The organism is Streptomyces sp. GbtcB7 (assembly GCF_019091445.1).
Taxonomy (GTDB): domain Bacteria; phylum Actinomycetota; class Actinomycetes; order Streptomycetales; family Streptomycetaceae; genus Streptomyces; species Streptomyces mirabilis.
This window is the reverse complement of sequence record NZ_JAGXJM010000020.1, coordinates 112663-170032: the sequence shown is the minus strand read 5'-3', so window position 1 is coordinate 170032 and position 57370 is coordinate 112663. Positions and strand designations below refer to the sequence as shown.

The 57370-nt window shown below is 71.3% G+C and carries 49 protein-coding genes and 4 pseudogenes (1 of these 53 cut by a window edge); 22 read left to right on the top strand and 31 right to left on the bottom strand.

Translation table 11 applies throughout. From position 1 onward, the window contains the following. Positions 1-183: the 5' portion of a PP2C family protein-serine/threonine phosphatase gene (locus tag KVT44_RS30310; protein ID WP_217570067.1), read on the bottom strand. The gene continues 1059 nt to the left of window position 1, outside the view; 183 of the gene's 1242 nt are visible here — the first part of the coding sequence; its start codon is at positions 181-183; its stop codon lies off the left edge, out of view. Positions 184-545: 362 nt separating this feature from the next. Next, a complete protein-coding gene (locus KVT44_RS30305; RefSeq protein WP_217570065.1) occupies positions 546-1283 on the bottom strand; it encodes an SDR family oxidoreductase in 738 nt (245 codons plus the stop codon). Positions 1284-1376: 93 nt separating this feature from the next. Between KVT44_RS30305 and KVT44_RS30300 the strand changes: the two genes are divergently transcribed. Beyond that, positions 1377-2276 carry a LysR family transcriptional regulator gene (locus KVT44_RS30300; RefSeq protein WP_217570063.1) on the top strand — a complete coding sequence of 300 codons (900 nt, stop codon included), beginning with the start codon at positions 1377-1379 and terminating at the stop codon, positions 2274-2276. Between the two features lie 70 nt (positions 2277-2346). Here the strand turns inward: KVT44_RS30300 and KVT44_RS58455 are convergent. After that, a pseudogene (locus KVT44_RS58455) lies at positions 2347-2457 on the bottom strand (excisionase family DNA-binding protein); the annotation flags it as partial. Positions 2458-2780: 323 nt separating this feature from the next. Here KVT44_RS58455 and KVT44_RS30295 point away from each other — a divergent pair. Then, complete coding sequence (locus KVT44_RS30295) at positions 2781-3839, top strand: zinc-dependent alcohol dehydrogenase family protein (RefSeq protein ID WP_217570061.1); 1059 nt, start codon at positions 2781-2783, stop codon at positions 3837-3839. Positions 3840-4524: 685 nt separating this feature from the next. Here KVT44_RS30295 and KVT44_RS30290 read toward each other — a convergent pair. Further along, positions 4525-5178 (bottom strand): TetR/AcrR family transcriptional regulator, encoded by a 654-nt coding sequence (locus tag KVT44_RS30290; RefSeq protein WP_217570059.1) that lies wholly within the window; start codon positions 5176-5178, stop codon positions 4525-4527. Positions 5179-5243: 65 nt separating this feature from the next. On the opposite strand from KVT44_RS30290, the gene KVT44_RS30285 reads away from it, so the two are divergent. After that, complete coding sequence (locus tag KVT44_RS30285) at positions 5244-6011, top strand: MBL fold metallo-hydrolase (protein ID WP_217570057.1); 768 nt, start codon at positions 5244-5246, stop codon at positions 6009-6011. A gap of 59 nt (positions 6012-6070) precedes the next feature. Then, on the top strand, positions 6071-6625 hold the full coding sequence (locus tag KVT44_RS30280) for a cupin domain-containing protein (protein WP_190172588.1): 555 nt from the start codon (positions 6071-6073) through the stop codon (positions 6623-6625). A 149-nt stretch (positions 6626-6774) separates the two neighbouring features. On the opposite strand, the gene KVT44_RS30275 is transcribed toward KVT44_RS30280, so the two are convergent. The 5 genes and pseudogenes from KVT44_RS30275 to KVT44_RS58450 all read right to left on the bottom strand — a co-directional run. After that, positions 6775-9786 carry a hypothetical protein gene (locus KVT44_RS30275; protein WP_217570055.1) on the bottom strand — a complete coding sequence of 1004 codons (3012 nt, stop codon included), beginning with the start codon at positions 9784-9786 and terminating at the stop codon, positions 6775-6777. A 207-nt stretch (positions 9787-9993) separates the two neighbouring features. Further along, positions 9994-13080 carry an FG-GAP-like repeat-containing protein gene (locus tag KVT44_RS30270; RefSeq protein WP_217570053.1) on the bottom strand — a complete coding sequence of 1029 codons (3087 nt, stop codon included), beginning with the start codon at positions 13078-13080 and terminating at the stop codon, positions 9994-9996. Between the two features lie 343 nt (positions 13081-13423). After that, entirely contained in the window at positions 13424-15733 is a 2310-nt protein-coding gene (locus tag KVT44_RS30265) for a hypothetical protein (RefSeq protein WP_217570051.1), read from the bottom strand. A 149-nt stretch (positions 15734-15882) separates the two neighbouring features. After that, positions 15883-16185 carry a hypothetical protein gene (locus tag KVT44_RS30260; RefSeq protein WP_217570161.1) on the bottom strand — a complete coding sequence of 101 codons (303 nt, stop codon included), beginning with the start codon at positions 16183-16185 and terminating at the stop codon, positions 15883-15885. Continuing rightward, positions 16173-16906 (bottom strand): annotated as a pseudogene (locus tag KVT44_RS58450) (glycoside hydrolase family 15 protein); the annotation flags it as partial. The pseudogene KVT44_RS58450 and the gene KVT44_RS30260, both read right to left, overlap by 13 nt. Before the next feature lie 298 nt (positions 16907-17204). On the opposite strand from KVT44_RS58450, the gene KVT44_RS30245 reads away from it, so the two are divergent. The 3 genes from KVT44_RS30245 to KVT44_RS30235 all read left to right on the top strand — a co-directional run bounded on the left by KVT44_RS30245 (position 17205) and on the right by KVT44_RS30235 (position 21494). Then, positions 17205-18218 (top strand): polyphosphate kinase 2 family protein, encoded by a 1014-nt coding sequence (locus KVT44_RS30245; protein ID WP_217570047.1) that lies wholly within the window; start codon positions 17205-17207, stop codon positions 18216-18218. Positions 18219-18284: 66 nt separating this feature from the next. Continuing rightward, positions 18285-21005 (top strand): HAD-IC family P-type ATPase, encoded by a 2721-nt coding sequence (locus KVT44_RS30240; protein ID WP_217570045.1) that lies wholly within the window; start codon positions 18285-18287, stop codon positions 21003-21005. 219 nt (positions 21006-21224) lie between these two features. After that, on the top strand, positions 21225-21494 hold the full coding sequence (locus tag KVT44_RS30235; protein WP_217570043.1) for a hypothetical protein: 270 nt from the start codon (positions 21225-21227) through the stop codon (positions 21492-21494). Here KVT44_RS30235 and KVT44_RS30230 read toward each other — a convergent pair. The 8 genes and pseudogenes from KVT44_RS30230 to KVT44_RS30195 form a co-directional block, all read right to left on the bottom strand. Next, positions 21485-22489, bottom strand: coding sequence for an MASE1 domain-containing protein (locus KVT44_RS30230; protein ID WP_190172596.1), 1005 nt, complete (start codon positions 22487-22489; stop codon positions 21485-21487). The genes KVT44_RS30235 and KVT44_RS30230 overlap by 10 nt on opposite strands. 70 nt (positions 22490-22559) lie before the next feature. Continuing rightward, positions 22560-23429, bottom strand: coding sequence for a PP2C family protein-serine/threonine phosphatase (locus tag KVT44_RS30225; RefSeq protein WP_217570041.1), 870 nt, complete (start codon positions 23427-23429; stop codon positions 22560-22562). Between the two features lie 133 nt (positions 23430-23562). Continuing rightward, on the bottom strand, positions 23563-24819 hold the full coding sequence (locus KVT44_RS30220; protein WP_308314151.1) for a serine hydrolase domain-containing protein: 1257 nt from the start codon (positions 24817-24819) through the stop codon (positions 23563-23565). Positions 24820-24957: 138 nt separating this feature from the next. Beyond that, positions 24958-25185: pseudogene (locus KVT44_RS30215) on the bottom strand (KR domain-containing protein); the annotation flags it as partial. 120 nt (positions 25186-25305) lie between these two features. Further along, positions 25306-26067: an SDR family oxidoreductase gene (locus KVT44_RS30210; RefSeq protein ID WP_217570036.1), complete on the bottom strand. Its 762-nt coding sequence runs from the start codon at positions 26065-26067 to the stop codon at positions 25306-25308. Between the two features lie 109 nt (positions 26068-26176). Beyond that, positions 26177-26650, bottom strand: coding sequence for a VOC family protein (locus KVT44_RS30205; RefSeq protein WP_217570034.1), 474 nt, complete (start codon positions 26648-26650; stop codon positions 26177-26179). A gap of 25 nt (positions 26651-26675) precedes the next feature. Then, complete coding sequence (locus KVT44_RS30200) at positions 26676-27185, bottom strand: dirigent protein (protein WP_217570032.1); 510 nt, start codon at positions 27183-27185, stop codon at positions 26676-26678. A 123-nt stretch (positions 27186-27308) separates the two neighbouring features. Beyond that, positions 27309-27905, bottom strand: a complete 597-nt coding sequence (locus KVT44_RS30195) for a TetR/AcrR family transcriptional regulator (protein ID WP_217570030.1) — start codon at positions 27903-27905, stop codon at positions 27309-27311. A gap of 203 nt (positions 27906-28108) precedes the next feature. On the opposite strand from KVT44_RS30195, the gene KVT44_RS30190 reads away from it, so the two are divergent. After that, positions 28109-28702, top strand: a complete 594-nt coding sequence (locus KVT44_RS30190; protein WP_254650057.1) for an ATP-binding protein — start codon at positions 28109-28111, stop codon at positions 28700-28702. 25 nt (positions 28703-28727) lie between these two features. On the opposite strand, the gene KVT44_RS30185 is transcribed toward KVT44_RS30190, so the two are convergent. After that, complete coding sequence (locus KVT44_RS30185) at positions 28728-29291, bottom strand: ABATE domain-containing protein (protein WP_217570028.1); 564 nt, start codon at positions 29289-29291, stop codon at positions 28728-28730. A 117-nt stretch (positions 29292-29408) separates the two neighbouring features. On the opposite strand from KVT44_RS30185, the gene KVT44_RS30180 reads away from it, so the two are divergent. From KVT44_RS30180 to KVT44_RS30170, 3 genes are all read left to right on the top strand, one after another. Further along, positions 29409-29594, top strand: coding sequence for a hypothetical protein (locus tag KVT44_RS30180; RefSeq protein WP_075031728.1), 186 nt, complete (start codon positions 29409-29411; stop codon positions 29592-29594). Between the two features lie 193 nt (positions 29595-29787). Further along, complete coding sequence (locus KVT44_RS30175; RefSeq protein WP_217570026.1) at positions 29788-30339, top strand: hypothetical protein; 552 nt, start codon at positions 29788-29790, stop codon at positions 30337-30339. A gap of 235 nt (positions 30340-30574) precedes the next feature. Beyond that, on the top strand, positions 30575-31663 hold the full coding sequence (locus KVT44_RS30170; protein WP_217570024.1) for a chitinase: 1089 nt from the start codon (positions 30575-30577) through the stop codon (positions 31661-31663). Positions 31664-31787: 124 nt separating this feature from the next. Here the strand turns inward: KVT44_RS30170 and KVT44_RS30165 are convergent, their stop codons facing one another. Next, a complete protein-coding gene (locus tag KVT44_RS30165; protein WP_217570022.1) occupies positions 31788-32123 on the bottom strand; it encodes a hypothetical protein in 336 nt (111 codons plus the stop codon). A gap of 269 nt (positions 32124-32392) precedes the next feature. Between KVT44_RS30165 and KVT44_RS30160 the strand changes: the two genes are divergently transcribed. After that, positions 32393-32860, top strand: a complete 468-nt coding sequence (locus KVT44_RS30160) for a DUF5990 family protein (RefSeq protein ID WP_254650056.1) — start codon at positions 32393-32395, stop codon at positions 32858-32860. Between the two features lie 57 nt (positions 32861-32917). On the opposite strand, the gene tatA is transcribed toward KVT44_RS30160, so the two are convergent. Continuing rightward, positions 32918-33172, bottom strand: a complete 255-nt coding sequence (tatA, locus tag KVT44_RS30155) for a Sec-independent protein translocase subunit TatA (protein WP_217570020.1) — start codon at positions 33170-33172, stop codon at positions 32918-32920. Between the two features lie 78 nt (positions 33173-33250). On the opposite strand from tatA, the gene KVT44_RS30150 reads away from it, so the two are divergent. Next, positions 33251-34774 (top strand): LCP family protein, encoded by a 1524-nt coding sequence (locus KVT44_RS30150; RefSeq protein WP_217570018.1) that lies wholly within the window; start codon positions 33251-33253, stop codon positions 34772-34774. Positions 34775-35057: 283 nt separating this feature from the next. Here the strand turns inward: KVT44_RS30150 and mgtA are convergent, their stop codons facing one another. From mgtA to KVT44_RS30135, 3 genes are all read right to left on the bottom strand, one after another. Continuing rightward, positions 35058-37775 carry a magnesium-translocating P-type ATPase gene (gene mgtA, locus KVT44_RS30145; RefSeq protein ID WP_217570016.1) on the bottom strand — a complete coding sequence of 906 codons (2718 nt, stop codon included), beginning with the start codon at positions 37773-37775 and terminating at the stop codon, positions 35058-35060. Further along, positions 37768-38130, bottom strand: a complete 363-nt coding sequence (locus KVT44_RS30140) for a metalloregulator ArsR/SmtB family transcription factor (protein WP_099921578.1) — start codon at positions 38128-38130, stop codon at positions 37768-37770. The genes mgtA and KVT44_RS30140 overlap by 8 nt, the downstream gene beginning before the upstream one ends. A gap of 103 nt (positions 38131-38233) precedes the next feature. Continuing rightward, on the bottom strand, positions 38234-39994 hold the full coding sequence (locus KVT44_RS30135; protein ID WP_217570014.1) for an LCP family protein: 1761 nt from the start codon (positions 39992-39994) through the stop codon (positions 38234-38236). A gap of 282 nt (positions 39995-40276) precedes the next feature. Between KVT44_RS30135 and KVT44_RS30130 the strand changes: the two genes are divergently transcribed. Together KVT44_RS30130 and KVT44_RS30125 are read left to right on the top strand one after the other, a co-directional pair. Beyond that, a complete protein-coding gene (locus tag KVT44_RS30130) occupies positions 40277-41344 on the top strand; it encodes a permease (RefSeq protein ID WP_190172611.1) in 1068 nt (355 codons plus the stop codon). Next, the gene (locus tag KVT44_RS30125) at positions 41341-42090 is read left to right on the top strand and encodes a TIGR03943 family protein (RefSeq protein ID WP_217570012.1); all 750 of its coding nucleotides are present in this window, start codon (positions 41341-41343) and stop codon (positions 42088-42090) included. Before KVT44_RS30130 ends, KVT44_RS30125 begins: the two co-directional genes overlap by 4 nt. A 13-nt stretch (positions 42091-42103) precedes the next feature. Here the strand turns inward: KVT44_RS30125 and KVT44_RS30120 are convergent, their stop codons facing one another. From KVT44_RS30120 to KVT44_RS30110, 3 genes are all read right to left on the bottom strand, one after another. After that, a complete protein-coding gene (locus tag KVT44_RS30120; RefSeq protein ID WP_099921582.1) occupies positions 42104-42760 on the bottom strand; it encodes a response regulator transcription factor in 657 nt (218 codons plus the stop codon). Then, positions 42757-44082, bottom strand: a complete 1326-nt coding sequence (locus tag KVT44_RS30115; RefSeq protein WP_217570010.1) for a histidine kinase — start codon at positions 44080-44082, stop codon at positions 42757-42759. The genes KVT44_RS30120 and KVT44_RS30115 overlap by 4 nt, the downstream gene beginning before the upstream one ends. A gap of 123 nt (positions 44083-44205) precedes the next feature. Continuing rightward, positions 44206-46431, bottom strand: a complete 2226-nt coding sequence (locus KVT44_RS30110) for an MMPL family transporter (protein WP_217570008.1) — start codon at positions 46429-46431, stop codon at positions 44206-44208. Positions 46432-46695: 264 nt separating this feature from the next. Here KVT44_RS30110 and KVT44_RS30105 point away from each other — a divergent pair, with 264 nt between their 5' ends. Further along, entirely contained in the window at positions 46696-47691 is a 996-nt protein-coding gene (locus KVT44_RS30105) for an NAD(P)-dependent oxidoreductase (protein WP_217570006.1), read from the top strand. Between the two features lie 85 nt (positions 47692-47776). Here the strand turns inward: KVT44_RS30105 and KVT44_RS30100 are convergent, their stop codons facing one another. Both KVT44_RS30100 and KVT44_RS30095 read right to left on the bottom strand, forming a co-directional pair. Next, entirely contained in the window at positions 47777-48907 is a 1131-nt protein-coding gene (locus KVT44_RS30100) for a sensor histidine kinase KdpD (RefSeq protein WP_217570141.1), read from the bottom strand. A gap of 56 nt (positions 48908-48963) precedes the next feature. Continuing rightward, positions 48964-49734 carry a response regulator transcription factor gene (locus tag KVT44_RS30095; RefSeq protein ID WP_099921585.1) on the bottom strand — a complete coding sequence of 257 codons (771 nt, stop codon included), beginning with the start codon at positions 49732-49734 and terminating at the stop codon, positions 48964-48966. A gap of 199 nt (positions 49735-49933) precedes the next feature. Here KVT44_RS30095 and KVT44_RS30090 point away from each other — a divergent pair, with 199 nt between their 5' ends. From KVT44_RS30090 to KVT44_RS30080, 3 genes are read left to right on the top strand one after another with little or no spacing between them, the layout of a single operon-like run. Continuing rightward, the gene (locus KVT44_RS30090) at positions 49934-50659 is read left to right on the top strand and encodes a glycosyltransferase family 2 protein (protein WP_308314156.1); all 726 of its coding nucleotides are present in this window, start codon (positions 49934-49936) and stop codon (positions 50657-50659) included. Next, positions 50656-51276 (top strand): DUF2064 domain-containing protein, encoded by a 621-nt coding sequence (locus tag KVT44_RS30085; RefSeq protein ID WP_217570004.1) that lies wholly within the window; start codon positions 50656-50658, stop codon positions 51274-51276. Before KVT44_RS30090 ends, KVT44_RS30085 begins: the two co-directional genes overlap by 4 nt. Beyond that, positions 51273-52115 (top strand): bifunctional 2-polyprenyl-6-hydroxyphenol methylase/3-demethylubiquinol 3-O-methyltransferase UbiG, encoded by an 843-nt coding sequence (locus KVT44_RS30080; RefSeq protein WP_190172617.1) that lies wholly within the window; start codon positions 51273-51275, stop codon positions 52113-52115. Before KVT44_RS30085 ends, KVT44_RS30080 begins: the two co-directional genes overlap by 4 nt. Here the strand turns inward: KVT44_RS30080 and KVT44_RS58445 are convergent. After that, positions 52004-52438, bottom strand: a pseudogene (locus KVT44_RS58445) (hypothetical protein); the annotation flags it as partial. The gene KVT44_RS30080 and the pseudogene KVT44_RS58445 overlap by 112 nt on opposite strands. Before the next feature lie 44 nt (positions 52439-52482). Next, the gene (locus tag KVT44_RS30075) at positions 52483-53727 is read right to left on the bottom strand and encodes a molybdopterin-dependent oxidoreductase (protein WP_217570002.1); all 1245 of its coding nucleotides are present in this window, start codon (positions 53725-53727) and stop codon (positions 52483-52485) included. A gap of 191 nt (positions 53728-53918) precedes the next feature. Here KVT44_RS30075 and KVT44_RS30070 point away from each other — a divergent pair, with 191 nt between their 5' ends. The 3 genes from KVT44_RS30070 to KVT44_RS30060 all read left to right on the top strand — a co-directional run bounded on the left by KVT44_RS30070 (position 53919) and on the right by KVT44_RS30060 (position 56445). Beyond that, positions 53919-55238 (top strand): hypothetical protein, encoded by a 1320-nt coding sequence (locus KVT44_RS30070; RefSeq protein ID WP_217570140.1) that lies wholly within the window; start codon positions 53919-53921, stop codon positions 55236-55238. A gap of 77 nt (positions 55239-55315) precedes the next feature. Next, entirely contained in the window at positions 55316-55789 is a 474-nt protein-coding gene (locus KVT44_RS30065) for a GNAT family N-acetyltransferase (protein WP_217570000.1), read from the top strand. Positions 55790-55962: 173 nt separating this feature from the next. Next, a complete protein-coding gene (locus KVT44_RS30060) occupies positions 55963-56445 on the top strand; it encodes a hypothetical protein (protein WP_217569998.1) in 483 nt (160 codons plus the stop codon). Positions 56446-56470: 25 nt separating this feature from the next. Here the strand turns inward: KVT44_RS30060 and KVT44_RS30055 are convergent, their stop codons facing one another. Further along, a complete protein-coding gene (locus KVT44_RS30055; protein WP_217569996.1) occupies positions 56471-57283 on the bottom strand; it encodes a L,D-transpeptidase family protein in 813 nt (270 codons plus the stop codon). Between the last annotated feature and the right edge of the window lie 87 nt (positions 57284-57370).

Sequence of the window (57370 nt, the reverse complement as noted above, 5' to 3'; positions counted from 1 at the left end):
GTCCTGCAGCAGGATCGAGATGTCTCGGCCACCGACCCTGGCCACCTCTTCCGCGATCAGCGGGGCGATCAGCTGCGGCGGCATCTCGTGTGCCCGGTCCAGCAGCACTCCCAGCAGCCGTTCACCGAACCCTTCCGACCGGTCCACCGTGCCCTTGTCGGGCGGCCGCTCACCTTCCGCCACAGCCGAACCCCCGCACCGGCGTCTTCAAAGCCTCGGCCACCGTCTCCCTGCTCATCTCGTGCCGCGGATCCAGCGACCACCCCGACGTCCTCGGGTCCATCCGGCGGCCACGGCGGATGCGCTCGACCCGCTCACGTGATCTGTACACACGAGCTCCTGACACGGCCGTGATCAACCCGCACAGAGTGACGCGGCCGACCAACCCACAGAGCCCATTACGCCACACGCGGCATGTCACACACGGTCAGGACAGATGGCTCTCCATGTCGTTGGGACGCCCACAGGGTGTGCGTTGTGGCGGATGCTCCACGAAACGGTCGGGCGGTCGGAGGAGGTCCTCGGCGTCACCATCGAGGACGGGGTCACCAGGGGATGACGCCGTCGTCCTCGAAGAACGAACCGGTCGGGCCGCCGTCGGGCAGTGTGGCGAGCCGGATCGCCGTGGCCGCGCCCTGCTCGGGAGTGCGGGGTCCGTGGAAGCCGGTGAAGTCGGTCGCGACCAGGCCCGGGCAGGCGGCGTTGATCAGTATGTTCGTATCGGCGAACTGCCGGGCGTACTGCACGGTGACGGCGTTGAGGAACGACTTCGACGGCGAGTAGGCCGCCATGACGGGGCCGATCTCGATGTCCGGGTCCGCCTGCCGGGTCAGGGAGGCGACGGCACTGGAGACGTTGACGATGCGTGGCGACGTCGAGCGCCGCAGCAGCGGCAGCATCGCGTTGGTCACCCGGATGACACCGATGACGTTCGTCTCCACGACCGTGCGGACCACGTCGAGGTCGAGCGTGGTCGGGTCCTGCACCCACCCCGGCCCCGTCTCTCCCGAGATGCCGGCGTTGTTGACCAGGACGTCCAGGCGCCCGGCCTGCCGTTCGACCAGTTCCGCGGCATCGGTGACGCTCTGGTCGCCGGTCACGTCCAGCGGCACCGCGAACGCGTCCACCCCGGCGGCGCGCAGCTTCTCGACGGCACGCTCGCGCCGGGCCTCGTCGCGGGCTCCCACGCCCACGCGGTGCCCGAGGGCGCCCAGCCCGGTCGCGATCTCGTACCCGATTCCCTTGTTCGCGCCGGTCACCAGCGCGATCTTCGTTTCGCTCATGCCGTTGATGTTCGCTCGCGGACGAGCGGTGCATCCAACACCGATACGGTGTCCTGTCATACCTGGTAGGTATCACCGAGGTATCGTGCGGCCATGGACACCTTGGAGACCCGCGAGTTGAGGTACTTCGTGGCCGTCGCCGAGGAACTGCACTTCGGCCGCGCCGCCGAGCGCCTCGGCATGGCCCAGCCACCGCTGTCCCGGGCGATCCAGCAGCTCGAGCGGCGCATCGGCGTCTGTCTGCTGGAACGTAACCGCCGCGGCGTCCGTCTGACCGGCGCCGGAGAGGTGCTGCTGCACGAGGGCCGCGCAGCCCTCGACGCGACCACCGCCGCCGCTCGCCGCACCCGTCGCGCCGGTGGCGCCGACAGTCCGGGTGGCCCCCGCAATCGCCTGGTGCTGGCGGTGAAGGCCGCCGGGTCTCACGAGCTGCTGCAGAAGCTTCTCGACGCCTACGCGGCCGAGCCCGACGCCGCCGAGATCGAGGTGCTGCCGTGCGGCATGTGCGAGCAGGAAGGGATACTGCGCGACGGCCGCGCCGATGTGGCGCTCATGCACGCGCCGTTCAACTCCCTCGCCGGGTTCGACAGCGAGGAACTGATGACCGAGGGGCAGATCGCCATCCTGCCCGCCGGGCACCCCCTCGCCGCGCGCAAGACTCTGTCCCTGGCCGACGTCAGCGACGTCCCCGATCTTCCGCTCGCCCGCTGGGCCCGCCACGGCACGCACCCACCCGGCCCGGGCCCCGAGATCCACGACCAGACGCAGCTGGCCCAGCTGATCGCCCTCGGACGCACCGTGGCCGTCTTCCCCGACTCCGCCCGCGCCTGGCTATGGACCGAGCACACCGCCGTCCCCCTGACCGACGCACCCCCCGTCGTCACCCACATCGCCTGGCCCGCGCACAGCCGCTCCCTCGCCCTCGCCGGGCTGATCCGCACGGCCACACAGCTGTGCCGAGCTCGTGGGTGGAGTACTCGCCGAAGCTCATGATGTGCTCGGTCAAGTACAGAGGCCCGACCGGGCGCGCCGTCGCTTCCCGAGCTGAGAGTGCGAGTTCGATTCTCGTCACCCGCTCGTACCGGATGCGCCGCTCCTCGATCAGCCGCCGAGGGAAGCGAGCTGTTGTGCCGAGCAGCGCGGCGACCTGGTCCACGGACAGGCTGGATTGCAGAGCCTGTCAGTGGCGCTTAGCGTGATGTCGGGGACTCCAGGGGCTCGCGGGTGCGGTGCGTGCGGTGGACTTGGCAGGGCGCCCGGGGTCCAGTCCATCGAGGTGAACCCATCTGGCTCACATGATCATGCCGGGCGAGTCGGTAAAGGCCCCGGAGGGGACCTGACGCCGATGACGCTCTGCGCACGGGCCTGCTCCGTCGAGAAATAGAAGTCCGGAGCCTGGTCGCCGACGAGGACGCCACCACCGGCATTGTTCCTGTCCAGAACGCCCGCCGAGTTCGTCGGGCGCTGAGAGACGAAAGGTCACTCATGCCACGAACCATGCGCGCGCTCGTAGCCGGAAAGGTAGGCGAGCCGGCCGATGTCCTGCGGCTGGAATCCCGTCCTGTTCCCACGCCAGAAGCCGGTCAGGCATTGATCCGCGTGAAGGCGACTCCGATTCACGCCAGTGATCTGCACGTGCTGCGTGGCCGCTACGGTTTCTCCCCCGAGTTTCCCACTGTCGGGGGTCACATGGAATGCGTGGGCCGTATTGAGGCCCTGGGATCGGATACCGAGGGACTGAAGATCGGCGAGCGCGTGGTGGCCGTTGCTGTCCCGGCGGTACCCGGGCCGCATGTGGCCGGCACTTGGCAGGAATACCTTGTTGCCGATACACGAAGGCTCCTGCCGGTCCCCGATCATCTGAGCGACTCCAGCGCCTGTCAGCTCGCCGTCAACCCGTTGACCGCGCTGCTCCTGGTGACTCGCGAACTCGACGTACGGCCGGGTGAATGGTTGTTGCAGACGGCCGCGGGCTCCACCGTCGGCCGGCTCGTCATTCAGCTGGCCAGGCATCTGGGTATCCGCACGATCAATGTCGTGCGGCGGCGCGATGCCGTCGAGGAGATCAAGGCGCTTGGTGGTGACGAGGTCATTTGCACTGAGGACGAGGACCTGTTGCAGCGTGTGGCCGAGATTGCGGGATCGGCCGACGTGCGCAAGGCCATCGACTGTGTCGCGGGCCATGTGGGTGCCCAGGTGTCCCAGGCATTGGCTCCGGGAGGAGAGGTCGTGGTCTACGGCGCGCTCTCCACCCATCGGCAGACCGACCCGGCAGCGCTGACGATCCCGCTGTCGGCACGCTCGCTCATCTACGAGACCAAAGCAGTCCGCGGCTTCTGGCTGAACCGCTGGTTCGGCACTGCCTCACCTGCGGATGCGCTGCGCGCGCTGTCCGAGGTTCGCAGTCTCGTCGCTGATGAAGTGCTGAGCATCCCCCAAGGCGAGCCGTTCCCGCTCGAACGCTTCACTGAAGCCATCGCGTTCGCCGAAGCACCCGCACATGGCGCCAAACCGCTCTTCGTCTTCGAGGACGGCCGGGCCGAAGACGACAGGTAGGACGCGGCCCGGCCGGTGCCGGTGCCAGCGGCGGCGGCGGTGCGGCTGCGGCGGGGCTAGGGCCTGTCCGGCGGATCAGGTCGGAGGAAAGTAACGGCGCCTCATCAGCGCAGGTGAGCGGGGTCTGGTGCGTCCACCTGCAAGGCGGAGGAGGGCGTCGACGCGGTGGGGGTCCCCCCTGCTCGAGCGAAGCCGAGAGCTCGGGGGAGTCGGCAACCGACGACAACGCCGCTGGGGGCACCCCCTGCTCGAAGAGCTTGGGGGAGGGCGTGCCAGACCCCGCGTCTCCGGCATGATCCGCCGGACAGGCCCTAGGCCGCCGACGCCCGCGGTGCCGCCCAGCTCGGGCAAAGCTCACCGCTCGGCCAACCGGACCAGGGGCATCAGGCCGGCGTCCGCGATCGGGTTCGGCTCGTCGAACGCGGCCGAGACCACGGCAGAGCAGTGCGCCCTTCCGGTCGCGGAGTCCACTTGAGCGACCGTGCGACGGCCGGGAGGCGGTCCCGGGTGCCGTCGGCGGATCGACGCCGGAAGCGCTAGTAGACCGCCTGCCACCGCGGGTACGCGCCGGGCAGTGGCCCGCCGGGCATCGCCGTTACGCCTGGACGGTTTGCGGATGCCTTCACCTCTCCTCGCCAAGTGAACGGCCCCGCCCCCACCCCTTCGCAGCGGATGTGGTGGGCGCTCACCGCTCCGGGGGCGGAGGGGGCACGAGCGTGGCAGTGAGCGTGTCGGCCAGCCATTTCTCGTACGTGTCGGCAGACCAGCCCCGTCCTGCTGTGAGCTGGGTGTACAACTGGGGGCCTGCCAGGGCCCAGAAGACGTCCGCCAGGTGGGCCGGATCCTCCTCCGGCCCCAGCGCGCCGGTCTCGTCGAGGTGTGCGACGAAGGCGGTGACGCCGGTCAGCCGTTCCCGCTCAGCGGTCTCCAGGACTTCTCCGACGTCCGGACCGGCCTGGGTCAGCAGGGCGAACAGCGCGGCGACCCGTTCATGGATTCCCCGCGCGTACGCGGCGTAGAGCCGGAGCTTGGCACCCAACTCCCTTGTCCCCAGGATCTCTTGCACCTGGGGGCGGTCCCCCATGGGAACCGGTTCGTCGTCCCCGGCCAGCGTGATGTCCCACAGGGCCTTGACCATGCCCGGCTTGCCGCCGAACGACTTGTACACCGTCTCGGCGGAGACACCCGCCCGCTCGGCCACGGCACGCACGGTCGTGGCGTGGTAGCCCTCCTGGAAGAGCAGCTCACGGCAGGCCGCCAGCACCGCGGCGCGGTTGCGGCGCGCGGCCTCGCGCCGGCCCTCGGAGTTGTAGGACCGACGTGGCGTCCCGTCTGCCATCAGCACACCCTCTCATTCTGTTACAGTCGACTGTATTGAATATCGCTCGGTCGTCGGAGGCTTGCATGTCCCGTCCCGCGCCCACGCAGGTCGCACCCGGCGTCCACCGCCTCGGCGATCATGGCGTCAACTTCTACCTGATCGAGGACCCCGACGGTCTCGTCCTGGTCGACGCGGGAGTGCCCGCCCATCTGCAGCAGCTGCACACGCTGCTGGCCGACCTCGGCCACTCGATGGCCGACGTCCGCGCCGTACTGCTGACCCATGGTCACGCCGACCACACGGGGCTGGCCCACCCCCTCCAGGAAGCCGGCGCCGACCTCTGGATCCACGAGCGGGACGCCGTCATCCTGCGCGACGGCCCGCGGAGCTCGATGCGCCATGCCAAGCCCGAGCGTTCGATGCTCCCGTACCTGCTGCGCAGGCCCTCCGCGCTCGCCCTCCCCCTCCAGCTGGCCCGCGCCGGAGCCTTCACGGCTCCCGCGGTGCGGGGTGCGCTGGTCTTCTACGCCGACCAGGTACTGAAGGACGTCCCCGGCGCCCCGCAGGCCGTCGCACTGCCCGGCCACACACCCGGCAGCGCCGCGTACCTCTTCACCGACCGCGGGCTGCTCTTCACCGGCGACGCCCTGGTCACCGCCGACGGCTTCTCCGACCGCATCGGACCCACGATCGTGAGCCGCTGCTTCACCCACGACAGCCGGGCCGCGCTCACCGCCCTCGACGGTCTCGACGAACTGACGGCGGACCTGCTGCTGCCCGGGCACGGCGAGCCCTTCACCGAAGGCGTCCGAACCGCCACCCGACAGGCACGGCAGTTCGGTGTCCACTGACCCCATCACCTTCCATCACCTCCCAACACCCCTCTCAACATCCCTTCCAAGGACACGACATGAGTTCTGCACCGCCCGACAACAGCACGGCGACGCCGGATTACTACCGTCCGCGCGTCCTGCACGTCCCCGCCGAGAAAGGCGTGGTCAAGTGGATGTCCGGTGATGTCTACGAGACCATGGCGACGGCCGATTCCACCAACGGCGCACTGGGCTTCACGGTCTGCTGGGTGCCCCCGGGCGGCGGACCGGTGGCGCATGTGCACAAGAGTGCCGACGAATCCTTCTACCTCATATCGGGTTCGCTGGAATTCCTGAACGGCGATCAGACCTTCGTGGCGAACACCGGTGACTTCGTCTTCGTGCCGAGGGGCACGCGGCACCGGTTCCGGAACCTCACCGACGCACAGGCGCACATGGTGTCCTTCTTCACTCCCGGCGGAGGCGAGGGGCTGTGGCTGGAAGGCGGGGACGACCCCGTCCCCGGCGCGAAGCCCGAGTTCTGGCCGCCGGAGCGCGGCCTGGCGCTGGGCCCGCTCCTCGTACGCGAGGACATCGACATGGAGATCCTGCCCGAGGAAGCGGACTTCAACGGGCCCGCCGACGAAGCCTGAGCGAGGACGGCACAACGACAGCGCTCGGGCCGAGAGACCATCGGCCCGAGCGCCTTCTGAGGACGTGGCATGCGCGACACCACGGACGGGCCCTTCTTCGTCGTCTCGGGCACATGCCATCGAGCGGACCGACGCTCCGGGCGGTCGGGTCAGCGGGTGACCATCACGGCGTCCAGGGTGACGGTGGATCGTCCGGGTGTGCTGCCGGAGAGGATGCGCAGCTGCACCTTGTGGGTCTTGATCGTGGTGCCGAGTGTGCGGGTGAACACCACTTGGCGGTAGGCGGTCTTGGCGGCGTAGGTGTTCACCGTGCCGACCGTCTTTCCGTCCACCACGACCGCGAAGCGGCCGCCGTTCGACTTCCGGGTCGCCACTACGCGCAGTTGGGTGCCGTCCGCCGAGAAGGACACGTACGCACCCTTGGCGGCGGAGGTACGTTCGGTGCCCGACCAGGCGGCGGATGTCGCCACCGACTTCCAGCTGCCCGTGTAGTGCAGTGCCGCCGCACGGTCGTCGACCGGGACGCCGGTGGTCGCCGCCTTGCTCCAGGCGCCGGTCTGGCCGGCGTCGTCGTGAGCGCGGACGTAGAAGCGGTAGGTGAGTCCGGCCACCGGCTTCACGGGGCTGCCCGCCTTGCCGAAGACCGCGGAGGTGGCCGTGGTACCCGTGCGCCAGGTCTGGAGCGGCCCGAGCTTCCAGACACCCGCGCTGTCACGGGTGGCCACGCGCCAGCCGATGTCGTACGACTTCACACCCGCGGTCTTCGCCGACCAGGTGACCGGCACGGACGCGGTGGTCGCCGCGCTGCTCGCGACGGTCGGCGCGGTGACGGTGGCGGCAGGGGCGGCCCGGCGCAGGGTCACCTTGCCGGTGACGTCGGCCGCCGCCCGGCCGGTGACCGTGTCACGCACGGTCAGCGTCCAGGTGTACGCGCCCTCGGTGGCTGTTCCGCCCGTCTGTGTCGTTCCGTTCCACACCGGTGCGACCTTGCCGTCGGAGGCGGTACCGGTCAGGGAACGTACCTGCGTGGTGCCGGACTTGAGGGTGAGCGTCCAGCTCACCGACCGGTTGTAGGTCCAGGTGGGGACCCAGGTGTCGGCCGAGCCGTCGCCGTTGGGGCTGAAGCCGGTCGGGGCGGCGGCCGAGGCGGCGGTGGGAACGCCTGCCCAGGTCACGTGGGTGACGCCGGCGTCGTCCATCCAGGCCGCCCAGGGTGCGTCGCGGTCGACCGTCCAGCGTTCGGCGGCGGCGGAGGTGGCCTTCCCGGGGAGGGTGAACAGGGGGTGTGCTGTGGTCTCCGTGCCGGTCAGGGACTGGGCGTTCAGCGTGATGGCGCCGGTGTCCGAGGACTTGGTGAAGGTGTAGAGGACGTCCGTGCCGAGGATCGGCGTGAGTACGGAGGCGTCCACGGCGGTGCCGGTCGAGCTCCCCGCCTTGAGCAGCAGGCCGTTGGGGTAGGCGGCCCCGCAGGAGGGCAGCAGGATCCGGGAGCCGCGCGCCTGGAGGCCGCCGGGAAGGCAGTTCACGGTCGCGACGGTGGTGGCGGTGCCGGTGGCCAGGTCGGTCCGGCGGACCGACGAGGTGGACGTGGTGCCGTTGCGCACCGAGGAGTAGACGGCGCCGCCGTACAGGGCGGAGCCGGACGGCACACGCTGCGTGTGGCCGTCCGCGAAGGTGTAGAGGAGAAGGGTGCCGTTGGCCACGGTGGTCTTGTCCGACACCAGGGCGTGCGCACCGTCGAAGTCCGCGACGGTCACCACCGAGGCGTCCGCATAGTCCAGCGGTGTGCCGACCAGCGTGCCGTTCTCGTAGACCTGGAAGTGGCCCGCACCGCCGGCGTCCCCCTGCTCGACCAGGACCCGTCCGCCGGCCGCGGCCAGCGTCTGGTGCACCGGGCCGCCGGAGTACGCCAGTACTCGAGACGGCGTGCTCGCCGAGGCCCCGGAGGGGCCGACCGCCAGGCCTGAGCGGAGCAGGACTCCGTCCAGCCGGGACGAGTCGTCGGCCGTGTAGAGCGCGCCGTCGGACAGGGCCAGGGCGTCCAGCCTGGCGAGTCCGGCGGGGATGGTGGTGGCGTCGCCCGCGGTGGTGGAGACCCGGCCGTCGGTGAGGGTCTGGACCGCGGCGTCCACGTCGGGCCGGTAGAGCGCCGCCCGCATCCTGCCGTCGTCGCCGACCGCGACGTCGCTGAAGGTCCCGCCGAGGTCCTTCGCCGCCGTGGATCCGTCCCTGGACATCGCGAACAGTTCGTTCGAGGCGTCCGAATCGTTCCGCTGGTACCAGGCGAGGGTGTCGTCGCTGATCCAGCGCGCGCCGCTGACCGGCAGGGTGACCGTGGACGGGCCGTCCCCGGGCGCCGACCGCTGCCACTCGGTCAGGGTCGCCCCGTCGATGACCCCGACATGGCCCGGGGTGAACTCCAGGCCCTGCGGCAGCTCGTCGGTCGTGGGCTCCGCCACGGTGACCGTCGCGCCGGTGGCGAAGTCGACGTACACGATCTCGTGGCCCCAGCCGGGCGCGGTCCGCCGGAGGACCAGGGCGCCCTGTGCGTCCGAGGCGAGGACTTCGTACTGCTCGTCGTCGGACAGCAGTGTCCGGTCCGCACCGCCGGGTGTGCGCAGTACCAGGCGCACCCGGTAGGCGGAAGCATCGTCGTCGTAGCTCTGCTGGACGAGGATGCCGTCGCCGGCCTGCCCGCGGTAGCGCTCGTCCCCTACGGCTCCCGAACTGTCGTAGGCGACCGGGAGAACGTCCTCGTCACCGGAGTCGAGGTGGCGCAGGGCGACATGGTCGGCGAGAGCGCCGTTCGGGTTGGTGGAGGTGGCGACGGCCACCACGCCGTCCTGGACGGACACCGCGTCGACGTTCACCGGTTCGCCGTCGTCCGCGAGCCGGCCGAGGTCCTGAGGGGTGCCTCCGGAGACGGCGAGCCAGCCGTGTGCCGAAGTGTCGGCGGAGGTCTTCTGACGCCAGACGACCGCCGGTCCGGAACCGGATATGTCGTCCGCCTTGGGCACGGAGGTCGTCCGCGCGGCCAGCGTGGTCGACACGTCGGTCGCGGGCACGGCGACGGCCGAGACAGGGGTGACAGCCTGGGCCACGGCGAGCGCCGTGAGGGCTGCTACCGGGACAGCGAGGAAGCGGCGTCTGTGGGAAGGCATGGCAGCCCGATCTCTCTTCGAACTCTCTTCGAACGTCAAGGCGGGGATTGTCACACAGAGGTCCGCCCCGCCCGGCGGCGGGATCTTGTTTCGCACCGGACCGAGGGCTTCGGGATCCGGTCATGCTCCTGGCCGCGGTCGTTTCTCGACGAATTCACCCAGGTCAGCAGCCGGGTAGCCCCACCAGCGCCGTCGCAGGCCGGGACGTCAGAACACGCCCTTGTACGCCTGCCACCCCGAGGCGATCTTCGTGCGGGGCCCGAACGACCCTGAGCCGTTCCCGCTGTTACGCCACAGGTTGCCGGAGGTGTCGCGGGAGACAATGTCGGCCTTGCCGTCGCCGGTGATGTCGCCGACGCCCACGACGACGTTGTACGACGCGCCCCAGCCGGAGGCCACCTTCACGCGGGGCTTGAAGGCGCCGGAGCCGTTGCCGTCGTAGCGCCAGAGAGTGTTGGAGCGGTCCTGAGCCAGGAGGTCACCGCGGCCGTCGCCGTTGAAGTCCCCGACGCCCACGATCTTCTTGTAGCCCGACCAGTTCGCCGCGATCCGGACCCGTGCCGACAGCTTCCCCGTGCTCGTGCCCTTGTACAGGAACAACTCTCCCGTCGACGCCTTGCGCGCGATGAGATCGGGACGCCCGTCACCCGTGATGTCCCCGGGCGAGGTCAGCACGTTGTACTGGTTCCAGCCGGTGCCCAGCGAGGTGTGCGGGGTGCTCGTGAGGAAGGCCTGCCCGCGCATGGTCCGGTACACCCGCAGTTCGCCGCTGCTGAACCGGACGAGGATGTCGTTGCGGCGGTCGCCGTTGAGGTCGCCGAAGGGGACCAGGGTCACGGAGGAGGGCCAGCCCGAGGCCGCCATGGTCTTGCCGAAGCCGCCCGTGCCGTTGCCCGGCCGGTAGCCGACGGCTCCGGAGGAGGTGAGGGTCAGGGCGTCGCCGATGCCGTCGGGCGCCCAGCCGGCGCCGTTGGTGAAGTCGCGGCGCACGGCGGCTCCGTCGGACACCCGCACCGACTGGGACACCGTCAGCGCGGGACCCGAACCGTCGGCGGGCGGGGCCGTCAGCTTGAAGGTGTACGTGCCGTTGGGGACGAGCGCGCCCTTGCTGTCACGGGTGTCCCAGTACGCGGTCAGGTTGCCGCTGACCTCGCCGCCGGAGAGCGTACGGACCACGGCGCCGGTGGCCTTGCTGGTGAGCGTGGCCTGCCAGGAGGCGGCGGGCTTGGAGAGCAGTCCGCGCCACTGCCACCACGGGTCGGTGGCCGCGCTGCTCTCCCCCGCGTTGTTGGTCACCTCGGACTCGATGGCAGAGAGCCGCTGGGTGGCCACCGCGCTGGGCACCAGGTGGATCCGCTCGTCCGCGTCGACGTAGGCCGCGGGCCCGCCGAACTTGTCCACGGTCCAGGTCACCCCGCGCAGGCTGGAGGTGCCCGCCGCGAGGTCGCCGATCTTCCGGGTGGTCGCGGTGCCGTCGGCGAAGGCGGTGAGCTGGAGCGCCCCGGCCGTGGTGTCGTGCCGGACGAGGTAGCCGTCGCCGAGCAGCGCCTGGCCGACGGGGACGGGGATGTTCTTCTTGGCCGTACGGTCCCAGACGCCTGCCGTCGCGGTCGGTCCGCAGGACCAGTAGATCCAACGGCCCACCGCCTGAAGCTCCTTGGGGACGCAGGGGGCGCCGGTGGAGACGGTGTCGGTGGTCTTGCCGGTCTTCAGGTCCTTGGCGGTGAGGACACCGGTGCCGGAGCCCGGCGTCCACAGGCTGGTCCCCCAGACGGAGGCGGCCGTGACGGAGCGGGTGAGGATCGGCTCCAGGTCGGTGTAGACGCCGAGGTCGCCGACGTACTGCTTGGCGGGCGAGGTGCCGTTGACGACGGCGTAGCGGCCGGTGGCGTCGAGGACGGTTCCGCCGGTCGAGGGCAGATAGAAGAAGCCGGCCGGGTCGGTCGTGTCGATGGACTGGACGAACGAGCCGACGGGGTCGGAGTCGGCGGTGAACGTCACCGCGCGGCCGTCCCCGGTGGCGTACGGGCCCACGCCGAGGTTGTCCCCCTTCCGCCGGGTCGGCGTGGACGGCGTTCCGTCGGCGGCGATCCGCCGGGTGTAGTAGCCGCCTCTGAAGCCGCTGTTGGGCTCGTCGGTGGCCAGGGTTCCGTTCTGCAGCGACAGTTGGGCGATCCTCGCGGCCATGGGCGGTACGGGGGTCGACTCCGTCAGCGTCGGGGTGTCCGCCCCGGTGTCGGTGATCCGGCGTACCGCCCAGTGTTCGGCGTCGGTGCCGCCGACGGCCAGCAGACCGCCGTCCGGTGCCGTGACGAGGGAACTGTTCGCGTGCCGGAGCAGGGTGATCGGGTCACCGCCGGTGAGGGGGACGGCCATGAGCCGCTCGCCGGACCTGTCGCCGATGTCGCTCGGGCTGATCGGCACGTCACGGGCCACCACCAGCCAGCGTCCGGCGATGCCCGCGGTCGGAGTGCCCTCCGTGCCGGGCAGTGTCACCTTCGTCTCGGCGGCGGAGAGGTCGGCGCGGTCCAGGACGTGGGCCACCGGGTTGTCGTACCGGTACCAGACCAGGCGGTCCTCGCTCAGCGCGACGGCGGTCGGAGCGGCGGACACGGCCACGTCACCGGTGACGCGCGCGGTGGCCAGGTCCACGAGCGCCAGATGCCGTTCGCCGCTCGCCGACCCGTAGCCGATGACGGCGGTGGTGCTGTCGCCGCCCAGCACGGCGAAGTTGGTGGTGATTCCGGTCGGCCAGCCGTCGACGAGGGTGCCCTCGGCGGGCGCGCCGTCGCCGTACAGCCACAGCACGCGGTTGCCTGCGGTGTCCCGGGCCTGGGTCAGCACATGGGTGCCGAAGGTGGCTGTGTACGAGCCGTGGGTGAGGGCGACATCCGTGGCGGTACCGGCGGAGAGGTCCCTGAGGACGACCTTCTGAGTGGGGGAGACGGCATCGGCCACGACGTCGGACGACGATCCCAGGTACGCGGCGAGTCCGTCCCGGGGCAGGTCGCCCAGTTCGGTCGTCGTGCCGGTGTCGTACGACGTCCACAGGTAGCCGGAACGATCCTCCTGGGCATGCAGATAGCCGCTGGGGCCGGCACTGTAGATCCGGTCCCCGCGCGGTACGTAGCGGTCCGCCTGGAAGACCTTCTCCGCCGCGAGGGCGGTGCCCCCGACACCGTTGTCCGCGTCGGCCGTGACGGCGAACGGGCCAGGACCGGCGGTCACGGCGAGGACTGCCAACGCGGCGACGACGCCACGGGCGGTGGCACGGGCGGTGGTACGACGGGCCATCGTCGCCTCCTGGGCCTCTGAACAGAAAAAGGCGTGACGGAACGGCGGTGGCCGATCAGGCGCGCGTCGACGGTGCTGCGAAAATGCCCAGCCCCCCAGCTGCCCCCCATGCACAGCGGCACGAGAGTAACAGCAAGCCCAGGCCCATCAGGAGCACCGGAGAAGGGGATCGCGGAGTGGGCCACGGCTCGACCACCGCATGGGGTCAGGGCTCAATTGCCGCCGGAAGAAGGCGTGCTGGGAACCTGCGCCTGCCCCATCACCGAGCTGGAGTTCTTCTGGCGCCGGAGCTGTGCGCAGGGGCTTGCGTTGTGGGTGTTGGACGAGCCCGAGGGCTTTGGCCTCATGAAGGGCTGCCGGGGCGGATCGTGAGGTAGGTCCACTGGCTCCACGCGCCGGTGGTCTGTGCGTCCTTGGTCGGTGGGGTGTAGTGGCCGCGGATCCGGTAGTGGTCGTTGCTCGCGAAGAGCTTCAGGGCCCGGCCGTAGCCGTACCAGCCGTCGCCGTACCAGGGCACGCAACTCTGTGAGGTGGCCTGATGCCAGGCCCCCGAGTAGTAGTGCTCGAGGTACACCGTGGTGCAGCCGCCGGACTGATGGGGAGTGACCTGGAGGTCGAAGCCCATGTTGACTTCGGACTTGTAGAAGACCTGGTAGGTGGTGGATCCGATGCGGGTGGTCGCAAGCGGGTACTGCATCGCCGTCCGGACCGTCGGCGTGAGGGTCGCCGTGGTGGTCGCCGTGCGCGGCGCGTAGCGGTAGTCGCCCGCGAAGGCCGCGCTGAAGACGGTGTTGCGGGTGACCTTGTAGTACGCGACGAGGTTCCCGTGCGCGTCGACCTTGCCGCTCTTGAGCTGCGCCCGCGGCTTGCCCGCGGGCTGGTCGTACAGCGTCACGAGACGCGAGTTGTACGTGGTCCCCAGGTGCGCGGTGACCTTGACGGTCGCACCAGAGTGGTACGACTTCGCGTCGGTCGTCACACTCAGACTCGGAGTGGCTCGGGACACCTGCACCTTCGCCGACGCCGTGACCGGAAGGTAGGACGTGCCACCGTCGTAGGTGAAGGCGTAGGTGTTCGCACCGCCGACCTGCGGGGTGTCGTGGAAGGCGAAGCTGCCGTCGGCGGCGAGCGGCACGGTGCCCACCGAATAGCCCGAGGGGTGTGCCAGGTCCGTCTTGACGACATGGACCGCGCCGGTCCTCACGTGCGCGTGCGGCCAGGTCAGACGCCCGGTGACGGTCGTCGGCGCGGCTCGGCCGGCGGTGGACGCGGCGGTCAGCGCCATGGTGGGCGCGTACTTCGCGACGGGCATGTCGAAGGTCTGGGCGGCGGGGCCGTAGTGGCCGCTTCCGGAATAGTCGACGCGGAAGCTCAGTGGACCGGTGAGGGGAGCGGTGCCGGAGACGTAGTAGGAGCCGAAGAAGTCGGACGGCATGCGTGCCGGGGTGGTCGTCGGGTCCGGGATGAGCACGCCGTCCGGATCGGCGGCGTCGTAGCGGGTGATCCGTACGGCGCCCGGAATCATGGATTCTCCGGCGCCGAGGCTGAGGGGCGAATCGAAGCCCGCCCGGAACGAATAGGCCTCACCGGGGGCGAGCGGAGTGGCGGTCGCTCGTCCGTAGAGATGGACCCACGCGGTTTCCGTGTTACGAGCTGTCCGGAGCCTCGGTGCTCCCCCGGAGGCGTCCACGCCCACGGCGTAGAGCCGGCTCCCGTCCGGCGCCCAGGCGAGGCCGTGTACGGCCAGGCTCACCGGATACCCGAATTCGTACTGCTCGTAGGAGCCCTCACCCGTTTCCGGAAATGTCTCGAACGCGTAGTAGTTCTCGCCGCCGGCCACGGTGCCGTCCGGGGCCACGGCGACAGCGCTGGGGCCCACCGCCATGGCGAATCGCCCGTCCACCGCCAGATCCGAGGTGCGGTACCGATGGTCGCTCGCGCCCAACCAGGACGAGACCGCCAGGTGCAGCCCGTCCGCCGTGACCGCGAAGTCGCTCAGGTCGGGGACGGGCAGCGCCTTCGCGGCCTGCCGGGTCAGCGCACCGCCCTCGGCCTGGTACGTGACGAAGGCGGAGGTGTCGCCCGTCTGCACGGCGGCCGCGAGTACGCCGGAGGGCGTCGGGGTCGTCGCCAGCGTCGGCGGTGCTGCCCAAGTACCGGAACCCTGCCGCAAAGTGACCGTACCGGACCCGTCGACGGACCCGATGCCGCCGTCGCCTGCCGTGCCGTACCCGAACCAGAGAGTGCCCCCGGCGACGGCCAGCGAGTCCGGACGGGTGCCCGCGCCCGTGCCGTAACGAGCCGACTCGGTCAGGTTCTCCGTGCCGATCGCCGCGATCGCGTCCTGGCCCGGGAGAGCCGCGTACAGCGCGGATCCGTCGTCGGAGAGGGCGAGACCGGTGGCACCCGGCTCACCACTGATCATCGTCGGGTTCCCGCCGTCCAGGTCGGTGACGAGAATGCCGTCGGTGCCGGCGCCGCCGCTGATGAACAGGTGTCCGTGCGGAGCGTCCACGACCATGTGCGCGAAGTGCGCGATCGGCAACGGTACGTCCGACGCCGCGTACGAGTCGACCGCGCCGGGACCGATGACGGTGGTCAGTCCCAGGAGTAGCGCTGCGGCGGTCGGCGGCGAGAATCGCACCAGCTTCATGAAAGGCCCCCACATAACCTTCACGATCAAGGAGCGCAACCTAGCACGGGGAGGGTCCGACGCCGGCAGGGGGCGGGGGCCGGAAACCGGCCCGCGACGCACGTGCCGTCGCTTCCCAACTCGAGGGTCTTCACGGCACATTGGGGTGACTAAGCGCTCGTCCTGGGGGCTGTGGTCCGAGGGGTGCGCCCGGTGCTGGATCCCGTTTCCCGAGGGAGGAACACTGCCGCGGCCAGACCGCCGAGGCCGAAGACCGCCAGGGTGATCATCGCGGCGGCGAGTGCGCCGAGGACCAACAGGGCGATCATGAGCCAGATGTTGTTGTCCGCGGTCAGGATGCCCATGACGACGAGGACGAGGCCGACGGCCGAGAGGACCGCGCCGACGATGTCGAAGGAACGGGGCGGGAGAAGTCGGTCGCCGCGCGGACGGCGCGGTCGAACGCCACCCATGTCATCAGCCGGCTGTAGGTGAAGTTCTGACGGCCGCCGCGGATCTCTCAAATGCCTTCGTCCGGCTGCTCCCAGTTGTCGGCGAGCCAGTCCAGGACGTCACTCAGCGCTTTCCACCCGCGGATCGCACCGATGTCACCGCCCACGATGAGGGCGTCCAACGCCTCGCCGTAGATATCGAGTTGCAACTGGTCGGCCGCCGCGTTGCCCGCCCGCACCGGACGGGACCCTAGGTAGCCCTCCAGGTGGTCGAGGGTCTCTTTGCGCTCGCGCAGCCAGCGGCGGAAGGCGTGCGCCTCCTCCTGGAAGCCCAGATCGATCAACGCCCTGACGGACAGCCAGAAGGCGCGGCACGTCTCGAATGCGTCGGCGACCCCTTCCAGGGACGGGCGCTGTGGGGCGGGATCGCTGCTTGCTGTGCTGGTCAGCACCACTGCGGCCGTCTGGCCGGCGGACAGGGTGAAGCGAGCGGTGATGTCGTTTTCAGCTGCCGGACCGTCATGCCGTCGCCGTTCCCGTTCCCGTTGCCGTCCGGGGCCGGGGACTCCGCGGCGGGACGGCAATGCCCTCCGCGTTCGCTGTCCAGGAGTGAGGCGAAGAGGCTGGGCGAGTCGAAGCGGGGCGTGCACCACCAGTCGATGGTTCCGCCGGACGACACCAGGGCGGCGGTCTGGAGATCGCCGACCATGCCGTGCTCCGCGATGGGCGGGTATCGGTTCACAAGATCTCCCTGCTCGCTCCGACGCGCTGCGGCAGCTCGGGCAGGCACACATCGGCGACCTGTCCACGCCAAGCGTTCGACACTGCCGTGGCCGTCGCCTCACCCGCGACGGGTGAAACCGGAACCGGGCGCACGATGTGTACTCGGCCTCAAAGGGCGATCTTGTCGGGGCGAGCAGACAATGAGCGCGAGGGAATCCGGAACTTGGTGCCCGTGAGGGAATCCGGAACATGGTGGCGCGGCTGAGGGCCGCCTGCCCCTCGGTCGAACGCCGGTCCCGGAAAAGGACTGATAAGTGATGTCGGACGAGAGAGCCGAACGCATCGCGGATTTCATCGGGTCGCTGATCGGGCCACTACGGGTGGAACCGGGGGCGGAGGTGCGCCTGGACCGGGACTTCGATCCTCGCTACAAGGCCGGTCTGAAGAAGCGGGACGGGATCGAGCTGCTGCGGACCGGGGTGTCGTTGCTGGCCGAGTACCAGGAGCGGCTGGCCGCCCAGGACACGTACGGCGTACTGCTCTGCCTCCAGGCACTCGACGCCGGAGGCAAGGACGGGACGATCCGCCACGTGATGAGCGGCGTCAATCCCCAAGGCGTACGGGTCAGCAGTTTCAAGGTGCCCTCCACCGAGGAACTCGACCACGACTACCTGTGGCGTTACGCCCAGCGGCTGCCCACGCGCGGCGAGATCGCCATCTTCAACCGCTCGCACTACGAGGAGGTTCTCGTGGTGCGAGTCCACCCCGAGAACCTGGTCCGGCAGAAGCTGCCGGACGACACACTCGGGCCGGGCATATGGGACCGGCGCTACCGGGAGATCAACCACTGGGAGCGCTACCTCACGGACAACGGGTTCAAGGTGGTGAAGATCTTCCTGAACCTGTCCAAGGAGGAGCAGCGCACCCGCTTCCTGAAGCGGATCGACCTGCCGGAGAAGAACTGGAAGTTCTCCGCGGCCGACGTCCGGGAGCGGCGCCGGTGGGACGACTACCAGCACGCGTTCTCCGAAATGCTGTCGGCCACGAGTACGAAGTGGGCGCCGTGGTACGTCGTGCCGGCGGACCGGAAGTGGTTCGCGCGGATCTGCGCGGCGGCGGTCCTCGCTCACGCCTTGATCGACATCGATCCTCAGTACCCCGAGGTGGGGGAAGAGGCGCGGAACGAGCTGCTCGTCACCAAACGGGAGTTGGAGCAGGAAGCCCCCGCCGGGGCCCCGGCCGATCCGTACGCCTCCCGACATCCGTCGTCCGCTCGAGCCACCGGCCGACCGACGAAGAAGGCGAAGAAGGCGAAGAAGCAGCACGGCTAGGAGACCTGTCGGATCGGCGGACGACCCGCCCGGACGCATCCGCGACCACGGATCGGAGGCAGAACGATGACGGTGCGGTCGGATTCCGTGGGAGAACAGCCGCGGGCTTCGGGGGACAGCTGGTGCACGCACGCCCCCGAGGAGGTCGTGGCGGCGTTCGACGTCGATCCCGCGGTCGGTCTCTCCGCGGCACGAGCCGCGCAGCTCCTGAGCGCGCACGGCCCGAACTCGCTGCCCGAGGAGAGGCGAACTCCGGCCTGGCACCGGTTCCTCAAGCAGTACCGCAGTTACATGCAGATCGTCCTCGTGGCCGCGGCGATCGTCTCGCTGCTCATCGAACAGTGGACCACCGCGATCCTGCTGATCGTCCTGACCCTGCTGAACGCGGTCGTGGGCCTGCGTCAGGAGGGCAAGGCCGAGAGCGCGATGAACGCGCTGCAGTCGATGATGAAGGCCACGGCGCGGGTGCGCAGGGACGGGACGGAGGCCGAGATCCCCGCCGAACAGCTGGTCGTCGGCGACATCGTGCTCATCGCCGCCGGGGACCAGGTGGCGGCGGACGGACGCATCATCGAGGCCAGTGCCCTGCAGATCGACGAGTCGGCGCTCACCGGCGAGAGCGTTCCCGCCTCGAAGGACGCCCGCACGCTGCCGGGCCTCGGACCGGCACCCGGCGACCAGACGAACATGGCGTTCATGAACACCCCGGTCACCCACGGCAGCGGCGTACTCGTCGTGACCGCGACCGGCGCCGGAACCGAAGTCGGCAAGATCTCCGGGATGCTGTCGGCCACCGAGAAGGAGGTACCGCCGCTCGCCAGGGAGCTCGACGCCCTGACGCTGTGGATCACGGGGGCGGCGGGCCTGACCATGATCGTGATGTTCGCCCTGGGACGGCAACGGGACCAGGCCTGGGACGTCCTGTTCGTCAGCGCGGTCTCGCTGGCCATCGCCGCCATCCCCGAGGCCCTGCCGACCGTGACCCAGGCGATCCTGTCCGTCGGCAGCCTCAACCTGGCGAAGTGGAACGCCATCGTCAAGGAACTGCCGTCGGTCGAGACCCTGGCGTTCACGTCGGCGATCAACTCGGACAAGACCGGCACCCTGACGATGAACCAGATGACCGCCGTCGAAGTCGTCAGTCCCACCGACCGGTACACCGTCTCGGGCACGGGCTACGGGCTCGACGGGAAGGTCCACCATGCCGCGGGGTCCTCCACGGGCATCGAGGACGCGATCCTGCCGTATGTGGTGGCCGGCGACGCGAAGCTGGTGGACGGCAAGGTGGTGGGCGATCCCACCGAGGGCGCGCTGCTGGTGCTCGGGCACAAGGCCGGGCTGGACATCGACGCCACCAGGGAGAGCCTTCCCCGGCTCGCCACGCTGCCGTTCGACCCGGGCTACAAGCTGATGGCCACCTTCAACTCGGCGGTCGACGCCTCCGGGCGTCAGGTCGTCCGATGCTTCGTCAAAGGCGCGGTCCCGGCGGTGGTGGCGCGGGCCGCCACCGCGCTCGCGGCGGGCGAGACCATCCCGTGGAACGCCGAACTGGTCGCACGTGCCGAGGCGCAGACCGAACGGATGGGCGGCGAGGGTCGCCGGGTGATGGCCGCGGCCACCCGTGACCTGGACCCGGCCGACTTCGATCCGGACGGCGACCTGCTCGCGTACGTCACCGAGCTGCGGATGGTCAGTCTCGTCGGCATGGTCGATCCGCCCCGCGAGGACGCCAAGGCCGCCATCGCCGGCGCCCAGGCGGGGCACATCCGGGTCCGCATGGTGACCGGTGACGACGTCACCACCGGTGCGGCGATCGCGCGGCAGCTCGGCATTCCCGGCGAAGCGATCCTCGGCGCCGATTTCGCCGCCATGAGCGAGGACGAGCAACTCGCCCGTATCGACGGCATCGGTGTGGTGGGGCGCGTCGCGCCGGAGCACAAGGTGCTGCTCGCCGACACGCTCAAGAAGAAGGGCGATGTCGTGGCGATGACCGGGGACGGCGTCAACGACGCACCCGCCATCAAGGCCGCCGACATCGGTATCGCCATGGGCAGCGGCACGGATGTGGCGAAGAACGCCGGACGCATGATCCTCTCCGACGACAAGTTCGCCACCATCGTCTACGCCGTGGAGCAGGGCAGGAGAATCTACGACAACCTCACCAAGTACATCCGCTTCGTACTGCTCCTGCTGGTCACCTTCGTGCTGACCTTTCTCGGCGCCACCGTCTTCAACATCGCCGCCGGTGAACCCTTCACCCCGCCGCAGGTGCTGTGGATCCACTTCGTGGTCAACGCCTCCTTCGGCTTCGCGCTCGGCTTCGACCAGGAGAGCCCCGGGCTCATGCGACGCAGGCCGCGCCCCCGAGGGGAGTCGGTGCTCACCCGGCCCGTCCTGGTCACGGTCGGAATCGGCGGACTGGCGATCACCGTCGTGCTGCTCGGACTGATCAAGCTCGGTCAGACCCACTTCGACAACGTCGAGATCGGTCGGTCGATCGCGTTCACCGCCTTCGCCCTCTGTCTGATCGTGGCCGCGTTCGAGTGCCGCAGCGAGACGGATTCGGTGCTGACGACGTCCACCTTCGACAGCAAGCAGATGAACTGGGTGGCACTGGCCCAGTTCGCACTCGCGGTGCTGGTGACCCAGCTGGACGGCTTCCGCCGCATCCTCGGGACGACCCAGATCAACGCACGGCAGTTCGGCTGGGCGCTGCTGGCCGCCCTCGCGCTCCTGCTCCTGTGGGAACTGGGCAAGCTCCTGGCCCGTCGGTCGAGACGCACCTGACGCGTCCTCGAAGCCACCGAGCAGGACGCCGGCTTCGGCCACCGCTCGGACCAACTCGCCTTCACACAAGTCGTCGACGCCAGGGTCCGGGGGTCGTCCCGGGAAGCCGGGTCGTAGTCCACAGAGTGAGGCCGTCCGGGCGGAACCGGATTCTCGCCACCGACGTGGACCACGGCCTGGCCGACCGCTCCACGCCCGCCACCAGGTTCCGGGTCGCGGGTGTCGCCGGCTACGACGCCGACAGCGGACGCGCTCTGGTACGCCGACCTGGACCGCCACGGACACGCCTCCGTGCTCCTGCCGGACGGGTCGATCGCCGCGATCAGCAGTGGCCTGCTCAGCGGGCGGGCCGCCGTCGTGCAGCGGGTGCGCCCCGGCCATCACTGGAAGTCCGCCACCGTCACGGTCACCGAACGACGGCTTCACGCTGCGCCGGGTGGACGTGCGCCGACCGCGCCACCGGGCTTTCAAGGGCGGTGCTACTTCTGATGATCCCGCCCCTCCGGGCGGGAAGGTGGCCACTTGTCGAGCGTCTCGTCCGGCGCGAGCCGGGACAGCGCCTCCGCCAGTCGCCCGCAGGCCTCTTCGATCTCCCGGAGGGTGCGGTTCTGCTCGGTGACGACCGCCGAGAGCAGAAGGGCCGTCAGTGACACGGTGCCGTTGAAGGCCTGCAGGATGACCATCTTGGCGAGGAGATCGTGACTGGCGAACGGACCCGCCCCGGCGGCACCCGCGTCGATCGCGATCACGGAAGCGATCAGCGCACAGGGCGCGGCGCCGACCAGCTGGAAGCGGAAGGCGGCCCAGATCAGGAAGGGGACGACGAGAAAGAGAAGGGTGACCGTGCTGTGCGTGACCAGCACGCTGACCGCGGCCGTGCCGCCGACCAGGGCGATCGCCTCGACCCAGCGCAGGACAGGTGCGCCGCGTGGCCATCGGACGGTGCGCGCGGCCAGCAGCAACGGCGCGATGACCAGGACCCCCATCGCGTCGCCCGTCCACCACACCGACCAGGTGGGCCAGAAATCATGGGCAGGCAGCGCGCCGGAGGCCACCAGGGCTCCCGTACCGACCGTCGCGCTGATCACCATCCCGCTCAGGGCCCCGAGGAAGACCAGCGCCAGAGCGTCCTGCAGCCGGTCGAGTGCGGTATGGAATCCCACCCGCCGCAGGAGGAGGTAGGCGCAGACCGGGGCGAGCGTGTTGCCGACCGCGATGGCGAGCACGGGGAGGATCGACGGCCCGAGCATCACGTTCACCAGGAACGCCCCGAGAGCGATTCCTGGCCACATGCGAAGGCCCCAGAGCATCAGGACGACGACAGCGACGCCGGTGGGCGGCCAGAGCGGCGTGACCTGCCCTCGTACCAGTTGCTGCTCCAGCCCGATCTTGGCACTGACGTAGTAGGCGGCCGCGACGGCAGCCAGTTGCAGGCCCTTGACGGTGTACCGCCGGAGCCGCTCACCGCGCGCCGCATCGCTCATCCTCGCCCACCACAGCGGTCACACCGGGCGAAGCGTGCCGCACCGGGGTCGCACCTGCCACGCCTGCCGCTCATCTTTCGCCCTGCCGCTGGTCCTGGGACCGTCCGGAACACCGCTCGTCCCGGAGCCCTCCGTAACGAAGGACGAGGACCGCGGCGTCGTCGCTGTGGCCGGTGAGATCAGCCACCTTGATCACCTGCGCGGCCAGCTCATCGGGGTCGGTGCGACAGGCGCCGTTGACCAGGCCGACCACCTGTTCGAGGCCTTCCTCGATCGGATAGCTGGGGCCTTCCACCACGCCGTCGGTGAGCAGCACGAAGGCGCCCACGCCGGTGAGCCGTCGGCGGGTCGACGGGTAGCTCTCGCCGGCCCGGATGCCCAGCGGCAGGCCGCCGTCGTTCAGGACGATGTCGCAGGGGCCGTCCGCCATGGCCCAGACGGCGGGGACGTGACCGGCGCGGGCGTCGGCAAGCTCGCTCGTGACCGGGTCGAAGCGCAGGAACGAACAGGTCACGAACAGCCCGCAGTCCATGGCGACGAGCAGGTCGTTGGTGCGCCGGAGCACCTCCGCCGGGTCCGTGGTGGCGGTGGCGACGGCACGCAGACAGGTGCGCACCTGCCCCATGAGAGCCGCGGCCTCGACATCGTGGCCCTGTACGTCTCCGATCACGAATCCCACCGAGCCGTCCGGCATGAGGAAGCCGTCGTACCAGTCGCCTCCTATGTCCAGGCCGTCCCGTGCAGGTGCGTACCGTCCCGCCACGTGCAGGTATGGCAGGACCGGCAACTCGGCGGCGAGGACCTGGCGCTGCAGCGCGGCAGCGAGTTCCACGCGGGCCTGCTGGACCTTGATCCGGTCCAGTATCCGGCCGGTGAGATCACCGAGCGTGTTCAGCAGTTCTGCGGTCCCACTGGACGAATCGGTGCGGCGGCGAGGCATGGCATCACATTTCAGACTTTTTCGCATTTGCGCCGTAGGTCACGAGTTCACGTTACCCCTGTTACAGGCAGCTCATCCTGCCGACGCACACCGCGCTGCCACTGCCACGACCAGCGAAAACGGAGCGATGCGGTCAGTTCGTGGCCGGGACCACGGTGCCGAAGGAGGCGGCGGCGATCTGCTGGACGTAGCGGATCTCGGTGCCGTCGAGGTTGGTCGGGTTGACGGAGTAGACGACCTTGCGGGAGAGGTCGCGGGTGGCGAACACGCCGCTGGTCCAGCCGGGGCGGGAGCCGGTCTTGCCCCAGACCACGACACCGTTGGAGGCCTTCACCCTCATGATGCCCATGGTCATACAGGCACGGCCGGCGTCGGCCTCGGTGCGGCACTGGCTGCTGTGGAAGCTGGGGACGTCGGGGACGGTGAAGAGCTCGGCCTGCTGGGCCGGCGGGAGGAAACGGCCACGGAAGAGAGCGGTCATGAAACGGTCGAGGTCGGCGGGAGTGGAGATCATGCCGCCCTCGGCCCAGGGCCAGGGACTCTGTTCGGTGACGTCCACCGGGTGCGCGGTGCCGTCCGAGGACGTGACCGTCAGATAGCCGTGGGAGTGCGGGCCGGGCAGGCGCGGGTCGTCGGCGTCGGGGACGTAGGTGTCGCGCAGTCCGAGGGGCCGGGCGATCCGGGAGCGCACCTCGTGGGCGAAGGTGTGTCCGGTGATCTTCTCGACGAGCAGGCCGGCGACGTAGTAGTTCATCCCGTTGTACTGCTGCGCGGTGCCCGGCGTGAACTGCATGGGCTGGCCCGCCATCGTGTCGACCACCTGCTGCGGGGTGAAGCTCTTGAGGCGGTTGGCGGCGAACCACTCGGGGCTGCCGTCGCCGAAGTCCGGACTCGCGGCGCCGCGCGGCAGGCCGCTGGTGTGGTTGAGCAGCTGACCGACCTCGACGGGCGGCAGGTCGGCGGGCAGGACACCCGGCAGGTACTGCTGGACGGGCTTGTCCAGGTCGATCCGGTGCTCGGCGGCGAGCTGGAGGACGAGGGTGGCGGTGAAGACCTTGGAGATGCTGCCGATCCGGATGTGCGCGTCGGTCGGGACGCCCTGACCGGTCTCCAGGTCGCCCACGCCCGAGGTGCCCGACCAGTGGCCCGCGCTGCCGGTGATCCGCAGCAGCGCGCCGGTGACGTCCGCGTTCGGCAGGCCACCGATGGCCGCCCGGAGCTTTGCCGGGTCGAGCCCGGGCAGCGGCGCGTCGGTCGCGGCGGCGGTGGCGGGCACTGGTGCCGGGGTGACGGCAGAGGCGGGAGCGGCCGTACCCGCGGCCAGGGCGACCAGCACGGCGCCGGACGCGGCCACGGTGGACCAACGGGTATGGGCGGCAAAGGAGTTCACGGTGAGGCTCTCCAGAGTGGTGGCGATCGGACCGGCGGTCGAACGGCCCGGCCACGAGTCTCTTCCGCCCCGACACCCCGGCTCATCAGGGAACGCCCCTGAGTAAACCCTGACCACACCCCAACAACTGACTATGGGTCAGGAGTGGTCGAGGCCGTCGACCACCTCGGCCGCGACGGTGTCGCCGATCGGCGTGGTGGGGCGGCCGACCAGGCGGCACAACTCCCCACCCGTGAAGCCCAGTTCACCCTTGGCGAAGGACGCGTCGGCGTCCGCCATGATCCTGGCGTACAGCTCGGGCATCCCCGCGCCGACCTCGTGGCCTTCGCCGGTGAGCACCGCCACGGCGTCGGCCGCGTAGTCGGCGGCCGGGACCTTCTCCAGCAGTCCCTCGACGACCAGACGGCCGAGATGCCCGGAGGCTCCGGTGACGACAAAGCTCACGATGAGGACAACTCCTGAACGGCAACTGGCCCCGGGTGGTTCTCAGTTCGGGAGAAGTTGCTGGCCGCCGTCGATGTCGTACGTCGCGCCCGTGAGCGCGTCGTTGCACATGATGTGTACGGCGAGAGCGGCGACGTCGGCCGGGCCCACCACCCGTCGGATGGGAAGCGTGGTCCGCAGTTCCTCGCGCCGGGCATCGAGCCGGTCCCCGAGCAGCGAGGCCGACAGGGGGGTGTCGACGAATCCGGCGGCGATGAGATTCACCCGGACCGGCGCCATCTCGAGCGCCAGGTTGGCGACGAGGGCGGGCAGAGCCGCGGTGGCGGCCGACGCTACGGCCATGCCGACACCGGGGCGTCGGCCGCCGGTGCCGCCGATGAACAGCAGGGTGCCACCGGCGCGGATCTTGTCACGGCTGTAGAGGGCGACCCCGAGGGCCAGGGCGATGCGCTCGTCGAAGGCGCGGCGGGCGTCGGCGAGGTCCATGCTCTCCAACGGCATGTAGTAGGGGCCGCCTGCTGTGACCAGTACATGGTCGACCGGTCCGGGCAGATCCTGGAAGAACCGCTGGAGGCGGTCGGTGTCGGTGGCGTCGAACGCGGCCGTGCCGACGGGTTCCAGCTCCAGCGCGGCCTGCCGCAGCCGTTCGGGGTTGCGGCCGACCAGGACCAACCGGCCGCCGTCCGCACGTACCTGGCGGGCGGCCTCGAGTCCGATTCCCGCGCCGGCGCCGATGACCACGACCGTCCGGTCGGCGAGGTCGGACCGGCGGTGGGTGCCGGGAACGCCGGGTGCGGCGGTCATGACGAGGCGCCGTCGTCGAGAACGGTCGTGCCATGGCTGTGGCCATGGTCGCTGTCTGTCATCCCTGCCTCCGGATATCAGCCTGGTCTACGGTCGCGGGCACGCGGTGTCAGCGGCCTGGGGCCCGCTTCCTCACCTCCTGGAGCACCCAGCCGTTGCCGTCCGGGTCGCTGAAGGTGGCGTAGGAGCCGTAGTCGGCACGGTCGGGGTGCGGGCCGGGCACCCGTTCCGCCTCCCCGCCCTGGTGGGTGACCCCCTGGGCGCCATGGCCGTGCTGGAAGATCCCTCCGGCGTCGTGGAACACCTCGCTCATCTCGACGCCTCGGCCGCTGAGCTCCGCGTGGGCCTTCTCGACGTCCGGGACGATGAGGTACAGGCCCCGGACCGAACCGGGCTCGGCGGAGGTGACCCCCTTGCCGAAGATAATGGCGCATTCGGAGCCGGGCGGCGTGAACTGCACCACCCGGTAGTCGTCATTGGCGGCGTGGTCGGCGTCCATCCGGAATCCCGCCGCCTCGTAGAAACTCCTGGCCCGGTCGACGTCGGAGACGGGCAACACGATGACTTCGAGTTTCAGGTCCATGCGGATGTCTTTCTTCTCGACGGAGTCAGGTTCCTGATGGGGCGTCAAGGGTGATGTGGAAGGTGAGGTTCCGTACCGTCTTCCCGGCGGGGACGGTGTGGACGTAGCCCCGAGCCGAACTGAAGGCACCCGAACCGCCGGTGACGGCGATGTCGATGGAGGGGGCCGGCGGCAGGTGGAGCAGCGCCTGCGAGGTGATCTGCCCCTGCGGCAGAGCGAAGGTGCCGACGCACTGGAGCTCGTCCGGATCGAGGTGGACATGGACGCACACCACGCTGTGGTCGCCGATCTTCCGGCCGTCGCGGTACAGGTCCTCGGCGATGACGAGCTCGTCACCCCGGCTGAGCCCCTTCTTGCCCAGGTCGAGGGATTCGGTCTGGGTCTGTTTGGCGACCAACTGGAACACCTGCGTGCGCTGTTGAGTGTCCGGTCGGCTGTACGGGGTTGACGTCGCGGCCGACACCGGCGGGGCGACGACGAGGGCGGCGGCCAGGCCCGCGACCGCACTCAGGCAGCGCTGACTGATCCTGCGCATGGTGGGTCTCCCACAGGGGGCGGAGATGTGCCCTTCATTCCCAACGTACCGGTTCGTACGTCCCCTCGCGCGACGTCGCCCACGGCGTCTCCCCCAGCGGGGCGCGCAGCGGGGCGGCGTTCGCTACGTGACTCGCCAGCCGGGTTCGAGGCGGTCGAGGAGGACGCGGAAGGCCGCGTCGGCCTCGTCCCAGTCCCCGTCGACCACGGGTCCGACGATCAGGCCGAAGCACGCGTCGACCAGGAGGACGGCCTCCGTGCGCGCTCGCGCCTCGGGCAGGCCCATGTCGCGGAAGACGGAGGTGAGCAGGGCCGTCCACTCGGCGAGCGTGTCGCGCATGACGGGGCCGTACCGGTCGGGGTGGAGCAGACCGGTGACCATGATCTCGAGATAGAGGGGGAGCGCGGCACGCAGGTCGGGGTCGGCGAACTGCCGCCAGACCTCCTCCATGAAGCGGCGGACCCACGCCGGGTCCCTGGGAGCGTCGACGGCGCCGAGCAGGCTCCGGGTGCGCAGGAGCGGTCGCCGCTCGTCCAGGGCGAGCGCCTGGGCGACCATGCGTTCCTTGGTGCCGAAGTAGTACAGGAGCATGCGGTCGCTGGTGTCCAGGGCCCGGGCCAGCGGGCGGAGGGACAGGTCAGCCACGCCATTGCGGATCATGTACTCGCGGACCTGGTCCAGCAGGGCGCGTCGTTTGGCCGGGTCGGGCGGGCGCGGCATGGAGGCCCCCAGTGCGGTCGGAGGTGCGATGTCCGATTAATTGCTTTCGCTGAGGTATTTACTGTAGCGCCCGCTACGCGTATATTTGAAATGTAGCGAGTGCTACGTGAATGCGGGGCCCGACATGCCCGGCCCGGTCACCGACGCAGCTCCGCCGCCGCGGCAGCCATGGCCGCCGACGCTTCAGAAGGGACTGATTCTCCATGGCCTTCCAGGCCATCGGCCTCACCGCGACCCCGCACAGGGGACTCGTTGCCCGGCTTTGCCGCCGCCGACAGGAAGAGTCGGGGCGGAAGGCCGCACTCACCTCGTGGTTCGCCCGGCACCAGGCTCTCTGGTCGCGCACGCTGGCACCCGTACGCCCCTTTGACGCGCCTCGCGGCCGTGCCACCGACTGGGACGCCTCCTGGCCCCTGCCGCGGGAGCTGACCTCGGTCCGCCAGGGCCGACGCCTGGTGACCGCACAACTGGGCGACTGGGGTCTGCAGGACCTGGCCGACACGGCCGAGCTCCTGGTCAGCGAACTGGTCACCAACGCCCTGTGCCACACGCGCGGCCCGCTGCGGCTCAACCTGCAGGTGCGCGACTCCCGACTGCGGTGCGAGGTCGAGGACACCGACCCCACCGGGCCCGTACGGCGTGTCGTCGACGCCGACGCGGAAGGCGGGCGCGGCATCGACCTGCTCGATCTGCTCGCCGAGGCCTGGGGCAGCACCAGTACCGCCACCGGCAAGACCATGTGGTTCCAACTGCCGGCGAAGGCATCCTCGCCGCAGGAGTCACCCGCCCGCGACTGAGCCGGTGCGCGGCGCCGGCCGTCGATCAGGCGGTCGCGACCGCCCGCGTCTCCCTCTTACGGGCGCGGTAGGCCGCGGCCTTGATCTTGTTGCCGCAGGACTCCATGCCGCACCACTGCCGACGCATGCCTCGCGAGCGGTCGATGTAGATCCGGGTGCACTCCGGGTTGCCGCACTCCTTGAGCAGCGACACATCCGGTCCGCCCAGCAGCTCGACGGCGAGCCGCGCCACGGTCGACAGCGCTTCCTCCGGGGTCGCCGCCGTCCACCGGCCCGCCGGGGTGAGCTGCGGTGTCGCCGCGGCGTTCCGGGCCGCGGCGTTCAGCACGGCCAGGGCCTCGTCGTCGTACGCCTCGCCCAGCCGGCGCGCGGTGACCAGCGCGTAGACGGCCTCCCGCACCGCCGTCGCCCGCCCGACGTCGGAGTCCTGGCTCCCAGAGACGGAGTCGACGACTCCGGACTCCAGGTACCAGGCGTCGAGGCGGTCCGGCGAGGCGAGCATCTCGAACCGTAGCGAGCGGCGGGCGCGGAGTGTCGCGGCGAAGTCGAGGGCCGGGTTCCCGCAGACGAAGACGTGATCCAGATTCACATCACCATCTTGACAGGTGATGCGCGAGGCCGGAACATCTGGGCATCATCACCAGTTGAGTAGGTGACTGGTCGATGTCGCCGACCGGGGTGCACCTACCGAAGCGAGGTACGCGAGATGACACAGACGGAGCGGACGGAGACGGCCCCCGACGCCGCGGAGGCGGCACGCCGGGCGCGGTTCGGCACGCTGCCGGAGCGCGTTCGGGTCGAGGACACGATCGAGGAGCGGCCCGCCACGGTGCCCGACCCGGCGCGAGACGCGTACAGCGCGGACGAGTGGCTCGTCCGTTACTGCCTGTGAACAGGAAGGAGTCCGGGATGACGACCAGAACACCGCAGGCCCTCAGAGCCCTGACAGCGATCGTGGCGGTGCTCGTGATCGGCTTCGGCTGCTTCACGCAGGTCTTCTGACAACGCAAGATTCCCCCTGGCCTCGCGCGCGCCGCGCGAGCGGTGATCCGTTACGCTGACCGCCGCTGACCTCAGGGGGACACATGTTCGGCAAGCGGCTGCTGGTGGCCGGAGCGACCGCGGTTCTCATAGCCGGGCTGGGCGCCTGCGGGGGCGGGGACGGGGGCAGCGCACGCGGCGCGGACCCGGGAGCCGTGACCGATGCCGGTCAGGGCAGTACGGGCACCGTCCAGGAGGCTCCGCCGAGCCCGGACACCGTCTCCGGACGCAAGGACTCGGTCCGCCACCTCGCCGCGAAGACCACCAGGGCCACCCGCCCGCACCTGGTCAGGAAGTGCGCGTCCGCCACCAGGCAGGTCAGGCACACGCAGCGCACGGGCACGGGCACGCACCGGACGACCCGCACCTGGTACACCACAGAGCGGTACCAGAGCTGCAAGAAGGTCCGCAGCGGCACCGAGACGTACACCCGGACCCTTCGGTCGCAGCGGTGGTGCGTGAGCCTGGACGACGTCGACGGCGACACCGCCAGGGACGACGTCTGGTACCAGGTCACCCGGGCCACCTACGACGAAGCCCATGGCGCGGACGAGCACGCCCGTATGGAATTCACCCCGACCGGCACCGGCTGCTGAACAACACTCGCCGCGCGACTCTCCCGGGGAACAGCCCGGTTCCGAGAGCGACTGCGCCATGTTTTGAACAGTTAACTGTAAAGAACCTTGACAGACAATTGGTCTAGTCCAACCATGGTCCCTGTTCGCCCTTGGTCATGGAGAGCTCTCCGGCGTGTACCGACCGGTGGACATCGCACGAACCTTTCCGGATTCCCGCTGTCCCACCTGCTCTTCCTTCACCATGGGAGAGTCCATGAGACGATCTGGGCCACTTCGCGCGCTGCTGTCCGGCGCCACCGCGACCACTCTCGCAGCCGGGCTGGCCGCGCTCGGCGGAGGCGGCGCGCTCGCCGCGGAGCGGGCACCCGCGCATGCCGCGCGGCACATGCCCGCGCATGTGGCGGCGCCGTACTTCGAGGCGTGGACGGGCGAGAGCCCCGCCGCGCTCGCCGCCGAGTCGGGCAACAAGTACCTCACGATGGCCTTTCTCCAGACGGCCGCGGCGGGCTCGTGCACCGCGTACTGGAACGGCGCCTCCACCCAGCCGATCGCCAAGGCGACCTTCGGCGAGGACATCGCCGCGATCCAGGCGCGCGGCGGCAACGTCATCCCGTCCTTCGGCGGCTACAGCGCCGACACCACCAACACCGAACTGGCCGACAGCTGCACCGACGTCGACGCCATCGCCTCGGTCTACGAAAGCCTCGTCACGACCTACGGCGTCACCCGGATCGACCTCGACATCGAGGCCGACTCCATCAACAACACCGCCGGGATCGACCGCCGCAACAAGGCCATCGCCAAGGTGGAGCGCTGGGCCGAACGGACCGGCCGCAGCGTGCAGTTCTCCTACACTCTGCCGACCACCGCCACCGGCCTCGCACCCAACGGCGTGGCGCTGCTGCGAAACGCCGTCGACAACGGCGCGCGCGTGGACGTCGTCAACATCATGACGTTCGACTACTGGGACGGCGCCACCCACGACATGGCGGCCGACACCAAGACCGCCGCCTCCGGGCTGCACGACCAACTCGCCGCGCTCTACCCGAAGAAGAGCCCGGCGAAGCTCTGGCACATGATCGGCGTCACCGAGATGCCCGGCATCGACGACTACGGCCCGGAGGAGACCTTCACCCCGCAGGACGCGGTGAAGGTGGAGAACTGGGCGGTGGCCAAGGGCATCGACACGCTCTCGTTCTGGGCCCTCCAGCGCGACAACGGCGGTTGCGTGGGCACGGCCGGCGCCAACTCCTGCTCCGGCATCGCCCAGGACACCTGGACCTTCAGCCACATCTTCGAGCCGTTCGCGCGGGGCATCCGCGTCGGCACCGGCATCGGCTAGGAGCCCGTCCCGTCCTCCACGGCGTCTCGCCCCGCGCGAAACCCCCAGGTCGGGAACCTGGGGGTACGTCGATTCGCGGCCAGTGGGCTGACGGCGCGCCAGAAACGCGCAGCGCGCGGAGACTTCAGTGAGTGACCTTGGCGCAGGTGAGCGTCGTCTTCCCGTGGGCCGTCTTGACGACGAACTTGCTTCCGCTCAGACCGTCGACGTCGAACCTTCCCGTGTGGTCCGTCGAGACGGTGCCCGTGCTGGAGCCCGAGAAGGTCACCCTGGCGCCACCGGGGAATCCCACACCCCACAGGTGGTACTTGCCGTTCGACTCTCTTTCGACATTGCAGGTCGCGCGGGGCGCGGCGCCCGGCGCGGTGGCGGGCGACGCGTGGGCGGCGACCGCGGGGCCCAGCGCGAGTGCGGGGACGACCACGAACGTGAGTGCTGCGAGACGGCGTGTCCGGTTCATCTTTCCACCTCTCTCGGGTGCTACCAGTGCGGCCGGTGGGGGCCGGTGGGGCGCGACGGCTCCGTCACCCGTGACATCGGTCGCACAGGACACCGATGGGGAGGCCTCGCTCCGCCACGCCGTGCGCGCATCACCCCATCTGGGCAGTACGCCCCGCTCGTTCAGCGGGGCGCCCCATGAGATGCGAGGCCGTTTTTCATCGTATCGTCCCCTTTGTCGCATGGCAGCTCGTGGAGAACCGTCGCCGGAATGGCGGGATGATGGTCGGCATGCGCATCCGTATCGACGCCGTCGACCTGCCCGGCCGCACCTGCCCGGCCCCCGTCGGCAGCGGTGCGCCGACGTACGACAACATCCACGTGGCCGTACAACGCCGGGACCATCCGGCCGAACTCCTCGAACCGCAGCCCGGCGACGCCGCGTCCGCGACCTGGACCCTGGAGTGCACCGCGCTCGCCTCGCCGACCGGCACGGACGTCAAAGGGCCCTACGTGCAGGACCGTCTGGGCCGCCGGTTCATCTATCTGTCGTGGGGCACGGTCGACGAGTCGGGCGTCTTCAGCATGTTCCGGCGCGCCAAGCTCATGCTCGACGTCGTCCCCGCCGAGGTGCTCGCCGCCGCCGCGCGTGAGGGCCTGCTGGTCGGACGTCTCGGCCTGACCGACGCTCACGGCAATCCCCTGTGCGCGCGGGTCGAACCCCCGCACATCACGTGGACCGCCGAGTCCGCCTCGTAGACACCCGGGGCTCGGACCTCGGCCGCCCAGGCCGGAGGGCGGGCCTGTTGAGGACCCTCAGCGGGTCGTGGTGCCCTCGTCGGCCGGGCGGGCCGACGCGGCCTCGGGCGCGCTCTCGGACCGGGGCGCGGCGGAGGGCACGGCGGAGGGTGTGGTGCCGTCGTGCTTCATGGCGCCGGCCTCGCTCTTGAGGATGCGCATCGACTTGCCCAGCGCGCGAGCGGTGTCGGGCAGTTTCTTCGAGCCGAACAGCACGATGATCACGATCGCCACGATCAGCAGGTGCCAGGGTTCCAGTCCGTTGCGGAGCATCCCGCCCACCTCTTCCCTTCACTGTTGCTACGTTGCGCAACTTTACAACCATCGGGCGGGGCCGAGCGTCCCCTACGTATGAGTCGGACGGATGAGAGCACACGTGTGACGACCAGTGACCGGGCGCGACCGCCGCGCCGCAGACGGGGCCCTCTGCGGATCGCCCTCATCGTGGCCCTGTCCGTTCTCCTGCTCGGCACGGCCGGACTCGGCTGGATCTATCTGAAGCTGAACGGCAACATCGACACCTTCGGCGCCGACGGTCTCTCCAAGGACCGGCCTGCCAGTTCGACGAAGGGCGAGAACGTCCTCGTCATCGGCTCGGACGCGCGCACGGACGGAAACAGCGCGCTGGGCGGCGGCGACAAGGGCGACATCGGCCGCTCCGACACCGCGTTCCTGCTGCACGTCTACGCCGACCACCGGCACGCCGTCGCCGTCTCGATCCCTCGCGACACACTGGTCACCCTCCCCCCGTGCAAGCTTCCGGACGGGAAGTGGACCAGGACGCGGCCGAACACGATGTTCAACGAGGCGTACTCCGTGGGGCAGACGGCCAAGGGCAACCCGGCCTGCACCCAGAACACGGTCGAGAAGCTGACCGGCCTGCGCGTCGATCACACCGTCGTCATCGACTTCAAGGGCTTCGCGGCACTGACGCGGGTCGTCGGCGGGGTGAAGGTGTGCCTCCCGCAGGACGTGTACGAGAAGGATCTCAACCCCAACCGCGCCACCCGGGGCGGGCTGCTCTTCAGGAAGGGTGAGCAGAACCTCTCCGGGCAGCGGGCGCTGGACTACGTCCGCATCCGGCACGGCATCGGCGACGGCTCCGACATAGGCCGCATCAAACGCCAACAGGCCTTCGTCGCCAGCCTGGTGAAGAAGGTGAAGAGCGACGGGCTCACCCCCACCGGACTGCTGCCGCTCGCCGACGCCGCGACGAAGTCGCTGACCGTCGACCCGGGGCTGGGAACGGCGAAGCGGCTGATCTCGTTCGCGATGTCCCTGAAGAACATCGACCTCCACGACACCAAGTTCGCCACCATCCCCTGGCGGTACCAGGGGGAGCGGGTCGCGATCGTCCAGCCGGACGCCGATCAGCTGTGGGCCGCGCTCAAGGCCGACCGCACCCTCGACGGCACCGACACCGGTGGCAAGAAGGGCGAGCAGGGCGGGCGGACCGCCACCGCGGCCACCTCGCCCAGCACCGCCGCGGAGGTGTCGGGGGACGGTATCGACGTCGCCGTCTACAACGGCACCACCACCCGCGGCCTGGCCTCGCGCGCCGCGACGGCCCTCACCGAGCACGGCTTCACCGTCACCCGTACCGCGAACGCCGTCGACCGGGACCGCGCCGACACGGTGATCGAGTACGGCGCGGGCCTGCGGACCCGGGCCGAGACGGTCGCCCGGCTCTTTCCCGGCGCCGAACTGAACTCCGTGCCGGGCGCGGGCGTCGACGTCGTCCTGGGCCGGAGCTACGCCGCCAAGGGCAGCACGTCGGCCTCACCCGCGTCCACGCCCACCGCCCTCCCCACTTCGGTGGCGCGTGACGCGCGCTCCGCCGACGACGACGTGTGCTCCAACCTGTCCTACGGATAGACCGCGTCTGCCGGAGACGGAGTGGTCGCGGACGAAGGGGTGCCGGACGAAGGAGTGGGGGGTGAAGGAGTGGCGGGTGAAGGAGTGGCACGCGGAGGGGCGACGTGCGAAGGGGTGGCCTGCGGAGTGTTGGCCGCCCGCACGATGACGTAGAGGGCCAGGGCGAGGACCAACAGAGTGAGCCACCGCCACCGCGTCCAGGATGCGGCCATGTCCCGCCTTCTCTCTTCCGCCCGTTCACCGGTGCGCCGAGGCGAATCCTGGAGGGAAGAGTAAGCCCACGTCACCCTCCGTCGTGGATGCGCTCGCCGCGCGCCCCTTGATCACTGTGGGAGATCCCGCCGTCGTACGCGGAGCGACGGCGTTCGTAGCGTGACCGTGCGGCCACCAGCCCCACCGCGTACAGGCCGAGGACCGCGGCGAGCAGCAGGTAGTAGAGGGCGGGCAGTGCGGTCATGCCCAGCGGCGGGCCGAGCGGGGAGAGCGGCAGCGCGAGGCCGGCGGCGGTGAGGGCGGTCGCGCCCCAGCCGACGGGACCCGGTTTCCGCCGGCCCTCGGTGCCCCGGCGGCCGAGCCGCAGCAGGAGCATCACCAGGGCCTGGGTGAGCAGGTTCTCGGTGAACCAGCCGGAATGGAACACGGACTCGTCGTTCGCCGTCCCCGGCCCGTGCACGGCGAGCGCGAGGACGCCGAAGGTCGCGAGGTCGGCGACGGCGTTCAGCAGGCCGAAGCCGGTGATGAAGCCCAGCAGGTCGCGCGAGCGCAGCACGGTGGGGCGCTTCAGGGTGCCCGGCGCGGGGCGGTCGTAGGCGAAGGCGAGCTGGGCCGCGTCGAAGCACATGTTCTGCACGAGGACCTGCGTCGGCAGCATCGGCAGGAAGGGCAGCAGGATGCCCGCCGCGAGCATCGCGATCACGTTGCCGAGGTTGGAGGAGAGGGTGACCCGCAGATAGGTGCCGATGTTGCCGCTGGAGTAGCGGCCCGCGGTGATCGCGTGCGAGATCGCGGTGAGGTCCTTGTCGGCCAGCACCACGTCGGCGCTCTCCCGGGCCAGGTCCGTGGCGTCGCGCGGGCAGATCCCGACGTCCGCGGCGTGCAGCGCGGGCAGGTCGTTGACGCCGTCGCCGAGGTAGCCGGTGGTGTGTCCACGTTCGCGCAGTGCGACGGTGATACGCGCCTTGTGTTCGGGCGTGCAGCGGGCGAAGACGGTGGTGCGGTCGGCGAGTTCGCCGAGTTCGGTGTCCGTGAGACCCTCGAGGTCGGCGGCGGTGCGTACCTCCCCGGGGTCGAGGCCCAGGTCGCGGCAGGCGCGGGCGGCCGTGCCCGGATGGTCCCCGGTCAGCACCCGTACGGCGACGCCCCGGTCGACGAGCACCCGCAGCGCGTCGGCCGCGCTCGGCACCAGCGCGTCCCGCAGCGTGACGAATCCCTCGAAGGTCAGGCCGCGTTCGTCGGCCGGGGTGTAGTCGCGGTGGCGGGCGGGGCGTACGGCGGTGGCGACCGCCAGGACGCGCAGCCCGTCGTCCGTCAGCTCGTGGGCGCGGGCGAGCAGCCGTGTGCGCTCCTCCGGATCCAGCGCACAGCGCTCCAGTACGGCTTCGGCGGCGCCCTTGACCAGGAGGGTGTGGGAGCCGAGGGTGCCGGGGGTGCGTACGACGGCGGTGGTGAGGCGGCGTACGGGATCGAAGGGCAGCGCCGCGATCCCGTCGTACGCCGTCAGGTCGTCCTCGTCGGCCGTGTGCAGGAGCGCCTCGTCAAGGGCGTCGGGCGCCGGCAGGTCGGCGAGTTGCAGTGTCCACCAGGCGGCCGCGGCCGCCCGGCGCAGTACCTCGGGCGCGTCCTCGCCGTCCGCGTCCAGCGCGCGCTCGACGACCGGCCGGTCCTGGGTGAGGGTGCCGGTCTTGTCCACGCAGAGCACGTCGACGGCGCCGAGGTCGTGGAGCGCGGGCAGCCGCTTCACGATCACTCCGTGCGTACGGGCCAGCAGTGACGCCCCGCGGGCCAGGCAGGTCGTGATGATGACCGGCAGCATCTCCGGGGTCATCCCGACCGCCACCGCGACGGCGAACGGCAGGGTCTCCAGGCCCCGCCCGCGCAGGGCCGCGCCCGCCATCAGGACCAGCGGCGGGGTGAGCAGCATGAACCGGATGAGGATCCAGGAGATGCCGTGCACGGACCGGTCGAAGGCGCTCGCCTCCCGCCGTCCCGGGTCCCGGTGGCCCTCGGCGAACCGCGTGTGCGCGCCGGTCGCCACGACCACGGCGGTGCCGCTGCCGGAGGCGACACTGCTGCCCTGGAAGCACAGCTGCGGCTGCTCGAACAGCTCACCCGCCGTGGTGCCCGGCGCGTCGACCGGGTACTTGGCGACCGGCGCCGACTCTCCGGTGAGCGCCGCCTGGTACACGGTCAGCCCACCGGCCCGCAGCAGCCGTACGTCGGCGGGGACCAGGTCGCCCGGACCGAGCCGGATCACATCCCCCGGCACCAGCTGGTCGACCGGGAGGTCACGGTCGGCGGGTACCGCGTCCGCGTCGGTCCTGCGCAGCACGGTGGCGGTGCTGGCGACCAGGTCGCGCAGCGCCGCCATCGAACGGTCGGCCCGGTGCTCACCGGACGACCGCAGCACACAACTGACCACCACCAGTACGGTGATCACGCTCGCGGTGCCCCAGGAGGCCACGAGCGCCGAGACCAGGCCGAGGCAGAGCAGTACGGCGGTGAACGGATCCCGCAGACTGCGCAGGAACCGCTCGAACCAGGGAACGGGCCGCCGGGCGGGCAGGATGTTCTCCCCGAACCGGGCGAGGCGTTCGTCGGCCTGCGTCTGCGTCAGCCCCCGCGGACCGCTGTCCAGCCGCCGGAGCAGTTGGAGCGCGGTCGGCTCGTCGTGTTCCTCCCCGCCCGAAGTTTCTTGAAGGACCCGGGGTTTCTCCGCCGCCGGGCCGTCCGCGCAGGCGGGGCGCTCGGCGCCCCCTCCCGCCGTCGCGGACGTCTCAGCCACCGATCCCGCGCAGCCTGCGTACGGGTGCCGATGCCTCCTCGGCGCGTGCGGCCAGCTGTCCGACCATCACGCGCACCACGGTCACGACGTCGGGATCGTCGACGTAGTAGACCTGTCGGCGGCCTTCGCGCCGGGAGCGGACGAGGCCCGCGAGCTTCAGCTTCGACAGGTGCTGGCTGACGGCGGGCAGGGCGCCGCCGACACGCTCCGCGAGGTGCGTCACGTCGCTCTCGCCCTGCGCGAGGGCCCACATGATGTGCAGCCGGGGCGAGGAGGCCAGCAGTCCGAACGCGGCGGCCGCGTCCGCCAGCACCTCGGCGGTCGGATCGTCGAAGCCACCGGCGTATGCCGTCACAGTCTCTTCTCCCGTCCCGCCCCGGGCATCCGTGCCCGCGTCCGCGCCGACCCAGTTTAGGCGTCCGCCCCCAGGGCGCCGCCGCGGAACCGGCAGCTCCCGCTCACGGTGCCGAGTCCTTGGTTCCGGTGGCCGCTCGGTAGGCCTGGGTGGGGGTCATGGCGACGCCGTTGAGACTGACCGTCTTGTACGGGCTGACCTTGGCGCAGGTTTTTGACTGGTCGGCGGTCTCGGCGTGGGCGTTGGCGGTGGCGGCCTTGGTGTCGGCCGGGGCGGCGGGGGCGGGGTAGGCGGTGCCGCTGGTCCAGTCGGTGCCGATGACCAGGGTCAGGCCGGTGCCGGTGGCGTCGCTCTGCTTGAGGTGGGAGGACGGCAGGCCCAGGGCCTTGGCGGCGGTCTGGGCCTCGGCCTTGTGCCCGCTGCCGTAGGTGAGGGTGGTCGTGGACGTGGTGCCGGCGGCGTTGCCGGTGGTGGTGCCGGAACTGAAGCCCTTGTCGAGCAGGGCGGTGGCGACGGCCGAGGCCCGGCCGGTGACGGTGGTGCCGTTCTCCACGGTGACCGCGATCTGCGCGGCGGGGACCGCGGAGGCGGAGGCCGTGGCTTTGGCTGTCGCGGAGGCCGCGGCGGTCTTGTCGCCTGACGAGTTGGTCAGGGACTGGTCGTTCGCGATGGTGGCGAACAGGCTCTGGGCCGTGGCGGCGGGCACGAGCCGGTTGCTGTCGCCCGGGTCCGGCGCCGTCTGCATGGTGGTGAAGGTGATGCGCTTCGCCGGGACCTTGTCCACGTCGGCGGCGAGCCCGATCAGCTTTCTGATGCTGCCCAGGCCGGTGTCGACGGTGAGGGCCTTGGTCGCGGCGTCGGCCAGGCGGTAGACCGCGGTGGGGTCGGTGAGGGTGCCGGCGCTCTTGAACTTGCGGATCATCGAGCTGAGGAAAAGGTGCTGGGAGTAGGTGCGCCCCAGGTCGCTGCCGTCGCCGAAGCCGTGTCGGGAGCGGACGAACTCCAGGGCCGCCACGCCCTTGAGGGTGTGCGTGCCCTGAGCGAGTTTCAGGTGTGAGTAGGTGTCGTAGACGTCCTTGTCCACGCAGGCCGACACCCCGCCCACCGCGTCGGACATCTTCACCACGCCGGAGAAGTCGAGCTTGACGAAGTGGTCGATGGGGATGCCGGTGAGCCGGTGGACGGTGGCCACCTGGCAGGCCGGCCCGTACTGCAGGGCGCTGTTGACCATGCCGGTGTAGCCGTTCGTAGAGACGCCGGTCTCGGTGTCCTTGCAGGCGGGGACGGTGGTCACGGTGTCGCGGGGGATGCTCATCACGGTGGCGTTGGAGCGGTCGGCGGATATGTGCATCACCATCTCCACGTCCGCGTTGGCCCCGGTCTGCACACCGGTCTGTGAACAGCCGCCGCCGAGCTTGCAGTCGCTCGCGTTGGTACGGCCGTCGCTGCCCACCACCAGGAGGTTGATCGGGGTCCTGCCGAAGGCGTCGGCCTTCTCCTTGCCCGCGCTGTCGCCCGAGCCGTCGGTCAACGGGACGCTGTGGAGATTGCCGTTCAGATGCTCGTAGAACCACCACCCCACCCCCGCGGTGGCCAGGACCAGCACCGACAGCGATATCGCGGCCGTCCGCAGGACCCGCCTGCCCCGGCCCACGGGCCGGGCCCGGCGCCCCGCGCCGACCTTGGGACGCGCACGGGACCCCGTCCGGGAGGACGCGGAACGGGAGGGCGCGGAACGGGAGGGCGCATGACCGGAGGTCGCGGAACCCGAGGTCGCGGGACCGGAGGTGTGGCGCTGCCGGGGCACCCCGCGTGCGTGGCTGCGTGTGGCGTTGCCGGCGGGGGCGTCCCCAGGGTCAGTCATGTTCGCACTCCCACGAAACGGTCGGGCCGTTCAGGCATACGTCAGGCGTTGCGGGGACGCCTCACTTGCACAGTTGCGCAATATAACAACCCGGCCCGAGACCCGGCGCGGCTCCCACCCACCACCCCTAGAGAGGGCTCCGGACGCGGGGACGTTCCGACATCCGGAGTCGCCGGTTGTCTCAGCGGTCCCGACTCATGACCGAGATGTGGTGAAGTCGTGGTGAGCGGTGGGGCCCGGGCCCGCTATGTTCGGTGCGATCATCCGAGATTCGGAGCTGGCGTGCAGAAGACAGACGAACGGGCCGTAGGGGCGGACGAACCGTCCACGGGGGCGGAGGCGGACGTCGCCGTCGCGGTCCCCGCGACGGGGGCGAGTGCCAGAGGTCCCCGGCGCGACTGGCCCCGCCACTGGCCCCTTCTGCTCGGAGCGTGCGCGCTGTCCGGGCCCGCGTTCTACGTCCTCAGCCGGTGGATGGAACAACCTGCCATGCAGGCCTGGCGGACCGTCGCTCTCGCCGTCACCGTGCAGGCACTGCCGTTCCTGCTGCTCGGCACGGCGCTGTCCGGCGCGATCAACGCGTTCGTGCCGGCCCGGGTGTTCACCCGGGTGCTGCCCCGGCGGCCCGTGCTCGCCGTCCCGGTCGCCGGAGTCGCCGGAGTCGTCCTGCCCGGCTGCGAATGCGCGTCGGTGCCGGTCGCCAACAGCCTGATCGGCCGGGGTGTCACCCCGGCTGCCGCGTTCGCGTTCCTGCTCTCGGCGCCCGCCATCAACCCGGTCGTGCTGACGGCCACCGCCATCGCCTTCCCCGGCCATCCCGAGATGGTCCTGGCCCGGCTGCTCGCCTCGCTCGCCACCGCCGCCGTGATGGGCTGGCTGTGGCTCTTCCTGGGCCGCGACACATGGCTCAAGCCTGTCGTACGGCACACCGGGCACCAGCCCGAGCAGAGCCGCCTGCGGGAGTTCCGGCGCGGCTTCCAGCACGACTTCCTGCACGCGGGCGGCTTCCTGGTCCTCGGGGCGATGGCGGCGGCGACGTTCAACGTGGCGGTCCCGCGCACCGTGCTCGACGCGTTCTCCGGCTCTCCCTGGCTGTCGGTGCTGTTCCTGGCCGCGCTCGCCATCCTGCTCGCGGTGTGCTCCGAGGCCGACGCGTTCGTCGCGGCCTCGCTCACCGGCTTCTCGCCCGTCGCCCGGCTGGCGTTCATGGTCGTCGGACCGATGGTCGACCTGAAACTGATCGCCCTTCAGGCGGGCACCTTCGGCCGGGCCTTCGCGGTCCGTTTCTCCACGGCCACGACGGTCGTCGCGATCCTGTGCAGCGCGCTCATCGGAGGAGTCCTGCTGTGAAACGCCCCCTCCAGGTGACCCTGCTCGTCCTCAGCGGCCTCGGCCTGCTGCACGCCTCGCTCTTCACCGACCTGAGCCTCAGGTTCGTCAAGGAGGGGATGCGTCCGATGCTGGTCGCGTCGGGGGTGCTGCTGCTCGTGCTGGGCGTGGCGGAGGCGTGGTCGAGCCAGAAGCCGGGCAGCGGCGACACCGCCGACAGTCACGGTCAAGACCAAGACCAAGACCACGACCACGACCACTCCACCGTGCCCCGTATCGCCTGGCTGCTGTTCCTCCCCGCGCTGAGTCTGCTCTTCTACGCCCCGCCGGCCCTCGGCGCGTACACCGCCGCGCGCGAGGCGCCCAAGGCCGTCACGGAGCAGAGGTACTTCGATCCGCTGCCCACGACCTCGCCGATCCCGCTGACGCTCACCCAGTTCACCAGCCGGGTGCAGCAGGACCACAAGCGGGACATCGGGGGCCGTAGCGTCCGGATGACCGGTTTCGTCACACCCGACAAGGGGGCCGACGGCTGGTACCTGACCAGGATCATCTTCACCTGCTGCGCGGCGGACGCCCAGTCCGTGAAGGTGCGGATCCACGGGGCGGCGGCGCTGCCCGCCGACACCTGGGTGACCGTCACCGGGACGTGGCACCCCGGCGGGACGCTGGGCACGAGTTCCGCCCCGGCCGCGCTGGACGCCCGTACCGTCAAGAAGGTCGCCAAGCCGGTGAACGCGTACACGGACGCCCTCCCGCTGTTCTAGGCCGGCCGTCCCGCTACGCCGGCCGTACCAGGCCCACGTCATACGCGAAGATCACTGCCTGGACCCGGTCCCGTACGCCGATCTTGGCGAGGACGCGGCTGACGTGGGACTTGACGGTGGACTCCGCGAGGGAGAGGCGGTCGGCGATCTCGGCGTTGCTCCAGCCGGAGGCGATGGCGGTGAGAACCTCGCGTTCGCGGTCGGTGAGGGCGTCGAGCCGGCGCTCCTGCTCGGGGGCGTGCCCCGGGCGTCGCTCGGTGTAGGCGTCGATGAGTTTGCGGGTCAGGCCGGGGGCGATCACGGCGTCCCCGGCGGCCACCGCACGGATTCCGGCGACGAGTTCGTCGGGCAGCGCGTCCTTGAGGAGAAAGCCGCTGGCCCCGGCGCGCAGCGCGGCGTAGGCGTACTCGTCGAGGTCGAAGGTGGTCAGGACGAGGACGCGGGAGCGGCCGCCGGACTCCACGATGCGGCGGGTGGCCTCGATGCCGTCCATGCCGGGCATCCGGACGTCCATCAGGACGACGTCGGGGCGCAGTTCGGCGGTCGAGCGGACCGCCTCGGAGCCGTGGGTGGCCTCGCCGACCACGGTCAGGTCGGAGTGCTGTTCCAGGAGCATGCTGAAGCCGAGGCGTTGCAGGGCCTGGTCGTCGACGATGAGCACGGTGGTCATGCCGGATGGTTCTCCGTGGGAGCGGTGGTGGGGATCAGGAGGGCATGGACGGTCCAGCCGCCGTGGGGATTCGGGCCCGCGGTGACGGTTCCCTGGTAGAGGGCGGCCCGCTCGCGCATGCCGACCAGACCGCGTGCGTCGTCCCGGGCGTTGTCGGCGCGCGGGGTGCGGGGCGGGCCGGTGTCGTCGACGGTGAGGCGGACGCGGTCGCGGTCCACGGTGACGCCGACGTGCGCGGTGGTGTCGGGCGCGGCGTGCTTGAGGGTGTTGGTCAGCGCCTCCTGGACGATGCGGTACACGGCGAGTTGGATACCGGGGGCGAGGCCCGTCAGGTCGCCCTCGGTGCCCAGGGTGACGGTGGGGCCCGCGGCCCTGACCCGTTCCAGGAGGGCGGCGAGGTCGGCGAGGCCCGGTTGGGGGGCGAGCGGGGTGCCGCCCGGTTCGTCGCTCCCGTCCCCTTCCTCACCGATGACGGCGAGCAGGCGGCGGAGTTCGCCGAGGGCGCCGCGTCCGCTGTCGGCGATGATCCGCAGGGTGTCGGCGCCGCGCTTGGGGGACTTCTCGGCGAGCCCGGCGGCGCCGCCGGCCAGACCGACGATGACGGCGAGGGTGTGGCCGAGGATGTCGTGCATCTCCCGGGCGACGCGGGCGCGTTCGGCGGCGGCGGCGAGCCGGGACCGCTGGTCGCGCTCCACCTCCAGGCGAAAGGCGCGTTCGTGCAGGGCCCCGACGTACGCGTTCACGACCCGGCCGACCAGGCCCGCCGCGGCGACGGCCGCCACCAGGGCCGCCTGCACGATCGCCAGCACCGCGGTCTCCAGGAACGTGCTGCCCGGCTGGCCGGCGGCGCGGGCGACGACCCCTACGGACGTCTGCCCGACGGCGATCGCCATACAGACCACCAACTGGGCGGGCCCGACCGTGCGGCCCACGTTGAGCAGCGCGACGATCCGTGCGGCCTCGGAGCCCGTGCTGACGTCCATGACGAGGCCCACCACGCCGACGGCGGAGGTGAGGGCGAAGACCAGGACGGGCCGCTGCTGCCGCCACAGCAGGGGAACGCAGTATCCGACGATCAGCGCCAGCACCACGGGGACGCCGCGGCCGATGCCGTCCGCCGCGTCCCGCAGGGCCGGGACGCCCAGCGCCGCGCACAGGAGCGGCGCCGTCACCCGCTTGACCCACGGATGGGCCAGGTCGGCCCGTCTCACCCGAGCGAGCCACTGCAGGACCGCGACGTCCGAGCGGTGCTGCGCCCCGCCCAGCAGTTTCTCGGGCGTGACAGGACGGGAAGTCGGCCCGGGCGCGGTCGGTGCGGTCACGTCGTACGCCCTCTCGGTACGGGAAGCCGTCCGCCGGTCCCGGGGGAGGGGACCGGCGGACGGGGCGCGATGGTCACGGCCGGTGCGGCCGTACGTCCTGTCGCGGATCGTACGGCCGACAGGTCAGCCCCTTGCGGTGGGAAGGGGCTCGGGGTCCCGTGCGCCCTCGGTGTCCTCCTCCTTCGCCAGCAGATGGCGCAGCTTCTCGCCCTCGACGTCCACGTCGGGCAGGACGCGGTCCAGCCATCGCGGCAGCGACCAGGCGCGGCGGCCGAGCAGCGTCATGACGGCGGGCACGATCGTCATGCGGACCACGAAGGCGTCGAGGAGCACGGCGACGGCGAGACCGAGACCGATCGACTTGATCAGCGCGGTGTCGCTGAGCAGGAACCCGGCGAACACGGAGATCATGATGATCGCCGCGGCCGTGACCACGCGGGCGCCGTGCCGGAAGCCCGCGACCACCGCCTCGGTGGGCTCGGCGCCATGGACGTACTCCTCCCGCATCCGGGTGACGAGGAAGACCTGGTAGTCCATGGCGAGCCCGAACACCACACCGACCAGGAAGATCGGCAGCAGGCTGACGATCGGCGCGGTCTGGTCGACGCCGAGGGCGCCCGCGAACCAGCCCCACTGGAAGACGGCGACCACGACGCCGAGCGTCGCCAGGACGCTGAGCAGGAACCCGGCGGCGGCCTTGAGCGGGACCAGGACCGAGCGGAACACCAGGAGCAGCAGCACCAGGGCCAGGCCGACGACCACGGCGAGGTAGGGCACGAGGGCGTCGCCGAGCTTGGTCGAGATGTCGATGTTGAGCGCGGTGGTGCCGGTGACCATCAGTTCGGCACCGGTGTCCCCGTGCAGGGCGGTGCCGCGGTCGCGGATGGCGGAGACCAGGTCGACCGTGTCCTTGCTGCTGGGTGAGCTCTTCGGGACGGCGCGGATCAGGGCGACGTCACCGGCCTGGTTGAAGGTGGCGGGGCTGACCGAGGCGACGTCCGGCATCGCGTCGAGCAGGGTGACGGCGTCCTGGGCGGCGCCCTTGGCGTCGTCGCTCGTACGGGCGTCGACGACCACGGTCAGCGGCCCGTTGTAGCCGGGCCCGAAGCCCTTGGTGATGGTGTCGTAGGCGATGCGCTGGGTGGAGTGGGGGGCGGCCGAACTGTCGCTGGGCATGGCCAGTTGCAGCGACAGGGCGGGAATGGCCAGGGCGAACAGGGCGGCCACCGCGACGGCGAGGACCCTGACCGGGTTACGGGTGACGAACCGCGCCCAGCGCACGCCCGCGGGTTCGCCCTCGCCGCGCTCCTCGATCGCCCGCATCCGGCGGGTCTTGAGCCTCCCCTTCATGATCCGGGGACCGGCGAAGCCCAGCAGGGCGGGCAGCAGGGTGAGCGCGATGAGCACGGCGATCGCGACCGCACCCGCGGCGCCGAGACCGATGTCGGTGAGCAGGCCGACCCCGATGATGCTGAGCCCCGCGAGCGCGATGACCACGGTCAGACCGGCGAACACCACCGCGGAGCCGGCCGTGCCGAGCGCCCGTCCGGCGGCCTCCTCCGGTTCGTGCCCCTCCCTGATCTCGCCGCGGTAGCGGGAGACGATGAACAGCGCGTAGTCGATCGCCACCGCGAGGCCGAGCATCAGCGCCAGCGTCGAGGTGGAGGAACTCAGGTCCACGAACGCGCTGGTGAGGGTGATCGCGGACACCGCCACCACGATGCCGAAGACCGCGGTCAGCAGGGGCAGTCCGGCCGCGAGCAGCGAGCCGAAGGTGATGACCAGCGCGACGGCGGCGACCGCGAGGCCGATCAGCTCACCGGCGCTCTGCTCGGACTTCACCTGGACGGCGTTGCCCCCCATGCTCACCGCGAGGCCCGCCTTGTCGCCCCGGTCGGCCACGGACTTCAGGTCCTGGCGGGCCCGGTCGGTGACGTCGGCCTGGGCGACCTTGTACGTGACCTGGGCGTAGGCGACGGAGCCGTCCTTGCTGACGGTGCCGCCGGCGAACGGGTCGGCGACGTCCGCGACCTGGGAGGCCTTCCTGAGGTCGGCGACGAGAGCCTCGACCTCGGCCTTGTCGGCGCCGGACGTCAGCTTCCGCCCGTCCGGGGCCTCGAACACGACACGGGCGGTGGCTCCGGCGGCCGAGGCCTGCGGGAACTCCTTCCCCAGCAGGTCCAGCGCCTTCTGGGACTGGGTTCCGGGAATGGCGAAGGAGTCCGACGTACCGGCCGACACACTGGCGGCACCGATGCCGACGGCCGCCAGGACGGCTATCCACAGCATGAGGACAAGTCGTCGCCGCCGGAACGCGAACCGGCCGAGACGATAGAGGAACGTGGCCACGAATGACTCCCGGAGAGGGGAAAAGAGGCCCTCATGGCCTCCTGACGCCAGGCTAGAAACGCCCGGTCGCCACTCGGCGGCACTCCGGAGGTGAATACGGCCCGGCGGTTAGTACTTCCGTGCCATACGCGTGTCATCCGGCCGGTGTACGAGACGCGGCTGCGGCCCGCGTGGGCCCCGGGCCTCTCGGCGGGTCTTACGGACCCGTGACGTGACGGGCGCGGTACTGCCGTGCGCCGCTGTCGCGGTCCTAGCGTTCGGCGTATGCGAGTACTGGTCACCGGCGGTGCCGGGTTCATCGGGTCCCATGTCGTCGAGGCGCTGACCGCGCACGGGCACGAGGCGGTCGTGTTCGACCTGCGCGACGGTTTGGACGTACGGGACGCCGAGGCGGTCGGCGCGGCGCTGACGGGCGTGGACGCCGTGTGCCATCAGGCGGCGATGGTGGGGCTGGGGAAGGGGTTCGACGACGCGGTCGAGTACGTGTCGCGCAACGACCTGGGCACGGCGGTGCTGCTCACCGCGATGGCCGACGCGGGGGTGCGCCGCCTCGTGCTCGCCGGGTCGATGGTCGTGTACGGCGAGGGCGCGTACGGGTGTGAGTGGCACGGGCCGGTACGCCCCGGGCCCCGGACCGTCGCCGATCTCGACGCGGGGCGGTTCGAGCCCCGCTGCCCGCGGTGCGGCGAGGAACTGACACCCGGCCTGGTGCGCGAGGACGCTCCGGTCGATCCCCGGAACGTGTACGCGACGACCAAGCTGGCCCAGGAGCATCTGGCGGCGGCCTGGGCCCGGTCGACGGACGGTTCGGCGGTGTCACTGCGCTACCACAACGTGTACGGGCCCAGGATGCCGCGCGACACCCCGTACGCGGGCGTCGCCTCGTTCTTCCGGTCCGCGCTGGCCCGGGGCGAGGCGCCGCGGGTCTTCGAGGACGGCGGGCAGCGACGGGACTTCGTGCACGTACGGGATGTGGCCGCGGCCAATGTGGCGGCCCTGGAGGCGGGTTCGCGCTCCGGGGCCCTCACCGTCTACAACACCGGGAGCGGCGAGCCGCACACGGTCGGCGAGATGGCCCGGGCCCTGGCCACCGCCCACGGTGGGCCCGATCCCGTGGTGACCGGGGAGTACCGCCTCGGCGACGTACGCCACATCACGGCCGACTCCGCACGGCTGCGCGCCGAGCTGGGCTGGAAGCCCGGGACCGGCTTCGCGGAGGGGATGCGGGAGTTCGCGACGGCGAGGCTGCGGGGGGAGTAGCGGAGCAGGGAAGCAGCGGCCGGGGCCCGCTCCTCACGCCCTCGCCATGGGCGGCCGCCTCACGCCCTCGCCGTGGGCGGCCCTTTCACGCCCTCGCCATGGGCAGTGTGACCTCGAAGCGGCAGCCGCCGGGGACGTTGTGGACGGCGGCCCGGCCCTGGTGCGCCTCGACGATGCCCCGGACGATGGCCAGGCCCAAGCCCGCTCCGGCGGGGGGCGTACGGGCGTGGGTGCCGCGCCAGCCGGTGTCGAAGACGCGCGGGAGGTCCTCCTCCGGGATGCCGCCGCAGCCGTCGGTGACGGACAGGACGACCCCGGCGTCCGAGCGCTCGGCGGCGACCGCGACCGTGCCGTCGGCCGGGGTCCGGCGGATCGCGTTGACGAGGAGATTGCCCAGCACCCGGCTCATCTCCTTGCCGTCCACCTCGACCGGCACCGGCTCGATACGGTCCCCGACCAGGCGTACGCCGTACTCGCGGGCCAGCGGGTCCGCGCCCGCGAGGGCGTCGCCGACGAGGTCGTAGAGGGAGATGCGGGAGGGCGACAGGGCGAGGGTCCCGGCGTGTATGCGGGAGAGCTCGAAGAGGTCGCCGACCATGTCGTTGAGGCGTTCGACCTCGGTGCGGATCTGCCGGAGGTAGCGGTCCGGGTCGGCGGCCACCCCGTCCTCCAACGCCTCCGACATCGCCCGCAGTCCGGCGAGCGGGGTGCGCAGGTCGTGCGAGATCCAGGCGACGAGTTCACGGCGGGAGCTCTCCAGCGCGCGTTCACGGTCGCGGGACTCGGCGAGCTTCGCGCTGGTCGCCTGCAACTCCCGGCTCAGCGCGGCGAGTTCGGCGGTCGCCGCGCCGTCGGGGGCCGCGAAGTCGCCGCCGTCGCCGAAGGAGCGCGCGGCGAGGGTGAGCGCCCTGCTGCGGGCCACCACCCAACGGCCCAGCAACAGCGCCGTCGCCAGGGACACCACCGCCGCCATGGCCACCACGGTCGTGACCACGCCCAGGTCGTGCGAGGACAGGAACATCGCCCAGGCGACGGCCAGCGTCCCCGCGAGCATCGCGGTGACCGCCACGGCGGCGACGACGGCGAGGGACACGGTCAGCGACCGCCGCCGGATCAGCCACAGCGTCCCCGCGCCGAGCAGCCCGACCGCTGCGGCGCCGAGGAAGGCGTACAGGGCGATGAGCAGCATGTCGTGCGTGGAGTGCACGGTCTGCATGGCTTGCGTGACCTGCATGTCTTGCGTGACTTGCATGGAGTGCATGGCGTGCATGGTCAGACCGCCTCCTCGCGGGGAGTCGGGGCCTCGTGGGGCGTGGGCTCCTCGAAGCGGTAACCGACCCCCCAGACCGTCTGGATCAGCCGCGGTCTGCCCGGATCCTCCTCGACCTTGCCCCGCAGCCGGCGCACGTGGACCGTGACCGTCGACAGGTCGCCGAAGTCCCAGCCCCACACCTCGCGCATCAGGTCCTCGCGGCTGTACGCCCGGCCGGGATTGCGGAGGAAGAACGCGAGCAGGTCGAACTCGCGGATGGTGAGGGCGAGATCCTCGCCGTTCCTGGTGGCGCGGCGGGCGTCGGGGTCGACGGCGAGACCGGCCAGCCGGAGGGGGCGCGTGCCCGCGGCGGGGCGGCTGCGGCGCAGTACCGACTCCACCCTCAGGACCAGTTCGCGGGGGCTGAAGGGCTTGGTGACGTAGTCGTCGGCGCCCACCTCCAGGCCGAGGATCCGGTCGTCCTCGTCACCGCGCGCGGTGAGCATGATGACCGGCACGGGCCCGTGGCCGCGCATCCTGCGGCACACCTCCAGGCCGTCCATCCCCGGCAGCATCAGGTCCAGCACCACCAGGTCGGGCCAGTGCGCGGCGGCCCGGGCGAGCGCGGCGGGTCCGTCCGCGGCACGGTCCACGACATACCCGGCGCGGTCGAGGTAGCCGGAGACCACCTCGGCGACGGTGGGGTCGTCGTCGACGACGAGGACGCGGGCGCTCGGCCCGGACCCGCCCGGGGCAGGTCCGGTACCTGCGGATTCGTACGGCTGCTGCATGAATCCAGCGTCCCACCGGCCGCACCCGCCTGCCGCGATCCCGCCGCGACGTCCGCGTTTCGTAAGGACCTGAAGTCCGATATATCCCTTTCGCGTTCGTAGGGTGAAAGCCGTGACGACCTCTCCCCAACCCGAGCCGGACCAGGCCCCGGACACGGACCCGGCGCCCGTCGACGCGGTCCTCCCCTGTCCGGTCGACGTGATCCTCCCCTGTCTGAACGAGGCCGAGGCCCTCCCCTGGGTCCTCGCCCGCGTCCCCGCCGGGTGGCGCGCGCTGGTCGTGGACAACGGCTCCACGGACGGCTCGGCGGAACTGGCCCGCGGCCTCGGCGCGACCGTCGTGCGCGAGACGCGCCGCGGGTTCGGCGCCGCCTGCCACGCCGGTCTGCGAGCCGCCACCGCCGACATCGTGTGCTTCTGCGACTGCGACGCCTCGCTGGACCCGGCCCGGCTCCTGCCCTTCGTCCGCGAGGTGCGGGACGGTGAGGCCGACCTCGTGCTCGGGCGGCGCCGTCCACAGGGCCCGGGCGCCTGGCCCGCGCACGCCCGGGCCGGCAACCTCGCCCTCGCCCGGATGCTCCGCCGCCGCACCGGACTGCGCCTGCACGACCTCGGCCCCCTGCGTGCCGCCCGCCGCGAACCGCTGCTCGCCCTCGGCCTCACCGACCGCCGCAGCGGCTACCCGCTCCAGATGGTCGTGCGCGCCGCCGACGCCGGCTGGCGCGTCACCGAGCACGACGTGCCGTATCTGCCGCGCACCGGCGCCTCCAAGGTCACCGGCACCTGGCGCGGCACCTGGCAGGCGGTACGGGACATGCGCCGCGTCCTCGCCGAGCCGCCCGCGCCGTCGCGCCACGCCCACGCCGCCCTCACCCCTTCCCTCGCCTCCACGGATTCCCGTTCCCAGGGAGGAACCAGCCAGTGACGACGCTCCTCGTCATCGCCAAGGAACCACGACCCGGACGGGTCAAGACCCGCCTCACCCCGCCGTTCACGCCCCGGGAGGCGGCGCTGCTCGCCGAGGCGTCCCTCGTGGACACCCTGCGCGCGGTGGCGGCGACCCCGGCACGGCGCCGGGTGCTCGTGCTCGACGGAGCGGCCGGCGACTGGCTGCCGGCCGGCTTCGACGTCGTACCGCAGTGCGCGGGCGGCCTCGACGAACGGCTGGCCGCCGCCTTCGCGGGCTGCGCCGGGCCCGCGCTGCTCATCGGCATGGACACCCCGCAGGTGACGCCCGCGCTCCTCACCGTGGACTTCGCCGGCTGCGACGCGTACTTCGGCCCGGCCGAGGACGGCGGCTTCTGGGCCCTCGGGCTCGCCGCCCCCGATCCGGAGCTTCTGCGGGGCGTGCCGATGTCGACGCCCACGACGGGTGCGGTGCAGCGGGAGCGGCTCGTCGCCGCCGGGCTGCGCGTGCGCGACCTGCCCCGCCTCCGGGACGTCGACACGGCCGCCGACGCGGAGGCGGTCGCCGCCCTCGCGCCGACCGGCAGCCGCTTCGCCGCCGAGCTCGGACGTCTGCGGACGGCCACCGGACGATGAGCACCGCGCACGGGACGACGACACCACCGGGGGTGCCCGGCCCGCGCCCCTGGTCCGCCGACCCCTACTCGGACGCCCTGGTCACCGGCCGGGGCCCGCTCTTCCTCCGGCGCACCGACGGCTGGCTGCTGCCCCTGGAGGTGGAGCGCTGGTGCGCACGGGCCGACGCGGTGGACCTGACGGTGCTCGCGCGCTGCGAGGGGACCGTGCTCGACGTGGGCTGCGGGCCGGGGCGGCTCGTCGCCGAACTCGCCGCCCGGGGCCGGCCCGCGCTCGGCATCGACGTCAGCGAGGCGGCCGTCGCGCACACCGCCCGGCTCGGCGGGCAGGCCCTGCGGCGCTCCGTCTTCGAGCCGCTCCCCGGTGAGGGCCGGTGGGACACCGCGCTCCTCCTCGACGGCAATGTCGGCATCGGCGGCGACCCGGCCGCCCTGCTCCACCGGATGGCCCAACTCCTCACCCCCGGCGGACTGTTGATCGTCGAGACGCTCGCGGACGTGGACGTCGACGAACGGGTCAGCGTCCACATCGTCCGGGTCGCCGACCCCCGGAGCACGGCGGGGCCGGCCTTCCCGTGGGCCCGCCTCGGCACCCCTGCGCTGCTCCGGCACGCGGCCCGCGCGGGCTGGCACCGGGAGGGTCAGTGGTCGGCCGGGGGCCGCTCGTTCGTCGCCCTGCGCAACCGCTACGGACGCGAAGGCCCGGACGACCGCGATGACCGGGACGACCGGAACAGCCGCAGTACGAGCAGCGCCGCCGAGCCCCCGAACAGCACCGCAGTGATCAACAGCCAGCGGGCCAGGAAGCCGTCGCCCGAGAGCCCGGTGGCCAACCGGTAGTGCTCCGCCATCTGCCCGCTGATCAGCGGAAACCACATCAGCAGCAGAAGCGCCGAGATCGCGGCCGGGAACCGGACGTAGACCGCCCACTCCCGGCGGCCGACCGCGCCGAGACCCCCCGCCACGGCCCGGTCCGCCCCCGCGTACAACGGAACGAGCACCAGGTCGTGGAGGACCGCCGCGCCCACGAACCACAGCGCCACCCCGAACCAGTCCCCCGCGAGCAGCCGCACCCCCGCGTACCCGGCGAGCGCGAACGAACAGGCCAGCAGCAGGATCTGCAGCGGACTGCCCAGGACGGGCTTCCCGAAGGGCCGTCGCATCACAGGTCGCCACATCGCCGGCCGTCGCATCTCAGGTCGTCGCATCACAGTTCTCCGAACGTCATCCGGGCCACCCACTTGGTGTTGAGCACGCCGGGCGCCGCGGGGACGATGATCCGCGCGGGATAGCCATGGTCGGCGGTCAGGTCCTCGCCGTTGGCGAACAGGGCCAGCAGGGAACGTGGGTCGCGCACCTGGTTGTAGCGCAGGGCCCCGTTCCGGAAGGCCCCGTGCCGCTGCAACGACTCCACCAGCACATCGGGCGCCGCGCCCTCCTCGTATCCCACGAGCGCCGCGAGGTCCCGCAGCCGCACCCCCCGCCACCACTGGTCGGAGGTCGACCACCCCTCCACGCAGGCGATGGGCAACGCGGCGCTGTGGAGCGGGAGTTTCAGCAGCTCGTCCCGGCTCAGCCGGACCGTGCGCCCGCGCCCCTCGACGACCAGCCGCCATGCTTCCCCGGACGTCTCCCGCATGTCGATGCCGACCGCCTCGGCCGTCTTGTTGATCTGGAAGCCGCCGGGTCCGCTGCCCGGTTCGGGGCCGCCGTGCGGCACGAGTACGGCCGTCTCCCGCAGCGGCTCGTCGAAGTTGCGGCCCGCCGTCGTGGCGAACAGCACCAGCGATCCCCCGCCCACGAACCCGAGAGCACCGCGCCGCGAGACGGTGGGCGGGTCGGGATCCGGTGCCACCAACTCGTCCTCTGTTTGGGAGCGTTGATCCTCATCGCGGAGATGACGCAGATTGCGCAGCGCCATGGGCACCCGCAGCACGGCGTGTGCCACGAACGCGGCGAAGAACACCCAGGCCCCGTAGAAGTGCAGCGGGTAGAAGGAGCCCGGGAAGATGTAGTCGAGCTGGACGTTCAGCACACCCGTCGTGAACTCGAACAGGGCGCCCCCGACCAGCAGGAGCAGCGAGATGCGCTCCAGCCCGTGCGCGAGCGACCGCACCGGCGGCAGCGTGAACAGCTTCGGCACGACCGACCACAGCTTCGCCAGCAGTACGGGGATCAGCGTGATCCCGAGCGTGACGTGGACGCCCTGGTTGAGGCGGTACAACCAGGACGGGTTCGTCGGCCAGGAGAAGAGGTAGAAGCCGAGCAGACCCTTGTCCGGGGTCATGTCGTTCACCGGTGACAGGTTCGGGTTGTAGGCGGCGTACGACACGAGACCCGTCACGAACAGCACGGTGATGCCGCCGAGCAGGACGACGCCGAGCACCGAGGTGAACCAGGGGCCGCGCAGTGGGCTGCGCCAGAACGCGGGGGAGGAGGGAGACCGTGGCATGCTCCGACCGTAGGACCGCGACGCCCCCCGAACGGGTCCGCGAACCATGACGAAACTCTGACGTCCACTCCTGTGGCGGCTCCGGCGGCCGGTCCGCGGCCTAGCGTGCGGATGTGAACCGCGATCTTCCCCAGGACCTTCCCCCGGAGTTCGACCGGCGCCACGACCGGCGCCACGATCCGCTCCTCGACCTGGCCGCCGTCCTGGCCGCCGCCCTGCTCGTCACGGCGGCGGCGCTGGTCGGCACGTCGATCGAACGCCGCCACCACTCGCTCTTCGTCCGCTGGCCTCCCCTGTTCGCCCAGTGGGAGCCGCACCTCGGCCCCGGCACCCCGGCCGCGCTCGCCGTGGCCGTCGCGGTCGTCGCCTACGGGCCGCTCCTCGCCACGCGGCTGCCGTGGCGGGCGCTGCTGTGGGCGTCCTGGGGCACCGCCGCCGCCTGGACGTTCTCCCTCGCGCTGGTCGACGGGTGGCAGCGGGGGATCGCCGGGCGGCTGACGGCCACGAACGAGTACCTCACGGTCATCGACCGCTTCCACGACATCCCCGCCACCCTGCGGGACTTCACCCACCACATCGTGAGTCACTCTCCCGCCCCCTGGCCCGCGCACATCGCCGGCCACCCACCGGGGGCCACCGTCACCTTCGTGCTCCTCGACCGGGTCGGACTGGCCGGCGGCGGCTGGGCGGGCGTCTGGTGCATCGTGGCCGGGGCGGCGGCGCCGGCCGCGGTCCTGGTCGCCGTACGGGCGCTGGCCGCGGAGGAGCTCGCCCGCCGCGCCGCCCCCTTCCTGGTCCTCGCCCCGGCCTCCGTGTGGGTGGGCGCCTCCGCGGACGGCTACTTCGCCGCGGTCGCCGCCTGGGCCGTCGCCCTCCTCGCCCTCGCGGTCACCGGACCCCGGCCCTGGGCGACGGGCCTGGCCGCCGGGCTCCTCCTCGGCCTCACCGCGTACCTCTCGTACGGCCTGACGCTGTTCGCCGTGATCGCCGCCGCCGTCCTGCTGCTCGGTTCCCGCCGACTCCGCCCCCTCCCGTACGTCCTCGCCGGACTGGCCGTCGTCCCCCTCCTGTTCACGCTGCTCGGCTTCAACTGGTGGGAGGCGTACCGCCTGTTGGTCACCCGCTACTACGAAGGGGTCGGCGGCGTACGGCCGTACGGCTACTGGGTCTGGGCGAACCTCGCCTGTACGGCGCTGCTCGTGGGCCCGGCGACGGTGGCGGGCCTGCGCCGAACGGTCGCGACGGCCGTACGCGAAGGCCCCCGCGCCCTCCGCCGCCCGCATGCCCTCTCCCCCGAGTCCCGCCTCGCCCTCCTGGCTCTCGCCGCCCTGCTCGCCCTCCTGGCCGCCGACCTCTCCGGCATGAGCAAGGCGGAGACGGAACGGATCTGGCTGCCGTTCGCGATGTGGCTCCTGCCGACCTGCGCGTTCCTGCCCCGCCCCCGCGCCTGGCTCACCGCCCAGGCCACCCTGGCGCTGCTCCTCAACCACCTGCTGCTGACCGGCTGGTGACCGGCCGGGAGCGGGGGCGTCAAGGCCGTGATCAATTCAGCTGCGACCCACGGACCGGGCGTCATAGCCTCCCCCGCATGACCGACCACCCCCTCGTCCCCGACGACTTCGCCGTCCCCACCGAACTGATCACCCCGCACTTCCGTCTGGAACCCCTGGGACCTCGGCACAACGCCTCCGACCACACCGCCTGGTCCGGCAGCGTCGAACACATCCGTGCGACCCCGGGCTTCGAGGACGGGGAATGGCCCCCCACGGACGGAATGACCCTGGAGGCGAACCTCGCCGATCTGCGACGACACGCGGACGACTTCGCTCGCAGACGCGGATTCACGTACACCGTCCTCGACACCGTGAGTGGCGAGGTGATCGGCTGCGTCTACATCTATCCCTCCCGCGCCGACGCCCACGACACCGACGTGAGCTCCTGGGTCCGAGCGGACAGGGCCCACCTGGACGCGCCCCTGCACGAGGCCGTCACGGCCTGGCTGACCGCCGACTGGCCCCTCGACACCTTCACCTACCGGCCTCGCCCCCGCCGACTCCCCTGACAGCCGAACGGCGGCGGGCCGGGGCGGTCGCGGCGCATCGGCGGAAAGGTGCTGTTCAGTGCCGTACCGGGGAGGGCGCGGGGGGCGCGGCGGGGGCGTGGGGCGGGTTGCGGCGGGGGGTCGTGGATCTCACGGTGGGCCCAAAGTAGAAGCAGCCGTCGAAAGGACCACGTATGCGTGCCCTCATATCCGGATCCCGCATATCCCGATCCCACGGAATCCTGCTGCCGCCCCCGGGCGGCGGCGCGCCGGTCCGCGGCCCGGTCGGCAGTGCCGACCACGACGCCGTGTTCCACCCGCTGCTGGACGTGCTGTCCGCCGTCGCCGAACGGGGCGGCCGTCTCGACGCGGCCGAGGCCGCCGGTTTCGTGCGCGCCCTGGAGACGGCGAACGCGTCTCTCGAGCGGCGGCTGAAGGAGCGGGCCTCCGCGACCTCCGCCCCCTCCGCGACCTCCGCCACCGATCCGGTCGCGGATCTCCTCGCCCAGCTCCAGTCGACGGTCGACGGGCTGGTCAAGGCCCTGACGGGGGCGCTGGGCACGGTGACCGGCCTGCTGTCGCCGGTGGTCGGGGTGGTCACGGGGCTCCTCGGCTGCGGACTGTCCGGGCTTCCGGCCCTGCCCGCCGCGGGAAGTCCGGCGCCGCCCTCGCGCTGACAGGCGCCCCGGGGCCGGAGGGACGTCAGCGGGCGAGGGACTTGGCGTCGCCCATGACGATCACCGGGAGCTGGGCGGGATCCAGCGCGCGTATCAGTTCCTTCATGTGTTCCTGGGCCAGGCTCACACAGCCGTGCGTGGGGCCCCCGTGGTCGACGTGCAGCCAGATGCCGCCGCCCTTGCCCGCGCCGAGCGGGCGGGTCCAGTCGAGGGGTGAAGTGCCCGGCACGTGGTTGTAGTTGATCGCGACGACGTAGTCGAAGGAGCCGGCCAGCGACTCCCCCTCGAAGCCCGTGCCGGCGATGGTGAATCCGACCGACCGGTCGTAGGGCAGCTTGGTACCGGGGTCGGGCCGGAGTCCGCCCGCGTCGGTGAGGGTGAACACGCCGATGGGCGAGCGGAGATCACCGGCGTGATGGTCGTCCGTCCAGCCCTTGAGGGCGTTGTGGGCCGGCCAGGTCGCCCCCCGCTCCCAGCCCGCTCCCGTACGCCGGTACAGCACCACCTGTGACACCGGGGAGTCCTTGCCCCGGCCGGTGACCAGGACGACCTGCCGCGCGTTCCCGGGTATCCCGGCCAGCGTCTCGGGGCCGACACCTGGCAGCCGCGCCGGCACGACCGGCGCGGCGGACACCGCGCTGTCCGGTGCGGGCCGCCCGGGTCTGGCCTGCGTCGTACCGGGGGCGCCGGTCGACTCCTGGGCACCGCCGACCGATGCGGCGTGGGTGCTCCCGCATCCGGCGAGCGTGACGGACAGGACGGCCAGGGCCCCGGCGACGATCAACGGCGTACGGAGACGCTGTCGGGGGGAGGCCGGGCGACGGGTGAAGGAAGCCATGATCGTCAGCCTGGGGGTGACTTGTGAGGAACTGGTCAGCTCCGCTCAGCGGACCACTTCAGCTTCGGTGACTGAACCCGGGGTGAG

Coding starts and splice junctions, on each gene's coding strand:
- KVT44_RS30305 (WP_217570065.1), bottom strand. CDS start 1,283: ATGAGCGAAACGAAGATCGCGCTGGTGACCGGCGCGAACAAGGGAATC.
- KVT44_RS30300 (WP_217570063.1), top strand. CDS start 1,377: ATGGACACCTTGGAGACCCGCGAGTTGAGGTACTTCGTGGCCGTCGCC.
- KVT44_RS30295 (WP_217570061.1), top strand. CDS start 2,781: ATGCGCGCGCTCGTAGCCGGAAAGGTAGGCGAGCCGGCCGATGTCCTG.
- KVT44_RS30290 (WP_217570059.1), bottom strand. CDS start 5,178: ATGGCAGACGGGACGCCACGTCGGTCCTACAACTCCGAGGGCCGGCGC.
- KVT44_RS30285 (WP_217570057.1), top strand. CDS start 5,244: ATGTCCCGTCCCGCGCCCACGCAGGTCGCACCCGGCGTCCACCGCCTC.
- KVT44_RS30280 (WP_190172588.1), top strand. CDS start 6,071: ATGAGTTCTGCACCGCCCGACAACAGCACGGCGACGCCGGATTACTAC.
- KVT44_RS30275 (WP_217570055.1), bottom strand. CDS start 9,786: ATGCCTTCCCACAGACGCCGCTTCCTCGCTGTCCCGGTAGCAGCCCTC.
- KVT44_RS30270 (WP_217570053.1), bottom strand. CDS start 13,080: ATGGCCCGTCGTACCACCGCCCGTGCCACCGCCCGTGGCGTCGTCGCC.
- KVT44_RS30265 (WP_217570051.1), bottom strand. CDS start 15,733: ATGAAGCTGGTGCGATTCTCGCCGCCGACCGCCGCAGCGCTACTCCTG.
- KVT44_RS30260 (WP_217570161.1), bottom strand. CDS start 16,185: ATGGGTGGCGTTCGACCGCGCCGTCCGCGCGGCGACCGACTTCTCCCG.
- KVT44_RS30245 (WP_217570047.1), top strand. CDS start 17,205: ATGTCGGACGAGAGAGCCGAACGCATCGCGGATTTCATCGGGTCGCTG.
- KVT44_RS30240 (WP_217570045.1), top strand. CDS start 18,285: ATGACGGTGCGGTCGGATTCCGTGGGAGAACAGCCGCGGGCTTCGGGG.
- KVT44_RS30230 (WP_190172596.1), bottom strand. CDS start 22,489: ATGAGCGATGCGGCGCGCGGTGAGCGGCTCCGGCGGTACACCGTCAAG.
- KVT44_RS30225 (WP_217570041.1), bottom strand. CDS start 23,429: ATGCCTCGCCGCCGCACCGATTCGTCCAGTGGGACCGCAGAACTGCTG.
- KVT44_RS30210 (WP_217570036.1), bottom strand. CDS start 26,067: ATGACCGCCGCACCCGGCGTTCCCGGCACCCACCGCCGGTCCGACCTC.
- KVT44_RS30205 (WP_217570034.1), bottom strand. CDS start 26,650: ATGGACCTGAAACTCGAAGTCATCGTGTTGCCCGTCTCCGACGTCGAC.
- KVT44_RS30200 (WP_217570032.1), bottom strand. CDS start 27,185: ATGCGCAGGATCAGTCAGCGCTGCCTGAGTGCGGTCGCGGGCCTGGCC.
- KVT44_RS30195 (WP_217570030.1), bottom strand. CDS start 27,905: ATGCCGCGCCCGCCCGACCCGGCCAAACGACGCGCCCTGCTGGACCAG.
- KVT44_RS30190 (WP_254650057.1), top strand. CDS start 28,109: ATGGCCTTCCAGGCCATCGGCCTCACCGCGACCCCGCACAGGGGACTC.
- KVT44_RS30180 (WP_075031728.1), top strand. CDS start 29,409: ATGACACAGACGGAGCGGACGGAGACGGCCCCCGACGCCGCGGAGGCG.
- KVT44_RS30175 (WP_217570026.1), top strand. CDS start 29,788: ATGTTCGGCAAGCGGCTGCTGGTGGCCGGAGCGACCGCGGTTCTCATA.
- KVT44_RS30170 (WP_217570024.1), top strand. CDS start 30,575: ATGAGACGATCTGGGCCACTTCGCGCGCTGCTGTCCGGCGCCACCGCG.
- KVT44_RS30165 (WP_217570022.1), bottom strand. CDS start 32,123: ATGAACCGGACACGCCGTCTCGCAGCACTCACGTTCGTGGTCGTCCCC.
- KVT44_RS30160 (WP_254650056.1), top strand. CDS start 32,393: ATGCGCATCCGTATCGACGCCGTCGACCTGCCCGGCCGCACCTGCCCG.
- tatA (WP_217570020.1), bottom strand. CDS start 33,172: ATGCTCCGCAACGGACTGGAACCCTGGCACCTGCTGATCGTGGCGATC.
- KVT44_RS30150 (WP_217570018.1), top strand. CDS start 33,251: ATGAGTCGGACGGATGAGAGCACACGTGTGACGACCAGTGACCGGGCG.
- KVT44_RS30135 (WP_217570014.1), bottom strand. CDS start 39,994: ATGACTGACCCTGGGGACGCCCCCGCCGGCAACGCCACACGCAGCCAC.
- KVT44_RS30120 (WP_099921582.1), bottom strand. CDS start 42,760: ATGACCACCGTGCTCATCGTCGACGACCAGGCCCTGCAACGCCTCGGC.
- KVT44_RS30105 (WP_217570006.1), top strand. CDS start 46,696: ATGCGAGTACTGGTCACCGGCGGTGCCGGGTTCATCGGGTCCCATGTC.
- KVT44_RS30100 (WP_217570141.1), bottom strand. CDS start 48,907: ATGCAGACCGTGCACTCCACGCACGACATGCTGCTCATCGCCCTGTAC.
- KVT44_RS30095 (WP_099921585.1), bottom strand. CDS start 49,734: ATGCAGCAGCCGTACGAATCCGCAGGTACCGGACCTGCCCCGGGCGGG.
- KVT44_RS30080 (WP_190172617.1), top strand. CDS start 51,273: ATGAGCACCGCGCACGGGACGACGACACCACCGGGGGTGCCCGGCCCG.
- KVT44_RS30075 (WP_217570002.1), bottom strand. CDS start 53,727: ATGCCACGGTCTCCCTCCTCCCCCGCGTTCTGGCGCAGCCCACTGCGC.
- KVT44_RS30065 (WP_217570000.1), top strand. CDS start 55,316: ATGACCGACCACCCCCTCGTCCCCGACGACTTCGCCGTCCCCACCGAA.
- KVT44_RS30060 (WP_217569998.1), top strand. CDS start 55,963: ATGCGTGCCCTCATATCCGGATCCCGCATATCCCGATCCCACGGAATC.
- KVT44_RS30055 (WP_217569996.1), bottom strand. CDS start 57,283: ATGGCTTCCTTCACCCGTCGCCCGGCCTCCCCCCGACAGCGTCTCCGT.